This is a genomic window from Scytonema hankhaensis NUACC26 (assembly GCF_045865695.1).
Classification (GTDB): Bacteria; Cyanobacteriota; Cyanobacteriia; order Cyanobacteriales; family Nostocaceae; genus Scytonema.
In genome coordinates this window covers 1-57,671 of record NZ_BAACAP010000240.1, presented here as the reverse complement: position 1 = coordinate 57,671, position 57,671 = coordinate 1, and the positions used below count along the sequence as shown (strand labels likewise).

49 protein-coding genes and 3 pseudogenes (1 of these 52 running past the window's edge) are annotated in these 57,671 nt (G+C 41.5%); 22 read left to right on the top strand and 30 right to left on the bottom strand.

Features of this window, described 5'->3' with window-relative positions:
* The 4 genes from ACKTT2_RS40220 to deoC all read right to left on the bottom strand — a co-directional run.
* A protein-coding gene (locus ACKTT2_RS40220) for a glycosyltransferase family 4 protein (protein ID WP_407897025.1) crosses the window boundary here: on the bottom strand, positions 1-942 show its 5' portion. Its footprint begins 207 nt before the window's first position; the window shows 942 of its 1,149 coding nt (coding positions 1-942); the start codon lies at positions 940-942; its stop codon lies off the left edge, out of view.
* A 495-nt stretch (positions 943-1,437) separates the two neighbouring features.
* Entirely contained in the window at positions 1,438-3,120 is a 1,683-nt protein-coding gene (locus tag ACKTT2_RS40215; protein WP_407897144.1) for an MFS transporter, read from the bottom strand.
* The gene (gene recO, locus ACKTT2_RS40210) at positions 3,107-4,099 is read right to left on the bottom strand and encodes a DNA repair protein RecO (RefSeq protein ID WP_407897023.1); all 993 of its coding nucleotides are present in this window, start codon (positions 4,097-4,099) and stop codon (positions 3,107-3,109) included. Before recO ends, ACKTT2_RS40215 begins: the two co-directional genes overlap by 14 nt.
* A gap of 102 nt (positions 4,100-4,201) precedes the next feature.
* Entirely contained in the window at positions 4,202-4,882 is a 681-nt protein-coding gene (gene deoC / locus ACKTT2_RS40205) for a deoxyribose-phosphate aldolase (RefSeq protein ID WP_407897021.1), read from the bottom strand.
* Between the two features lie 744 nt (positions 4,883-5,626).
* Here deoC and ACKTT2_RS40200 point away from each other — a divergent pair.
* From ACKTT2_RS40200 to ACKTT2_RS40190, 3 genes are all read left to right on the top strand, one after another.
* Complete coding sequence (locus ACKTT2_RS40200) at positions 5,627-5,875, top strand: hypothetical protein (RefSeq protein ID WP_407897019.1); 249 nt, start codon at positions 5,627-5,629, stop codon at positions 5,873-5,875.
* A 255-nt stretch (positions 5,876-6,130) separates the two neighbouring features.
* On the top strand, positions 6,131-6,379 hold the full coding sequence (locus ACKTT2_RS40195) for an amino acid adenylation protein (RefSeq protein ID WP_407897017.1): 249 nt from the start codon (positions 6,131-6,133) through the stop codon (positions 6,377-6,379).
* A gap of 327 nt (positions 6,380-6,706) precedes the next feature.
* On the top strand, positions 6,707-7,195 hold the full coding sequence (locus tag ACKTT2_RS40190) for a hypothetical protein (protein ID WP_407897015.1): 489 nt from the start codon (positions 6,707-6,709) through the stop codon (positions 7,193-7,195).
* Between the two features lie 363 nt (positions 7,196-7,558).
* On the opposite strand, the pseudogene ACKTT2_RS40185 reads toward ACKTT2_RS40190, so the two are convergent.
* Positions 7,559-7,696, bottom strand: a pseudogene (locus ACKTT2_RS40185) (modification methylase NmeDIP); the annotation flags it as partial.
* A 37-nt stretch (positions 7,697-7,733) separates the two neighbouring features.
* Here ACKTT2_RS40185 and ACKTT2_RS40180 point away from each other — a divergent pair.
* A complete protein-coding gene (locus tag ACKTT2_RS40180; RefSeq protein ID WP_407897013.1) occupies positions 7,734-7,967 on the top strand; it encodes a hypothetical protein in 234 nt (77 codons plus the stop codon).
* Positions 7,968-8,191: 224 nt separating this feature from the next.
* Here ACKTT2_RS40180 and ACKTT2_RS40175 read toward each other — a convergent pair whose 3' ends face one another.
* From ACKTT2_RS40175 to ACKTT2_RS40130, 10 genes are all read right to left on the bottom strand, one after another.
* Entirely contained in the window at positions 8,192-8,809 is a 618-nt protein-coding gene (locus ACKTT2_RS40175) for a hypothetical protein (RefSeq protein ID WP_407897011.1), read from the bottom strand.
* A gap of 19 nt (positions 8,810-8,828) precedes the next feature.
* A complete protein-coding gene (locus ACKTT2_RS40170) occupies positions 8,829-9,209 on the bottom strand; it encodes a hypothetical protein (protein WP_407897009.1) in 381 nt (126 codons plus the stop codon).
* A gap of 10 nt (positions 9,210-9,219) precedes the next feature.
* On the bottom strand, positions 9,220-10,665 hold the full coding sequence (locus ACKTT2_RS40165; protein ID WP_500691420.1) for a YcjF family protein: 1,446 nt from the start codon (positions 10,663-10,665) through the stop codon (positions 9,220-9,222).
* A 47-nt stretch (positions 10,666-10,712) separates the two neighbouring features.
* The gene (locus ACKTT2_RS40160; protein ID WP_407897007.1) at positions 10,713-11,195 is read right to left on the bottom strand and encodes a group I intron-associated PD-(D/E)XK endonuclease; all 483 of its coding nucleotides are present in this window, start codon (positions 11,193-11,195) and stop codon (positions 10,713-10,715) included.
* Between the two features lie 466 nt (positions 11,196-11,661).
* Complete coding sequence (locus tag ACKTT2_RS40155) at positions 11,662-12,615, bottom strand: asparaginase (RefSeq protein WP_407897005.1); 954 nt, start codon at positions 12,613-12,615, stop codon at positions 11,662-11,664.
* Between the two features lie 190 nt (positions 12,616-12,805).
* A complete protein-coding gene (locus tag ACKTT2_RS40150; RefSeq protein ID WP_407897003.1) occupies positions 12,806-13,306 on the bottom strand; it encodes a CGLD27 family protein in 501 nt (166 codons plus the stop codon).
* Positions 13,307-13,341: 35 nt separating this feature from the next.
* Positions 13,342-13,803: a ribosome silencing factor gene (rsfS, locus tag ACKTT2_RS40145; RefSeq protein WP_407897001.1), complete on the bottom strand. Its 462-nt coding sequence runs from the start codon at positions 13,801-13,803 to the stop codon at positions 13,342-13,344.
* A 134-nt stretch (positions 13,804-13,937) separates the two neighbouring features.
* Positions 13,938-14,450 carry a bis(5'-nucleosyl)-tetraphosphatase (symmetrical) YqeK gene (yqeK, locus tag ACKTT2_RS40140; protein WP_407896999.1) on the bottom strand — a complete coding sequence of 171 codons (513 nt, stop codon included), beginning with the start codon at positions 14,448-14,450 and terminating at the stop codon, positions 13,938-13,940.
* 497 nt (positions 14,451-14,947) lie between these two features.
* Positions 14,948-16,219: a glycosyltransferase family 4 protein gene (locus ACKTT2_RS40135; protein ID WP_407896997.1), complete on the bottom strand. Its 1,272-nt coding sequence runs from the start codon at positions 16,217-16,219 to the stop codon at positions 14,948-14,950.
* Positions 16,220-16,782: 563 nt separating this feature from the next.
* Positions 16,783-17,805: an exopolysaccharide biosynthesis polyprenyl glycosylphosphotransferase gene (locus tag ACKTT2_RS40130; RefSeq protein ID WP_407896995.1), complete on the bottom strand. Its 1,023-nt coding sequence runs from the start codon at positions 17,803-17,805 to the stop codon at positions 16,783-16,785.
* A 349-nt stretch (positions 17,806-18,154) separates the two neighbouring features.
* Here ACKTT2_RS40130 and ACKTT2_RS40125 point away from each other — a divergent pair, with 349 nt between their 5' ends.
* Positions 18,155-18,952, top strand: coding sequence for a 7-carboxy-7-deazaguanine synthase QueE (locus ACKTT2_RS40125; RefSeq protein WP_407896993.1), 798 nt, complete (start codon positions 18,155-18,157; stop codon positions 18,950-18,952).
* 239 nt (positions 18,953-19,191) lie between these two features.
* Here the strand turns inward: ACKTT2_RS40125 and ACKTT2_RS40120 are convergent, their stop codons facing one another.
* Together ACKTT2_RS40120 and ACKTT2_RS40115 are read right to left on the bottom strand one after the other, a co-directional pair.
* The gene (locus ACKTT2_RS40120) at positions 19,192-19,836 is read right to left on the bottom strand and encodes a DUF3318 domain-containing protein (protein ID WP_407896991.1); all 645 of its coding nucleotides are present in this window, start codon (positions 19,834-19,836) and stop codon (positions 19,192-19,194) included.
* Between the two features lie 75 nt (positions 19,837-19,911).
* Positions 19,912-20,469 carry a type III secretion system chaperone family protein gene (locus ACKTT2_RS40115; protein ID WP_407896989.1) on the bottom strand — a complete coding sequence of 186 codons (558 nt, stop codon included), beginning with the start codon at positions 20,467-20,469 and terminating at the stop codon, positions 19,912-19,914.
* A gap of 627 nt (positions 20,470-21,096) precedes the next feature.
* On the opposite strand from ACKTT2_RS40115, the gene ACKTT2_RS40110 reads away from it, so the two are divergent.
* The 4 genes from ACKTT2_RS40110 to ACKTT2_RS40095 all read left to right on the top strand — a co-directional run bounded on the left by ACKTT2_RS40110 (position 21,097) and on the right by ACKTT2_RS40095 (position 26,023).
* Positions 21,097-23,277 (top strand): sensor histidine kinase, encoded by a 2,181-nt coding sequence (locus ACKTT2_RS40110; protein WP_407896986.1) that lies wholly within the window; start codon positions 21,097-21,099, stop codon positions 23,275-23,277.
* Positions 23,278-23,411: 134 nt separating this feature from the next.
* A complete protein-coding gene (locus tag ACKTT2_RS40105) occupies positions 23,412-24,065 on the top strand; it encodes a response regulator (protein WP_407896984.1) in 654 nt (217 codons plus the stop codon).
* A gap of 176 nt (positions 24,066-24,241) precedes the next feature.
* Positions 24,242-25,096: a sensor histidine kinase gene (locus tag ACKTT2_RS40100; protein ID WP_407896982.1), complete on the top strand. Its 855-nt coding sequence runs from the start codon at positions 24,242-24,244 to the stop codon at positions 25,094-25,096.
* 138 nt (positions 25,097-25,234) lie between these two features.
* Positions 25,235-26,023, top strand: a complete 789-nt coding sequence (locus ACKTT2_RS40095) for a response regulator transcription factor (protein ID WP_407896980.1) — start codon at positions 25,235-25,237, stop codon at positions 26,021-26,023.
* A 316-nt stretch (positions 26,024-26,339) separates the two neighbouring features.
* Here ACKTT2_RS40095 and ACKTT2_RS40090 read toward each other — a convergent pair whose 3' ends face one another.
* Positions 26,340-27,596, bottom strand: a complete 1,257-nt coding sequence (locus ACKTT2_RS40090) for a S8 family peptidase (RefSeq protein WP_407896978.1) — start codon at positions 27,594-27,596, stop codon at positions 26,340-26,342.
* Between the two features lie 452 nt (positions 27,597-28,048).
* Between ACKTT2_RS40090 and ACKTT2_RS40085 the strand changes: the two are divergent.
* Positions 28,049-28,168 (top strand): annotated as a pseudogene (locus tag ACKTT2_RS40085) (IS630 family transposase); the annotation flags it as partial.
* 276 nt (positions 28,169-28,444) lie between these two features.
* Here ACKTT2_RS40085 and ACKTT2_RS40080 read toward each other — a convergent pair.
* Positions 28,445-28,648 (bottom strand): bacteriocin class II family protein, encoded by a 204-nt coding sequence (locus ACKTT2_RS40080; RefSeq protein WP_407896976.1) that lies wholly within the window; start codon positions 28,646-28,648, stop codon positions 28,445-28,447.
* 276 nt (positions 28,649-28,924) lie between these two features.
* On the opposite strand from ACKTT2_RS40080, the gene ACKTT2_RS40075 reads away from it, so the two are divergent.
* Together ACKTT2_RS40075 and ACKTT2_RS40070 are read left to right on the top strand one after the other, a co-directional pair.
* Positions 28,925-32,206, top strand: a complete 3,282-nt coding sequence (locus ACKTT2_RS40075; RefSeq protein WP_407896974.1) for a type 2 lanthipeptide synthetase LanM family protein — start codon at positions 28,925-28,927, stop codon at positions 32,204-32,206.
* A 170-nt stretch (positions 32,207-32,376) separates the two neighbouring features.
* Positions 32,377-33,240 (top strand): histidine kinase, encoded by an 864-nt coding sequence (locus tag ACKTT2_RS40070; protein ID WP_407896972.1) that lies wholly within the window; start codon positions 32,377-32,379, stop codon positions 33,238-33,240.
* Between the two features lie 42 nt (positions 33,241-33,282).
* On the opposite strand, the gene ACKTT2_RS40065 is transcribed toward ACKTT2_RS40070, so the two are convergent.
* Positions 33,283-34,998, bottom strand: coding sequence for a hypothetical protein (locus ACKTT2_RS40065; RefSeq protein WP_407896970.1), 1,716 nt, complete (start codon positions 34,996-34,998; stop codon positions 33,283-33,285).
* Positions 34,999-35,093: 95 nt separating this feature from the next.
* Here ACKTT2_RS40065 and ACKTT2_RS40060 point away from each other — a divergent pair, with 95 nt between their 5' ends.
* The 3 genes from ACKTT2_RS40060 (at position 35,094) to ACKTT2_RS40050 (ending at position 37,686) form a co-directional block, all read left to right on the top strand.
* Positions 35,094-35,297, top strand: coding sequence for a hypothetical protein (locus ACKTT2_RS40060; protein WP_407896968.1), 204 nt, complete (start codon positions 35,094-35,096; stop codon positions 35,295-35,297).
* A 356-nt stretch (positions 35,298-35,653) separates the two neighbouring features.
* Complete coding sequence (locus ACKTT2_RS40055; RefSeq protein WP_407896966.1) at positions 35,654-36,766, top strand: c-type heme family protein; 1,113 nt, start codon at positions 35,654-35,656, stop codon at positions 36,764-36,766.
* Between the two features lie 89 nt (positions 36,767-36,855).
* Positions 36,856-37,686, top strand: a complete 831-nt coding sequence (locus tag ACKTT2_RS40050; RefSeq protein ID WP_407896964.1) for a MinD/ParA family ATP-binding protein — start codon at positions 36,856-36,858, stop codon at positions 37,684-37,686.
* Positions 37,687-37,896: 210 nt separating this feature from the next.
* On the opposite strand, the gene ACKTT2_RS40045 is transcribed toward ACKTT2_RS40050, so the two are convergent.
* From ACKTT2_RS40045 to ACKTT2_RS40020, 6 genes are all read right to left on the bottom strand, one after another.
* Positions 37,897-40,833, bottom strand: coding sequence for an NHLP bacteriocin export ABC transporter permease/ATPase subunit (locus tag ACKTT2_RS40045; protein WP_407896962.1), 2,937 nt, complete (start codon positions 40,831-40,833; stop codon positions 37,897-37,899).
* 360 nt (positions 40,834-41,193) lie between these two features.
* Entirely contained in the window at positions 41,194-43,401 is a 2,208-nt protein-coding gene (locus tag ACKTT2_RS40040) for an NHLP family bacteriocin export ABC transporter peptidase/permease/ATPase subunit (RefSeq protein ID WP_407896960.1), read from the bottom strand.
* 3 nt (positions 43,402-43,404) lie between these two features.
* Positions 43,405-44,844, bottom strand: coding sequence for an NHLP bacteriocin system secretion protein (locus ACKTT2_RS40035; protein WP_407896958.1), 1,440 nt, complete (start codon positions 44,842-44,844; stop codon positions 43,405-43,407).
* 270 nt (positions 44,845-45,114) lie between these two features.
* Positions 45,115-46,215 (bottom strand): cyclic nucleotide-binding domain-containing protein, encoded by a 1,101-nt coding sequence (locus ACKTT2_RS40030; protein WP_407896956.1) that lies wholly within the window; start codon positions 46,213-46,215, stop codon positions 45,115-45,117.
* Positions 46,216-46,440: 225 nt separating this feature from the next.
* On the bottom strand, positions 46,441-46,674 hold the full coding sequence (locus ACKTT2_RS40025) for a CTB family bacteriocin (RefSeq protein ID WP_407896954.1): 234 nt from the start codon (positions 46,672-46,674) through the stop codon (positions 46,441-46,443).
* 49 nt (positions 46,675-46,723) lie between these two features.
* Positions 46,724-46,921: a bacteriocin gene (locus ACKTT2_RS40020; RefSeq protein ID WP_407896952.1), complete on the bottom strand. Its 198-nt coding sequence runs from the start codon at positions 46,919-46,921 to the stop codon at positions 46,724-46,726.
* Positions 46,922-47,500: 579 nt separating this feature from the next.
* Between ACKTT2_RS40020 and ACKTT2_RS40015 the strand changes: the two genes are divergently transcribed.
* Complete coding sequence (locus ACKTT2_RS40015; RefSeq protein WP_407896950.1) at positions 47,501-48,502, top strand: alpha/beta hydrolase; 1,002 nt, start codon at positions 47,501-47,503, stop codon at positions 48,500-48,502.
* Between the two features lie 339 nt (positions 48,503-48,841).
* Here the strand turns inward: ACKTT2_RS40015 and ACKTT2_RS40010 are convergent, their stop codons facing one another.
* Both ACKTT2_RS40010 and ACKTT2_RS40005 read right to left on the bottom strand, forming a co-directional pair.
* Positions 48,842-50,659, bottom strand: a complete 1,818-nt coding sequence (locus ACKTT2_RS40010) for a S8 family serine peptidase (RefSeq protein WP_407896948.1) — start codon at positions 50,657-50,659, stop codon at positions 48,842-48,844.
* A 427-nt stretch (positions 50,660-51,086) separates the two neighbouring features.
* A complete protein-coding gene (locus tag ACKTT2_RS40005; RefSeq protein ID WP_407896946.1) occupies positions 51,087-51,359 on the bottom strand; it encodes a hypothetical protein in 273 nt (90 codons plus the stop codon).
* 726 nt (positions 51,360-52,085) lie between these two features.
* Here ACKTT2_RS40005 and ACKTT2_RS40000 point away from each other — a divergent pair.
* On the top strand, positions 52,086-52,514 hold the full coding sequence (locus tag ACKTT2_RS40000) for a PIN domain-containing protein (protein WP_407896944.1): 429 nt from the start codon (positions 52,086-52,088) through the stop codon (positions 52,512-52,514).
* 55 nt (positions 52,515-52,569) lie between these two features.
* On the opposite strand, the gene ACKTT2_RS39995 is transcribed toward ACKTT2_RS40000, so the two are convergent.
* Positions 52,570-52,932, bottom strand: coding sequence for a hypothetical protein (locus tag ACKTT2_RS39995; protein ID WP_407896942.1), 363 nt, complete (start codon positions 52,930-52,932; stop codon positions 52,570-52,572).
* Positions 52,933-53,118: 186 nt separating this feature from the next.
* On the opposite strand from ACKTT2_RS39995, the gene ACKTT2_RS39990 reads away from it, so the two are divergent.
* The 5 genes from ACKTT2_RS39990 (at position 53,119) to ACKTT2_RS39970 (ending at position 57,354) form a co-directional block, all read left to right on the top strand.
* A complete protein-coding gene (locus tag ACKTT2_RS39990; protein WP_407896940.1) occupies positions 53,119-54,501 on the top strand; it encodes a hypothetical protein in 1,383 nt (460 codons plus the stop codon).
* A gap of 140 nt (positions 54,502-54,641) precedes the next feature.
* Entirely contained in the window at positions 54,642-54,908 is a 267-nt protein-coding gene (locus ACKTT2_RS39985) for a type II toxin-antitoxin system HicB family antitoxin (protein ID WP_407896938.1), read from the top strand.
* The gene (locus tag ACKTT2_RS39980) at positions 54,901-55,140 is read left to right on the top strand and encodes a type II toxin-antitoxin system HicA family toxin (RefSeq protein WP_407896936.1); all 240 of its coding nucleotides are present in this window, start codon (positions 54,901-54,903) and stop codon (positions 55,138-55,140) included. Before ACKTT2_RS39985 ends, ACKTT2_RS39980 begins: the two co-directional genes overlap by 8 nt.
* A 221-nt stretch (positions 55,141-55,361) precedes the next feature.
* A complete protein-coding gene (locus ACKTT2_RS39975; protein ID WP_407896934.1) occupies positions 55,362-57,068 on the top strand; it encodes a DUF262 domain-containing protein in 1,707 nt (568 codons plus the stop codon).
* A gap of 103 nt (positions 57,069-57,171) precedes the next feature.
* Complete coding sequence (locus ACKTT2_RS39970; RefSeq protein ID WP_407896932.1) at positions 57,172-57,354, top strand: hypothetical protein; 183 nt, start codon at positions 57,172-57,174, stop codon at positions 57,352-57,354.
* A gap of 112 nt (positions 57,355-57,466) precedes the next feature.
* Here ACKTT2_RS39970 and ACKTT2_RS39965 read toward each other — a convergent pair.
* Positions 57,467-57,671 (bottom strand): annotated as a pseudogene (locus tag ACKTT2_RS39965) (NAD(P)/FAD-dependent oxidoreductase); the annotation flags it as partial.

The following is a 57,671-nucleotide window of genomic DNA, read 5'->3' as shown; positions in this document are numbered from 1 at the left end:
GACTCCTGCTCCTTTATCCAATACTTCTCCATCTGCACCGACATCCGTTGCTATACACGCAATTCCACAAGACATTGCTTCTAGTAGTGACAGAGATAAACCTTCTACAAGTGAAGGTAAAATAAATACATCACCACCTCGTAAAATTTCGATGCGCCGTTGTTCATCTGCTACAAATCCCAACCAAATGATGTTGTATTCTTCACCGTAAAATGTTTCTAATGATGGCTTTAACGGACCGTCACCAACAACAAGTAACTTGCTCTGTGGACCCATATCCGCCTGTTTCCATGCCCTCAGCAAAGCTTCAACATTCTTCTCTGGGGCTATGCGACCTTGATAGACAAACAGACGGTTGGCTCGAAACTCAGCTTTGATGTCAGAAGCACCCGGAGAATATTTTACAACATCCACACCATTGGGAATGACGGCGATATTCTCGTCTGGGACTCCCAAACGGGCTAACAAATCTCGCTGAATCTGGGAAAACACTATCGTGCGATCGTAGTTACCCAGAAAAGGCGCGTAGAGTTGATAAGCCAAAAGTTGTGTTCCCGATACAAGTTTTGCTCCTTTACCTGCAAAGGGAGTGTGAAAAGTCGCAATTAACGGCAAGTTCAGTTTTTCACAAATTTCCGGTAGAACAAAGTCAAGGGGAGACAGAGTTAGCGAAGCATGAACTATATCTGGTTTGATGCGTCGCAACGACTGAGTTAAAACCTTGGTCGCGTTCAAAGTCGGAATTGTGTAAACTTGGGACTTGTAAATGAAGGGCAGAGTGACCTCTTGGCAATTAGGCCAATTGTCCAAGTCTGATTCTTCTTGAGCAAAATGAAGAAAGCTAACTTGATGTCCCCCGTCTAGCAATGCATTTGTAATTTCTCTGCTATAGGTGACATTACCGCAAAAGGGAGATTTTTTTCCAATCCAGGCTATACGCATTCTTTGTTAGCTATCAGGAAAGCGAAATTAATTATATTAACTTTTTGTCTTTTTTGATCGGTTCTTTTTGAGATTTTACTTGTTGGATATTGAGTCATCATAAAAAATTCAAAAATGACTGCTTTAACAGAAAAATAGAAATCTTTCCGAACAGTAAATTTTTGACTTCTTTCTTTCTCTCAATATTATTAATCCAATAAAATATTTCCCAGATACTAGTAATAGTATCCAGTTAAAGCTCTTGTTGCTCCCAATAAGTATGGGAGAACATTACCGCTTACTGGTCACTAGTCACTGGTCACTGGTCACTGATGACAACAAGTATGAGAGAACTCTTCAATGTGGTAAGTTTACCATGAAAAGTGAAGCTTTCAGTCAACAAGTCAGCAATAGCATCTGAATTTTGACTCAAATAATCATTCAAGGACTGGGGATTGGGGAACTCGGAGTCCCCTCTGGAGATAAAGGGCAATGGGTATTGGTGAATCTGCTTTGTTAAACAGCTTTTTTATCCGCTTTATTGCCACCAGTATATGAAGATGATTGAGAGGAGTTATACCAGGTTAATATACCACCTGAAAATACGATCGCTGCTAATGCCAAAAAGACTGCTTGCAATCCAATAAAAGTTTCTGCCAAACCTGCCAATGCCAGGGGTAGGGTAAGAGCAATGTTAATAACGTTGTTTTGCAAACCAAAAACTTTACCACGCATTTCTGGAGGGGTTTCTGTTTGGATAGCAGTTTGCATGGGAATGCCTATCAAGGCTCCAAAAACACCAACTAGCGTTACCAAAGCCAGAACAATCCAAAGCTGTTTCGTGAATATTGATAACCCAATGAGAGATGCGCCTACACCCAAACAACCAAATAAACTCAGTTGAGTGTATGAGAATCTCTGACAGAACAATCCTAAAATTGTTGCTCCCAAAGCAATGCCAACTCCACCAGCTGCAAGCAAAAAGCCGAATTGAGATGCCTTTAAATGAGGAATGACTTCTGCCATCCGCACAGCAAGAACGGTTAAAGCCGCAAAGACGGAGAATAATATTATAAGTTGAAGCAGGGCATTGCGAAGACGAGAATTTTCTCCCAAATACCGAAACCCATCCCGCAAGTCAGCTAAAACATGAGGTGGTTCTTCATCGGGTTGATGAGGTTTTTCGTGAGTTGCAAGCAGTAATAAAATAATTCCTGCGATCGCATAGCTACCACCAACCACTATTTCTTTCCCCAAACCATTGCTTCCACCAAGTTGCAACCAAATATTATCTGCCACAGCTAACAGAGGTTCCCCTACCGCAAACCCAACTATCACCGATGCCATCATTGTTGTGGTGTAAAGTGAGTTAGCAGAAAGTAAATGTTGCTCTTTTACCACCAAAGGAATTGCCGCTTGCTCGGCTGGGGCAAAAAATTGTGTCAGCGTAGACACCAAAAAAGTGACTCCCAAGATAATCACAAACCCTACTGGCAAAACTCCCAAAAACGATTGCCAATTTTGCGTGAGCCATAAAAGTGGCGGGATGCCTAAAACCAGTATGCCTCGCAAAACATTTGTAGATACCAAAACTGCCTTTTTTGACCAGCGATCGACAAACACACCTGCGAGAGACCCAAATAGCACTGCAGGAATGGTAAAAGACATCATCAGTGCCGAAACCCAACCACTGATAGTCTGATCGCTGGCTTGGAATTGAGTACTAATGATGGCAATCATCAATACCAAATAAACTTTATCTGCCAGTTGGCAAAAAACTTGTCCGCCCCAAAGAGCAAGGAAATTGGGATTTCTTAATACTGGAAAAAAACCCCCGTCTTCTTTTTTTTCCTCTGATGCTATCTTGCCATTAGAATCAGATGCGGCTATGACATTATTAGTTCCTTCCGGGATACTTCCGGAACCATTGCCGTTACCATTCCCTTGACTGTAAGTAGGTTCGGATTCCCATTTCTTTTCGCGGTCATTTGTGAAATTGGGTTGAGGGACTTCCGATTTCCCATTTTTGTATTTCCCAGAAAGGTCATTTGCCGACTTTTCTTGGAGGTAAACCTGATTCGAGATAGGTTTATTCGCACCAGGGTGATTTGTCACTTGGTGTACCGAAGCCCTACTTTGTTTCTTGACATGGCTTGGTGGCATTGGTTGGATTTTTGTATCCAAATCAGACGGTTGCATCATGGTGGGTAGCAAAATAAGAATCAATTAAAGCGGCAGAGCGAATAGGACGACCAAAGTGGTATTGAGCGTATTGGCGCAAAATTTGCTCGACAGAAAACCAGCCATAGTTTTTGGCTATATCTTGCATTATCTCTGGTTGTGATAACTGTTGGAGTATGGAAAGTTCTGTTGCATCCAATCGACTGGAAATAACTGGTAATTCCTGCTGATGAACAATTGTTTTGTAAATGGAAGTATTTTCTTTGACAGAAGGAGGGGATTGGCGATTGGCGATTGGCGATTGGCGATTGGCGATTGGCGATTGGCGATTGGCGATTGGGGAGGAAATCCCCCTCTCTCCCTCTCTCCCTCTCTCCCTCTCTCCCTCTCTCCTCTTCTCCCCCTCCTGCTTCAAGCGTTTCCATGTTGTTAAACAAACTGTTCCACCAGTGGGAATGCTAAATCCTACTTGCCAATCGGGGGTGGCAAAATCTGGAGTTAAAATATTTCCTGTTAGACAGCAGGCTTGTACTTGCGGAGTGAGTCCTGCTATGGCTAAAAGGTGAAATAATCCGTGTGCCAAGTACGCTACGACAGCAGATGGCTCGTGGCTTGGTAATTCTTCTATACGGCTGAGGTGTTCGTTAAGTAACTCGTACAGTTCTTCTTGAGGTTGCTCGCTTAACGCCTGACACAGTACTACCTCTGCTAGATACTGACTCGCTGCAAGTTTTCCTAAACTTGTTCCAAGTCCTGGGTAAGTTTTTACAGTTTGGGCTTGGGTAATTTTGTCAAGCGATCGCCCCTTAGCAATCAATAACTCATTTACCACAAACATTCCACTTCTGCCACCCAAGCTAGACTTGTGCTTGCGCGATCCAGGGGCAATAGCGCGAATCAGACCAAATTCTCGTGTCAAAATTGTCACTAGCCTATCTGATTCTCCTATTGCTTGAGTTTTTAAATTAATACCAGTTGTCTTATAAGTTTTACTCATTTGTCCTTTGTCCTTTGTCCTTCGTCATTTGTCTTTTGTCATTTGTAAAAAGATAAGTAACTAATGACCAATGACTAATGACTAATGACACTTGACCAATGACTACTTGCCAAGATCCAGCCTATCGCGCTGTCGGAGCAATTCAACACTCCGCGAGGTTCCCAACCGAGTGGCTCCCTCTAATATCAAGTCTAAAGCTTGGTCGATAGTGCGAATTCCCCCAGAGGCTTTAATTCCTACTCTTTCTCCAGCGACTGCCTTCAAAAGTTTTACATCTGCTAATGTTGCCCCGCCATTCCAACCCGTACTGGTTTTAAGAAATGCTGCCCCAGCATCCATAGCAAGTTCTGCAGCCAGTTTTTTTTCATCATCTGTCAGCAGGTTGGTTTCCAAAATAACTTTTACTGTTTGCCCGGTTTCCTCACAAATCTCAGCAATTTCCCGATGCACGTCATCACTCTTGCCAGCTTTCAACCATCCCAAGTTGATTGTGACATCCAATTCTGTTGCACCATTTTCCACAGCTTCTTGAGCTTCATACAATTTAGTAGCTGAAGTCACCGCGCCTGTAGGAAAGCCAATAACCGTACAGACTTTAGGTTGTTTGCCCTGCAAAAGTTCTGCTGCTTGCCTTACGTGTACGGGGTAGACACAAACTGCTGCAAAATGAAATTTGTCTGCTTCTTCACACCATTGCTTTACCTGCTCTGGAGTCGCTGTTGGCATCAGCAAAGCATGGTCTATGAATGGCGCAATATCAATGTCTGTATAATCTGCTGCCATCGCTTTTTTAAGTACTAGATTATTAACCTTTATAAAGAAATTTAAAACTCTTTAGATAAATTAAATCATAATTCTTATGAATTTCCGCTAAAGCTTTTTTTAATCAAGTGTAATCTATAACTTAACAGAAGAAATTTAAACTTGGCTTAGCAACCCTGTTTCTCGAAGAAATCTGGTTTCTAAACTACTCAGCTGTCCTTAGATCTATTGTATCAATTAAGCTTTGTCAATGTAGAAAAGCCAAGGACGAACAGAATTCGACGCCATACAGGCAAAACCCGCAAAGGCAGGTTAACACAGTCTGTGCAAGTCAAGACTGGATTACTAAAGCTTCAGCAACAGAGAATTAAGTATTGAGATGGTTTAGCACATCATTTTTTCTCGGCCATTACTCAACAGTAGTTTTTTAGGAATACTTACTTTTTGAGTCAGTTTTGTTATATCGGCTTCTTACCCTTGATGATAACAATATTCTAGCAATAAAAACTTGAGATTAGAACGTGAATAGGGGTATGCCGTGATGAAAGGAGAGAAAAATTTATTCATATAAAAAATCTTGAAACTACTTGTTTAAAAACCTAAATCAAGGAAAATCGAACCAGCAAAAAAGGAAAAGATTCTGTGGCAAAAGTTCATTTAAGAAGTGTGACACGCTTTGATAAAATTTCAGGGCATTTTTTACTTAATGATTTTGTACCCTTAATTAAGGTATAGGAAACAGCTAACTAATATGGAATTTTAATTATGTCTGAACCTTTTGTAAATCTTGATACAATTTTTAATCTAGCTGTTCAAGAAACTGAAGAACTGATAGAACATGGTTTCGATTTAAGCGATTCCTGTGTTGTAACTTCACTAGAATGGTATGCCAATAAATATCCAGAGATAGCGGAACGCTGCAATCAAGCTTTGCTAGAACTTATCGATAAGCAAGCTGCTGATTTTCCTCAGAGGGTAACTGTACCTTCTGAAATTGATAGGTACGAGTTTTAAATATTAATTCATCAAGTAGATATCTCCAGAAATTAATTATGCATTAGCCGAAAGTCTTGGTAAGGGCGCAATGCCTTGCGCCCTTACCAAGACTTTCCGGAGATGTCTAGTTAGTAAGTCGGCGTAAATTTTTATTTTTGGAAAAAGGCAGAATGTAAACAAACTGCAAGGTGATTTGCCAATACTTAAGCAGTGGAAAGCTGAGTGAAAAACGGTGTCTATAGCAGTGAAATCTGAGAGTGAGTCGTAAGCAAAATGTCTGAATTTTTTGTAGATCTTGATGCAGTTTTCAATTTGGCTGTTCAAGAAACTGAAGAACTGGTGAAACATGGTATTGATGTAAGTGACCCCTGTGTTGTGACATCACTTGGATGGTACGCTAATAAATACCAAGAAATAGCGGAACGTTGTAATAGCGCATTACTAGAACTTATCGATAAGCAAGCTGCTGATTTTCCCCGGCAGGTAATTGTTCCTTCTGAAATTGATATGGACGGATTTTAGATATTTATTGATAAAGTAATTAAGTAAGCAAAAATACTATTTGTAGGAGTAGTAACAGTAGTGGGTGAATCGTATCTCCCTTTAATCCACCGCCTGTGACAACAATCTGGGATACCGTCAGTGGCATTCGTCTGACTCCTGAAACTGGGACGGTGATGATAAAAATAGCTCAACGAGTAAATGCTGGCTTATGCTTATGTCCAAAGAGACATCGTAAGCTTGTAGAAACTAGCCTTTCATCAGTCCAAAGGAGGATGTTTGTGTCTGCTCTGTTCAGTCAAATTGTTGATTTTGAAAGCCTTAACGAATACTCTCGACCGACAACCCATGATACAAACGCCAACCGTTCGCCAAATCCTGTCAGATCCGGATGCAGGATTGCTACCCTATCTTCGTCACCTACTCCAAAGCGAGGAATTCTCCAAGTTTAAAGCGCAACTTAGTTTTCATGTAGACGAGTCTTCTACTTCTGTTAATAAGAGCGATGATTCAAGAGAAATGCATTGCACAGTCTCCATCACTCTAAAGTTATTGATTGTTGTAGCAAGCCAAACCTTACCAGATGATGCAACTTTACATGCTCTTGAGTTTCAAGAAGTATTTGATGCAGAACTTATTAATTGGAGTCAGCGTAGTAAGCAGCTACTAAAACCAATTTCAGAAATTAAGGGGACGCTCAGTAATTTTGAAGAAATACCGTATCAAGGCGGTTATCTTCCTGGTTTTGAACTCCAACGTAAGTTTACTTTAACTTACAGTACTGTCCAAGCTCAAACAAAGCAGGAATCGGCAAAGAATGGGCAAGAATTTACCTGATATAACCCTGGCGATCGCACTCCTGTAAGTGGACAGTACGAATTAATCAGTTCTAATGGAGAAGGTACGGGACTGAAGTGACATCAACCCAAGGTCATCCCTTTCCTCCAACTCCGGAACCCAACCAGTCATATAAGTTAGTTGACCCTACAAAGCACAAAAAGCGTTAAGAGGATGTTTGAAAAGTGGTTAGCTGTCATTATAATCACATTATTACCCCCCTTAGTCCCCCCTTATAAAGGGGGGAAATAAGAGAAATCTAGTTCCCTCCCCAATGCATTGGGGAGGGTTAGGGTGGGGTAAAATATAAGCTCAAATCTCAGTTTATGAACTATTTCAGACTTGTGTGTACACCGTAGCTTTTTAAGGGGGGTTGGGGGGATCTGCGAACAAAAAGTCTAGGATGCTTTGAGCCAAAGCCTTCGATGCTAGATAAGGTACATCATTGCCAATTGTTTTAAACATATTTGTCAGGGACATATTTTCTGGCAACACAAAGCTTTGACGAGGTGGAAGCAATACTTATGCCATTAGGGACTTGCTTAAGGCTGATGGTTATCGCTGGAATACAACCGGATGGAAAGCTTGGTGTCGTACTTGTCCTGCACAGGGCTTCTCAGTACAAAATTTTTTTGGGGAGGCTTTGTGGATTTCTCGTGCTGATGGCATCGAAGTGCGGTTTTATGACGATCTAGAGAATGAGGTAGGGATTTACCATATTGACAAAGGGCAATGGACGTGTGTTATTAATAATCTTCACTTTCTTAAATAAGATATTTCCAAGCGACAAATTATAGCGGTTTTTACTGGAATGAAGTACAGATTTATCCGCGTTCATCTGCTACAGGCTGCGGTTCCATAACTTTTTTATGTATTGTTCCCAATTGAAATCGCTATATTTATATGAGGATAGGAAGAAATCATGGAAATCAGATATTACATCTTGACTAAAAATTGGGAACAACTATTAACCAACTTAATTTAAACCCATGAAATTTACGGTAATTGTTGTTGTATTGATAGCCAGGTATTCATTTCCTCATCTAAATTAAACTGATTATTTTGTGCTAATAACTGAATAACCGATAACTGATTCTTGATTTGCCTTAATTCTCTAACTTTCTCTATTAAGGCGGCAAACTGTTGCTGATTTTGAGTTAGCTCTTTGTACTTGTTCTTCATTACATCTTTCCAAGATAAAGCTATGCTCAGTGCTTCTTTGGGTGAAAATTTTAGATTATTTAAGAACCAATTAACAATGCAAGCTCCATCTAGAATTGGATCGCCAGGAATGTGACCCATTTTTGAGATCGTATATGCTCTTAGCATCATGGCATCTCGTGAAAAAGAATGTTTCATATTAGGATGGGTTGCAGCCAAAAAATCATAAATAGAAATTGCTACTTTTGCCCATTCCAAATTGGGTGGTTCTTGTTCCCCTAAAGAAGTCTCTCCTCTTGCCTTGTCTGCTGCCACAAAAGCTAATCCATCCCAATTAAAATTTTCTGGTATTTGCTGTTTTCCTTGCCAAACACTTTTTAGCCAATTTTGTACTTGAGTTACCTCTTGTTTTGTGAGGTAATTTAATAACTTTGTAGCTTCCTCTTCACTCATAAAAGTTACTTTCTCCTACTCAATCGGTAGTAGTAATACCGTTTGCCTTGAAAGCGGTTCTTCCAATTTCTAAACTACTTAAACTTGGTTGGTAATGTCCACTATGATTGTTGATACTTAGCAAGTAATAATAGTCGTCAAATCCACTAATATCAGCCTCACCTGCAGCTAGAACAGGTTCTCCATTTGTTATAACAGCATGAGATATTTCTTGCCCTTGTACATATTTTGGCACTATAAATAATTCTCCTTCTTGGGTCACTGCCCATTTTACTGTTCCTGCATTGACGGCTGTTTCAAAGTCGCGATCGCTAACTGTAATTGGTCTAACTTTAAGTTTCCTCGCTGTTGCCAATTCTACAGTTAAGCGATCGCGTAATCGATTGGTAAAAATTTGCACGAACTATCCACTAGGCAACAGCTTCAGGAACTTCTGGCAAAAGACGCTTTACGCCTTGCTTAACGAAGCCCTGTAAGAAACCGATTTGCTGGCTTTGCTGAAACACCCTTTGCAAATTTTGTCCTAACTTATCAAGATTTAACGCAGTTCCAGAATTTGTAGCTATTTCCTGCTGTTGGAAATATTCTACTAAACTTAATCCCGCCAATCGGGTTAGGTATGCTGCACTCACTCCCTGTACTAAACCACCTGCTACAAAGGTGACAGCATTACTCTTGAGTACGATACCAATGGCTTTGGAAGAAAGTTCCACTAAACCCAGTTTTACCATCAAACTTCCCATTGTTCCAGCTACAGCTTGTGCTTGTTCTAAGGAAAATTTTTGCTGGTAGATTCCACCCAAATCCATCACCATTTGGGCATTAATGGCTGCTGTTGCTAGAACATCAAGGGCTGGGACTGGGTTGGCAAATGCAGTCGCTGCTGCTATCCACTGATATTGTTCGATAATTGGTACGCTGCGATTGCGTCTGATACCATTAAGTAAGTCTTTCGCTTCAGCTTTCAGCAACAAAGCTTTTCTCATGGTTGTTCCCCATACAAGTTGTTGTGCTTGCTGTGCCAAAAGTTCACTCAAGTGCTGGGTTAACTGTTGAACATCTGGAGTTTGTACCTCTAACCATTCTTGTATGGAACCATCTTCTTGGTGCTTGCGTACTTTGATCGGAAGGGGAGATGCTGCAGTTGCTACTACAGATGCGGGTCCGCGCTGTTTTAGGGACTGCAAAACGCTAACACGTTCGTCTGGCAAATACTGGTCTTGTTTGTTAAAAACCAAGATTGTGCTTTGATTTGCACCCTTTAATTGCTGTAGTCCCTGAAATTCAGTATCTGTTAAATCCCCATTTGTTAAGAATAGGACGATCTCAGATTTTTTCGCTTCTACAAAAACGTTGGCATCTGATTGCTCGCCTGTTTCTACAAATAAAGGAGATGTCTCTTGAAAATGTAAGGAGGATAGATATCCTGTCTCTACATTTTGTTCGAGTACCTTAATCAAAGTACTTTTACCAACTGACTTACCGCCGGTGACAGTGGCTAGAATCTGTTGCTTATCTAACTCAATTGTAAGATTGGCGACTTGTTCTTGTTGTAAATAAGCAACTTGTCGCATCTCCACAGAGTTTTCTGCTTCTTGTGCTAGTTGATTAACCACACATTGGGTTTTTGCAATAGCAACTTCCACTGTTTCCCTATCTACAGGCATACCATCTAGCAGTTGGGAACTATCCTTGGGACGGTTTTTCTTGAACAACCACAAACCGCCGCCAACTGCTAAGAGACTCAGTAAGCCAAATTCACTCATCTGTAACAGTGAATCTTGCAAACTGTCTAACATCCAAAGGGAAAAGGACAGTCCCAATCCTCCCACTAAAATTGGTCGCCGCAACTTCACAAATCTAGTTCTCCGTAATCTTGGGATCGACTTTTCTTCAGAATAGCTTACAAGCTCACTTCTCCAACCTCGATTGATGAATGCACCAATTTTTCTTTACATTCAGCAACTTGCACTATTAATTCCCAAGCATTGCGGTATTTTGCAGAACGTGGCTTGCGCTGCTGCTTATCAGTTTCAACAAAGTGTATTTCGCTACCATAACTAACGAACACTTCTACAGGGAAGATATAGAATAAATCCAACGACTCGATATACACAAGAGCAAAATCGAAGTCTGAAGGATTATAGACTTCTCGAAGCATAAATCGCCGATTTGTCTTAGTACGACGATTATCTACCACATAATTTCCAGATGGTTCATCAAACCACGCATTCTTGACTTGGATTTTAATCAGAGTTCTTTGTATGTCAAAAGCTAAATCATAAGGAAGCCGATCCCCAACGGGTTTCAAAACTCCCCAACCTCGTTTCAGGGCATGAAGAATTGCGGCTTGCTCTGCTATATCTCCTTTTAATTTTGTGTCCATCTACTACTCGGAACTTCTGTACATTAAATACAACAAAGCCCTACAATTATGCAATTGTAGGGCTTTGCTTCCATTTGGTAGCGGGAAGTGGATTTGAACCACTGACCTTCGGGTTATGCTTACCATCTACAGCTTTCACTGCCTGGATCGACCAGTTTGTGGTCTGGACTGTCCCTTCACCCTCGTCTTTACGTTAGGATGCCTGCCTACCAGTCTCTACACCTTCCCTATCTCTAGGGCTTGGTTCGGGATTACCGCGCTAATGGCTTCCCCGAGTTTGACAGGTAATCGCACATAAGTTTCCTCATGTACCGCCCACTGCAAGACTCGCTATCAAGCGTTTAGCTTGTCTTACGTCTCGAGCCCGACGAGCTACCAGGCTGCTCTATCCCGCGTCGCTCTGTCTTCTTCAGTATAGCAACAGATTTAGAAATTTGACAAGCCCTAAGAAAAAATTTTTCACCCCTCACAAAAACGATAATTCTCCTATCACTTCTAAACGCTTGTACTTACCGAAGTTCATAAACTTTTCCGACAGGGCATCAGCTACGCTAGGAGTAATCCAGCCTAACTGCTGGAGTAAATGAATGGCTGCAGCGTATTTTGCCCGCTTTGCTCCATCAATAACTTTAATTGCCAATCCCAAGCCTTCACCGAGTCTGCCGATGCACTGTACCCCCTCAGCACCAGATTTACTCACGAGTTCGCCTGGACTTAGGCTCATCAATTCCGTGTCAAACTCTCCTTCTCCTGCTACCATAACTGGATGATGGCTCATAGCACGAACTATGCGCTCCATATCTAAGCTGCTACGAGAAGCTAGCTGAGCGTATAGTGCTGCCATTTGCCCGAGTTGTAACAAGTAGGTGGGCGCACCACAATCGTCATGGGCGCTGATAAATTCTTCTGATGGCATTCGCAGCAATTCTGATACTTTACCAAGAATCAATTGCTGAACCGGGTGTTTGCGCTGCAAATAGTTATTTAGCGACCAATTACACTGCTGACAAACAGCCAGCATTCCAGCGTGTTTACCAGAACAATTATGTTCTAGAGGGCTGCGTTTACCTTCGGGAATGGGGCATTGGAGTGCTGAAGGGTCTATATCAGCCCGCCAAAGAATATTGAATGCTTGCCGTACTTGTTCTATCGTTCCCTTGTGGGAACTAGTAATAATTGCTAGGTCTTTGTCGCTGAGGTCATAGCGTTCTAGTGTACCGGTGCTAGTCACAGCGAGTGCTTGAAATGGTTTTAGTGCTGACCGAACAAATGTACTTGTTTCAGCATTACCAGCAACGGATAGAATCCGTCCGCGATTGTCGCAGATCGCGGCTTGGACTGTGTGCTTTGACTCTATAATGCCTTCTCGCAGTAATCTAACTTCTAGTGCGGTGGCTTGTGTTCGTTTTCCCATTGTCATGGGTAAAAATATACCATAAATTGTGTCAATTGTCCTTAGTCATTAGTCATTAGTCATTGGTCATTGGTCATCGATCGTCGATCGTTGGTCATTGGTCGTTAGTTTTAAATTTTTTACAAAAGACAAATGACGAATAACAAAGGACAAAGGACGAAGGACAATTGACAAATGACTAATGACTAATGACTATTTAAACTAAGTGCCAAACTATAGTACCAGCAACGAACAACACAGCCAAGCCAGCAAATGAAATTTGTAATCTTTGAAGAATGGGTTTGATGGAGTAGGTCACTATCAGGCGATCGCGTGTTACGATTTCCTGTGGTTTTGTCCAAGTTTGACCGTCGTACCAACCTGACTCTTCGTAAAAAATAATCGGACTCATCAGGCGGTCTCGTATATAAGACCAACCCAAATATAACCGCATCAGTACTAATATGACTCCAACACTTGCTCCGGCGGCACTACTTAAAATAAATTGCGCTGCGTGCTTGTGTGGAGCAAAACTTGTTGCCGCTATGGGTCCTGCTATCATTGCCGATAAACCCCAAATAATCGCGATTTTAGTGATATACTCGCGCCAATTTAAGGTACAGTCGCGAAATAGCCAGGACGACTTTAATTCTTCGTACTCATTGAGCGGCTGTTGTTCTGTTGGTACTGGGCAATTTGAGACCGAAGACTTTATCATGTTGGCTGACTCCCACCGTCTGATTTAAGAAAGGATTACTCCAGTTCGCGTGCTCCTGTTGCGGATGTTATATACTCTATACGTTCTGCGTGTCCCCAGAACGCTTCTAAATTATAAAACTCCCGTTCTTTAGGAAACATAACATGAACAATCACTTCGCCGTAATCTAACAGCACCCATGTTGCCTCTGCTTTCCCTTCTGTCCGCAAAGGGCGTCTCGATAACTCAGTTTCTAGTTTATCTTCTACTGCATCCGCGATCGCCCTGACTTGTACCCTGGAATAGCCTGTCATCAGGACAAAGTAGTCTGCCAAGTAAGAGACATCTCCCGTCTTGAGTATAATAATGTCTCCTGCTTTCCGGTCAGATCCTGCCTCGGCTACAGTTAAAGCCATCTTCCCACTTGCATCGTTTTCATCTATGGGTAGGCTGTCTGTTGAATTGTTTGTCACTGTGACAGATTGTCTTGGGAAATTTGATGGAAAAGAATCAGTCATTAAACCTCATCTACTGTAGGATATCTTTAGTTATATTTTTTACAAGTACTATCAAACCATCAAGAATTGAAATTGATTTGCAACTGTGAGACTTGGTTTCCTTGAATACTAACAAAAAAACAGGTGTCTGTGCATTATGCTCTACACCTAGTACCATTCGATTTCCATTGTTGGAAAAACCAATTGCGCGTTGTAATGACTCGCGGATGAATTAAACAAGAACTTTCTAGTAAAACTTTGAGAGTGTAATCGCAAGTTAACCATACAGCGCGAGCGATATTGTCAACACTAATTTTTCGTAAAGCTTGTAATTCTGAGGTATTCCCGCGTCCCGGTTCTAAACTATCTGATAAAAATACGATACAGGAGAGCTGACTCATGCCCGGTCTACCCAAAGTATGATTAGCTATAGCTTGCAATACTTCTTCATCATTCACGCCAAATATATCTCTTGCTAGGATAGCACTTACGTCTGCGTGTAACAAATGGGGATCTTCCGCCATCACTTCATCTATATCCAATCCCTCTGCCCGTGCCATCTGTAGAAGTTTTTGGGGTTTGTAGTACTTTGCCAAATCGTACATCAAACCCGCCGTTGCAGCTTTTTCTTCGTCCAAGTTATGCTGTGCTGCTAAGGTAGCTGCCATTTGCTCAACTCTAAGAATATGGTCCTTGTCTGGGCGATGGGACATTTTCTGCAAGCCAAGCTATAACTTGTTCGCGCATAAGCGATCGGGAATTTCCATAGTGCTTAACGAGAGAAAAACTCTCTCGCTCATTGAAATCTTCATAATTTTATATTAATCCGATCGCTAATTCTAGTTGATTGTTGACTGTTAACACTTAACAGTTAGCAAGCAACAGATCAAAAGCGATCGCCGCGACCCGTTTGCAAATCGAGATGGTAAGGCTACGTAGAGTGTACCCTGTCGTGGAGAAATCATACCAATTTGAACAAAGAATGCGACAGATCGTTAGCTAAAATCTAGTTTAGACAAGACTTTCTCAATCCAAAATCTAAAATCCACGCATCCAAAATGGTATTAGCCCTACTTTTTAGGTGCTATGGTATTGCACGCTATCTGATTTGCAATTCCTGGTCTAGAAGAGTGAAATTCACAATATGACAAATGCTCCTGATATGTCACACTTCCTGTTCTGACACAATTTTTGGCTCAATCGCTGAGTTTTCGTCTGTCAGCGAGTAAAACAGAGATTCATACTGACTTAATGCTTGGTCGAAAGAATAGTGCTCGGTAGCAAATTTTCGGCTATTATACCCCAAAGTTTTAACTTTCTCTGGATGTTGATACAAATCTAAAATTGCGTCTGCTAAAGCCTGCGGATCTTCTGGAGGGACGATCGCCCCGCCACCACTTTGTTTAATCGCTCTTGCTGCCGTACCATTTTTGGGAACAGAACCAATCAATGCCCTACCACTAGCCAGTAAAACTTGGATTTTCGAGGGCATATTGAAAGAAATGACATTTTTCTTTTGCACAACCAAACCCACATCAGCAGCTGCCAACATTTCTGGCAAAGCTTCGCGGGGCTGAAAAGGCAGTAGTAAAACATTATCTGCACCAGATGCATGACAAGCATTCTGCAATCGCTGTAAACCTTTCTCCTCACCGACGATGACAAAAGCAATTTCGGGAATGTGGCGCAGCATAGCAGCCGCTTTGACAACAGTCTCTAAACCTTGGGTGAGCGCGATATTACCAGAATATGAAATAACAAATTTGCCCTCTAAATTATGTTTTGTGCGGAAAGCGTTATTTTCTTTAGACAAAGGGCGAATAAAGTTGGTATCAACCCAGTTAGGAATTTGGACTATTTTTCTTCCGGGTACGCCTTTAGACTGCAAGTTATCCACAAAACCGTCAGCAATGACACTGATTTTGGTAGCACTTGAGTAAGCAAATTTCTCCAGTAATGCAAACGTTCTAATCAGCCATTTATTCTTCAACAAACCAACGTGAACAGCCGCTTCTGGCAATATATCCTGAAGATTTAAGACAACAGGGCAGTTGTGCAGCACGCCAAGAAGAGCAGTTGGTAGACAACTAGGAAGAGACGGAGAAGTCGAAAGAATAACATCTGGACGCCAACCAAATAGTGCTGGGAAGAAACTTGTAAATATATAACTTGCATCCAGTAACATTCTGTCGAGCAGATTAGGTTGCGGACGAATCCACACATAACTCCGTTGGATTTCAACCCCATTTTTGTATTCGGCTTGGTACCATTTGCCCCGATATTCCTTGTAAATCTGACGTTCCGGGTAGTTAGGCATAGCGGTAACGACACGCACTTGGTGTCCGCGCTTGACTAACCCCTCAGCGAGTTCAGTCATCAAGGGAGCAATACCAATCGGTTCTGGGTAATAGTTGTACGAGTAGATCAAAATACGCATAATAAGTTATTCTTGTACTCCTAGTCTGAAGAACCCTGGTGTCTTATTAATGACAACATTTGCTTGTGACCTGTTTCCGCACGTGGTGTGTGCTTATTTAAAATTTTCGCTTCAGAATTATTTAAATGCCAGTTCTTTTTGTTAAAGATTCAGTAAAATTTGATGCTTTATTTCTGAGAACACGTAATAAATCTAGAGTGAAGAATATTTGGTTTTTCTGTGTTTTAAATAGTGTATATACTTAAATGAAAAATTTATTTATCTAAGTTAAACCTCTAATGTTAATCTAGAGAAAATGATGTAAAGCTTGGAATCTTAGAGCTAAGTTTTGACTTTCAAAGGAGATCTCTCCAATTTCTTTGAGGATACAGCTGGTTAATGGGGAGCGACCCCCTCATTTAGCACTCTCTCGATCCGGTGCCTGACCCACCATTCGCCAACAGCATCCTTTGAGAAGTCGGGGCTCTAAAATTTAATAAAAACACGGAGAGAAGCCCTGAAATTTCCTCCGTGTTTCTAGCATGAAGCGCGATTGCAAAATCTGATTCGAGCAAACTTATAACTCAAACAGCCCCACTATTTTTGTTAAACAGGATCGCGACCGTTCTAAAAATCAGCTTCAAATCGTACATGAAGCTCCAATTTTTCTGATACTGCAAATCCATACGAATGACATCCTCAAATTTACGGATAGTCGAACGACCATTAACTTGCCATTCTCCAGTCATTCCAGGTTTTACATCCAAGCGCTGCCATTCTGGAACCTCATAACGCTCGACTTCATCTGGTGTAGGTGGTCTCGTCCCTACTAAACTCATATCTCCTTTGAGAACGTTCCAGAATTGTGGCAGTTCATCTAAACTAGTACGCCGTAAAAAACGACCTACTTTGGTAACTCTTGGGTCGTTGTCTATTTTAAAAAATGCCCCTTGTACTTGGTTTTGCTTCTCTAGTTCAGCTTTGCGAGCTTCAGCATCAATGTACATCGAACGAAATTTCCAAATCTGAAAGCGCTGTCCCATCCAACCGCAACGGGTTTGACAGAAGAAAATCGGACCTGGACTATCGAGCCTAATGGCAAGAGCAATGGGAATCAACAAAATTCCTGTAATCAACAAACCAATTAATGACCCTACAATGTCTGTAAACCGTTTCATCCATGAACGGACAGAAGGATGGGTGGCGGGTAGTTGCTCATCAAATTGGCGATTGATGGATGGAGTTTCTCCTTGAGACTCTAGGTTGAAAACTTTGTCTAACCCTGTAAGATTAAGTACTGCAGTGACCTGCGGGGTCACGTTGCGAAGTGTAAATTTAATATTTTTTTCTTGAGCTATTTTTAGATTACTGACCAAAGCACCTAAACCACTACTATCCATAAAAATAGTTTGATGAAAATCAATGATGATTTCCATCGGGGTGGGGGTTCGTTCAGTGATCTCTTGGCAGGTTTGCTTAAAGGTTACAGCCTCTAGCACACTGAGACGTGCGGGTACCTGCACAATTGCCGTGTCATTTGAGAACATTACGGGAAAATTCACCTCTTTGGGTTGGCTAGTCATGAAGCCCTGCACTTTCATTGCCATGTTTATATAATTTGCCAAACATATTGTGTTCTAGCAAATAGTCACTACTGATGAATTATCAGTTGTAAAAATCACTAGTTACTAGGAATTCGATCGAGAGGGGTTATCGTTAAGAACGATTCACAATAGAACAAGAAGTTATTTAAAGTATGAAGTTTGAAGAACGAAGGATGATACAAGCATAAAGGATAAAAAACGAAGTATAAATTACTTTATACTTCAATTCCTACTTTGTTGTTCTTTACTTTTGTCTTAAATTCATACATCATGCCTTATACTTCATACTTCTTTCATGAAACATATTCTTGTTCTTGTGCTAACGAAAGCGCATACGCATCGCTAACATCTCATGACTGTCAAAACTACTGTTACACCTACCGCACGCCTGATAGAAATTTTCTCCGCCATACAAGGCGAAGGACTGAATGTCGGAACACGTCAGATCTTCATTCGCTTTGCTTTGTGTGACTTACGCTGTCACTTTTGTGATAGCGCTCATACTTGGAATACACCCACCACTTGCAAGATAGAGCGAACCCCTGGATTCCGTGATTTTGAAACTTACTCTAATCCCGTTCTACTATCTATGTTACTTCAGTGGGTCGAGTGGCAAAATGTACCCTTTGTACATGATTCTATTAGCCTAACAGGAGGCGAACCCCTCCTACACGCAGTATTCCTGCAAGAATTCTTGCCTCAAGTGCGCTCTGTTACGGGCTTGCCAATATACTTGGAAACTGGCGGACACCGTCCAAAACAACTAGAGACAGTATTACCCTACTTAGATTCAGTTGGGATGGATTTTAAATTGCCTAGTACTAGTGGCGAAAGTTACTGGAAAGAGCATACAGAATTTCTCGAACTTTGTCATGCTTCAAAAGTAGAAGTTTTTGTCAAGCTTATTGTTTCTCAAACAACTGATCCCTCAGAATTAGAACGTTCTGCGGAATTAGTAGCATCTGTCGATCCATCGATCCCGGTCTTTTTACAGCCCGTTACTCCTTTAGATCCCTCGCTGATATTGACAGATAAACCTCAACTTGCACCTTCTCCAGAGCAAGTTTTAAATTGGCAAGTTTTGATGAAGCGATTAGTTAAGCAAGTACGGGTAATACCTCAAACTCACAAAATGTTGAATCAGCTTTAGTTAGTGGTTATTGGTTAGTTGTTAGTTGTTAATTGTTAGTTGTTAGTCGTTGATGACTCATAACCATTTAACCGTTGTAGGGGCGCAAGGCTGCTGCGACCCTACCAGTCAATTCTTTATCAAACATCTGTCACATTCTTTTTTTTTCAAACTGGTACAAGTTTTCAGCCATCAATAATCAGTGACAAATGACTGGTCACTGGTCAGGTGGTCACTGGTCACTGGTCAGGTGGTCACTGTCAAAAAGCGCCCTCTTCTAAATTTTTAGATTTTGCCTTTGCTTTATTAGCACTGCGCTTGAGAGAAGAAAGCCTTGCTTCAAATTTCGACCGTTGACGTTTGCTAGGAGTGGTATCAATTAAAGTTTTTAAAGCACTACCCAAGCTTTTATAGGCGTTGGGAAGGGTATAGCCAAAACGAGTTGCTAAAGCAATAGCCTTCTCATCAGCTTCTACTAATTCTCTTAATTGTTTCTCACCATTATTTTTTTGGTATAGCCGCCAGCCCGAAACTCCGCATAAAGCCAAAGCCAGTACTAACAGCAAGCCATCTTGAACCCATAGTTCGCCAACAGCACCACCCAAACCAATTGCAAGGGCTGCCATTTCCCAACCATCTTTGGGAATAGTATCATTTTGAATGCGAGCGACTTCATGCCAGAATAACAGGTTGCGCTGATCCATTGCCAGTGCATCCCATTTAGCCAGGTCAATTTGAATTTCCACCTGGTCTTTACCAATTTCTTCAGAACGGATTAGGGGTGGATTCACTTCAGTGGTGCCTTCAACCGTAACCCAGCTCTGCAGTTCTGGCGGTAACAAGCCTTTTAACCGCCTGAGTTCGCTCATTTCTGCTCTAGCAGTAGAGGTTGCATAAGATGTCATATTATCAAGCTCTGGAAAACTTCAGTATATAGAGAGTATCACTTTGGAGTATAGCGATTTCATAAGCTTATCGGCTCAGTCGTTAGGAAAACTTCCACGTCTTTTCCGAGCTTCCATTGCCTTTTCTAAAACATCTAGCAATCCTGGAGCTTGTTCTTGAATGCTTAGTAAAATTCTCTCTCCAAGTTCTAAGTTCCCCGGATCTTGACCTGTTTCCATAACCTCTATCAACCTGGGTACGGCGACAGTATCGACCAGCTGGATTAATCCGTGTAAACAACGGTTAAATTGCTTTTCTGTCAAAATTGAGTCTTCTAAAGGGAACTCAATAATGGCACGAATTTCACCGTCTGATGGGTCGTATTCCCATTGTAACATTTTCGTTTCCCAAGAAATGGAAAGCATTGTTTGCAGTATGGCGGCTTTGTAGGGATGCTCTTGGATTCCCGATAGCACTTGGGGCGCAAACAGACGGAAGAACCTGCCTTCTTCATCGAGTTGAACAACAATGAGAAAGTCCTCTAAGTTATCACTCTCCACTCCTGTAATAATACGGTCGTCTTCTTCATCAATCCGATATTCCCAACCAAGGTTATCTAGATACTTGGCGATTTGTTGCAGATTTGCTGCCATAAATGCCTCATAAGTTCATTGGAGCCTGCGTTACCAGACCTAGTTTAACCTGCCACGGTCAAGACGTAGAATGCTATTGTTACCTTCTGTTTTATTGACTCCTGTTCTCTACGCACAAGTATTTGTCAAATAAATGACACTAAAATGACAGAAACCCGCCTTTGCGATCGCCGAGTGTTGCCAAAAGCTCTTTTTTGGGCTTATACCTTCTACCAAAATCATACTAAGTTGCGTTATAATCTGGAATGTACAAAAAATATCATAAAAATATACATAAAAATCACAATCAGTGCAATTAACTGTATAATCAAAAAATTCAGTAAGTTTTACTAATCTTAAGTAAGAATTGGCTATTACTCCCTTTGGGCTCTAAAATTCCACTCACTTTGTAGGGTGGGCACTGCCCAGCAACGGCGGATGGTGAGCAGTGCCCACCCTACCTGTAAAGGTAGTCTTCTGGCACCGAAGGGAGTAGTATCTCGAAGTTTAATCTATTCGTTCTTAAAAAAATCTGGAATCAAGAGTAGCCAACGAGAAGTAAAACTTGTATATCCAGAAAGATTTCAGCCTAGTTGCAGGGTGGTACGATTATAGAAATCGCAGTTTCAATTGCGAGGGGAGCGTTGCATGGCTTGGGAAGAACTCGCGTCAGTTTACGAGCAACTACATCAATGTGCGTTTCAAATTGAGGACATTGCCAAAGTCAAGGAGCGTCAACGTATTGCTCGCGACCTACATGATTCATTGGGACACGCACTGACAGCCCTCAATATTCAGTTGCAAACTGCTCTCAAGCTTTGGAAGCTCGACCCTGCTAAAGCAGAATGTTTTCTCTTACAAGCTCAACGGCTTGGCACAACTGCTATGAAGGAGGTGCGCCAGTCCGTTTGTTCTTTACGAGCAACAGCAAAGGTAGACCAGCCTCTAGAACCACTCATTGAATCTTTAGTCGAAGATTTTCGGCAAGTCAGTGACGTGTCAATCTTGACTTGCATAAACCTGTCTGCTGTTTTACCTTGTGAGGCAAATACCACGCTCTACCGAGTTGTGCAAGAATCTCTGACCAACATTCGCAAGCACGCAGCAGCGACGGCCGTGGAAATTAAGATTAACGCCATTCCACATGGAGTGCAGCTTGTAGTTACTGACAATGGCAAAGGGTTTAAAACCGATACCTCATCAAAGGGATTCGGACTTCAGGGGATGGCAGAACGGGTAGCAGCATTGGGAGGTCGGTTTGATATCTACACAGAGCCGGAAAAGGGCTGCCAGATTTGCGTAGAGTTACCTTTGCAACAGCAGGCTTCAGTACAGAAGTCTCTAAATTTTGCCGCCAATGTCTCTCCTTTGAAATCAGCAGAGTCTACAAAGCATTTGGTTTTTTCTGGCAAGCAATCGTTACAAAACATTGAAACAAAACCAAACAAATGCAGCCAAATAGGGGTAGATTTACCCTTACAACAGCAGATCTCTATACAAAACTCGTTAGATTATGCTGCTGATGACACGAATATAACTGTATTAAAGTCTGTAAAGCGCTTGGTTCTCAGTAGCGATCGCTCGGTGCAGTTAGAAGAGATTTTAACAGAATACATTGGACCTATTGCCCCTATCTTGCTACAAAAAGCAACAGAACAGATACCAAGTTGTCAAGAACTCGTTACAAAACTATTGTTTTACGTTCCCAATCGGCAACGAATCGAGTTTGAGCAGCGATTATCGTTTCTTTTTGACTCATCCTCTAGCCCAGAGGAAACAAATCAAGGAGATTGGGGAAAACAGCAGAGATCTCAAGTCAAGGAAAGTTCCCCTTCCTCTTTACCCAATACCCTTTACCCCAATTTTTCTAAGAATTCTAAACTACCTCGAAGTCAGCTCGACATCGAAGCGGATCGAGAATTGGACGGCGAGATTGGGATTGAGCAGCCATTACAACAGCAAGCTTTGGTACAAGAGCCACTAGATTTTGCAGCAAATGTCTCTACCTTAGAAGTAGCAAAGCCAATAGAGCGCTTGGTTCTCTCTAGCGAGCAATTGTTGCGGTTAGAAAAAATTTTGGCAGAGTATATTGGAATAACAATTGCCCCAATGCTGTTGCAAGAAGTCATAGAACAGGCGTTGAGTTGTCAAGAACTCGTTGCAGAACTGTTGCTTTATGCTTGTGCTTCACAACGAACCGAGTTCGAGCAGCAGTTGTCGTTTCTTTTTGACTCATCCCCTAGCCTAGAGGAAACAACTCAAGAGCGCTTTTCTGACTTTAGTTCTCAAACCGTTGATGAGAGTTTCATTCGTCAGTGCGAGGAAACACTGATTGATTTGATAGGACCGTTTGCTCCGTTGCTCATTAAGGAAACACTTAAGTCTTCACCTGGAATTTCCCACTCGGAACTGGTAGAAGCCATAGCAACAAAAATTCCCGATGCTCGACTGGTTGTCAAATTTCGACAAGCATTGAGCGATCGCCCTGACACCGACGAAACAAACCAAGAACTCTTATCTTACATTCCTGCTGTTTCACAAACTGAGTTTGAGAAGCGAGTTGCGTTTCTGTTTGACCCACCCTCTAGTGAAGTAAAAACAATTAGGAAACGTATACCGAACTCGAGCGGTCATTGCATTGACGAGAGTTTTCTGCACCAATGCGAGCAACAACTTACAGATTTGGTAGGACCTTTTGCTCCATTGCTGATTGAGGAAACGCTTGAGTCTTTGCCTGGAATTTCGCGATCGGAACTGGTAGAAACAGTAGCCGCAAAAATTCCCGATGCTCAGGTGGCTGCCGAATTTCAACAGCGGATGGATTTCTAGGTTGGTGAGATTCGGTGATTTCCTTTAAGAAGTTACCGAATCTTGCAGCTCTGTGATGTTACCTAGTGGTAGCTACGCCTCCAAATGCTGTGCGACAGTGTGTAGTAACATGAGTTCGACTAGAGGTGGACAAGATGATTCGTCTGTTACTGGTAGATGACCAAAGTTTAGTGCGCGACGGGATCAAAGCTATGCTTAGCTTAGAGCCAGATTTGCAGGTTGTAGGTACGGCTGACAATGGAAAAACTGCGATCGAGCAAACAGAGGCACTGCAACCAGATGTGGTATTGATGGATGTGCGGATGCCAATTATGGATGGTAAGGATGCTACGCGACTGATCGCTCAGCGCTTTCCAAAAGTTAAAGTCATCGTTCTAAGTACCTTTGATGATGATGAATACATTACCGAGTCGATACGGGCTGGTGCGAAGGGTTATTTGCTCAAAGATATGTTATCTGAAGAATTGGCAGAGTCAATTCGGTTTGTCCATCGCGGTTACTCACAGTTAGCCCCCGGACTACTGGAAAAGTTGGTAACTCAAAGTCCGGATTCAGCCTCCAAGCGTAGCGAAACCACTCCAACTGTTCTGGCTGAGTTAACTGCTAGGGAGCGAGATGTGTTGCGCTTAATTGGCAGGGGTGCCACCAATCGCGAGATTGCTCAGCAGCTTATTATTTCCGAAGGCACGGTGAAAACTTACGTTACCAACTTGTTTAATCGTTTGAATTTGAAGAACCGATCGCAGCTAGCGATTTATGCTAATTCCGTAATCTGGAATGAAAGTTAGGATAAACCTTGACGAAAGTTTTAGGAAAATCTACTTATTCGCTAACTTTAGTCAGATAGAATTTATCTACTTGTTGAAGTAGGAGTCAAGACATTTTTCAGATGTTTATTAATAGTTAAATCTTTACGATGGAATGTGTAAAGTGGTTGTAAATCTATTTTTATCAAAACTAGATTATGTTTGTTCGCGATATCAATAACTGCAAACAGCCTTTGTTGACTTTACAAAGGACAAAAGAAGCGTCAGAGTACAAAGTGCAAAAGCTTCTTGCTAAATTAAGTTATATGAACGAGCAATTGTATCGTGAGAAAGCTCTGCGTTTGCGGGCGGAGGCGGAACTAGAAAAATCTCTTTCGTTTAAAAACAAAGAGCCATTTGTCTCTATGGTTTGTCATGAATTCCGTTCTTCACTGAACGTTATCTCCTTCTCCACTAGTTTACTTAAACGTCATGTTCACAATTGGAGTGAGGAGAAAAAATTACAGTATTTCCAGCGCCTTCAAACAACAGTCAACGAACTTGGTCAACTGATGGATGAAGTTTTAATGATTGAGAGAGCAGAAGCAGGAAAGCTAGAGTTCGATCCAAAACCGCTCGATCTTATTCAATTCTGCCACGATCTATTGGCTCAAATAAATTTAAGCGAAAGCAGCCAGCATACAATCACTTTTGTCAGCCAAGGGAATTGCAAAGCAGTTTGTATAGATAAAAAATTATTGCAGCCTATTCTCACAAATTTATTATCGAATGCGCTCAAGTACTCCCCAAAGGGTAGTACGGTTGATATGATACTGTCCCGCCAAGATGAACAAGTCATTTTCCAGATAAAAGATAGGGGAATTGGCATTCCAAAAACAGATCGACAACTGCTGTTTGAGCCATTTCATCGAGGTGAGAATGTCGGCGACATACCAGGTAATGGACTGGGGCTAGCAATTGTCAAAAAGTTTGTGGATGTACATGGTGGTGAAATTATCGTGGAAAGTGAAGTAGGCGTTGGTACCATGTTTACGATCGCATTGCCACTATAGCAACCAGTAACAATGACTAAGTATCTAGGCGTAAACAAATATAACTATGCTGACAGTCATTTGTCCTTAGTCCTTAGTCCTTAGTCCAGAACAAATGACAAATGACAAATGACAAATGGCAAATGACAGAGGAAAACTATGACAAAAGTTTTAGTGATTGAAGATGAGACAGAAAGTCGAAATATCTTTCTAGAATGCCTTGAGGCGGAAGGATTCGATACGATCGGTGCAGAAAACGGTCTTGTTGGCGTTGAGAAAGCACAAGAACATTTGCCTGATTTAATTATTTGTGATGTTGTAATGCCGCAATTAGATGGTTATGGAGTTCTCTCCTCTTTACGCCAAAACCAGGGAACAGCATTGATTCCCTTTATTTTTCTCACTGCTAAAAGTACCACGGATGAGATTCGTCAAGGTATGAAGTTGGGAGCTGATGACTATCTTACCAAACCTACGACGGCAGAGGAATTATTGGGAGCGATCGCCACGCGACTGGAAAAACAAGCAACTATTAGGGAGTGGTACGCTGCTCGATCGCCACAAGTTACACCACCACCTCCTGCTGACACTGCTCCATCAGCAAACACTCAGCCAACCTCTCCTGCGAACCCTCTGTTGAACGAGGTTTTCGACTTTATCGAAGCCAATTATCACCAATCAATTAACTTAAGTGACGTAGCCCAAGTAGTTGGTTACGCCCCAGCTTACTTAACCGACTTAATGCGACGCCAGACAGGAAAGACAGTGCATCAATGGATTGTAGAGCATCGGATGACAAAGGCATGCTCGTTGCTTTTGGAAACCAAGCAGTCAGTGGAGCAAATTGCTGAAGCAGTGGGCTATCAATATGTAGGGTGTTTCTTTCGCCAGTTTCGCATCAGCTTCGGAACAACTCCTCAAGTTTGGCGCAACGCACAGCGGAATTAAGACCTGAGACTTTTCAGCAAGCTAAACTTAGAGGTCATTTATAAAGTCAATCTTAAATCGCCAAACATAATATGTTACGTAGGTTGGGTTGAGGAACGAAACCCAACATTCCCAACATTGTATATGTTCGTCATCTTATCTGACGACAATTGTTTGTGCCCCTTTGTGCTTAAATACGATAGTGATGACCGAGTTACAAGGGACAAGCGATCGGGTGTTGACTGCAAAACTAAAAATCCCCTCTTTTTCCCCAACTTCAAGGGGATAAAAGGGGAAGAGGCTGTTTCCAGTAGCCTTTGTTCAAGTAGCCGTGCCTTTAGGAGACATCGGGTAGTGACTTGTAGGACAGCTTATCAACTCCTGAGTAAACTAGGGCTAGGCTCTGGTTAGACTTAGCTATAACCTTCCTTTGCTGAGTACGTTTCAGAAGTAGACCAGCAATCAAAACGCTGACACACAGCAAAGCAGGGGCTGCGGAAGGTTCGGGGATAGTAGTTGGTTTGCCTTGCACACCTAGTGCTAGAATGGCTCTATCAGCCCGAATTAAACCATAGCCATATCTAGAATCAAACTCTGGCAAAGGGCTTTCAGCCGTATTTCTCAAAGCGTCGTAGATCTCTGTGGGCGTCGCGTTTGGATTTGCTTGTAGTAGCAGAGCCGCAACTGCTGCTGTATATGGAGCCGATACCGAAGTACCCAAGAATCTGAAGAAGCGGGGATCGTCATAAAGACCAGCGCCTCCACCTAAGTTGAAGGAAATTGGTAGCGCGTCCGGAGCCACAACATCCGGTTTTAGGGAACCTGGGTCACCTTCTGAAGAGAATGGTTCTATTTGTCCCTGCTCTACAACAACATCGAAAAATTGATTTGAGTAGGATTGGGCATTCCCGTAGTACACTGCTCCGACAGTTAGCGCATTTGGGTTATTTGAGTGTCCATATATTGGGATATCGGGACGATTACCAGCGGAAGTGAAATAAGAAATCCCTTGATTGAATACTGCGTCAATCGCTAGGTTAATAGGTCCGTCCGGAGGCTCCAAATCTAGTTGGTCTAAAAGTTCATTCGGATTTTCGGGAGGGTATAAATAACCGAAATCATCCACTATGATGTTTGCCCCTACAGCAGATAGAGCCTGAATGCCCTGACCAAACACATCCACGGTGTCCCTACTTGTATAAAACGCCAACTTAGCCCCAGGGGCCACAGCATGGATGATCTGCGATAGAGCACGACCCTCATCAATGGCATTAGGACCAGAGTAATCTTTTAGCACATTAACGCCAGAGGGGAGGTAGCCATTAGCAATATTGGTTACATAGGTATCCGGATTACCAAAGGCGTCAACGGTCTCTGCTGTAGCAAAGCTATCAGATATTACACCGATGGTGATTCCAGTACCGTCTAAACCATAAAGATCCCGCAAAACATCAACCCCTGTAGCTTTTGCGGCTGCTTCGATAGGCAAGGTAAATGTTGCTGCTTGAACTTTGGCAACGAAGTTTCCTAGTATAGAAATCGTTGCAATGACTCCTGACGTAACAATTCCTTGGAGGAATCTCAAATCTCTCATGACTTTTAATAACCTTCTCAAGATTTACTCTTGTTAGAGCAAGTTGAACTTAAATATACATTGACTGGTAGACTAAGAGCGTACCTGCGTTATACCATTGCGTTGTGAATTGTTTCGCTTTCTAGTCCTTTGTTAGAAGAAGCGTATTAGGACAGAATATAGCGCTTTTCACTTGAATCCAATACAGTTCTTGTGGGGCGGGCAAGATGCCCGCCTAAAACGGGCGGGCCGCCCGTTCCACAAGACTATTATTCATGTATTGCAGCCAACTGAAAACCGCTATATCTAAGCAGACAAGGTGGTGGAATAAGAGCGCAATTTGTGTATATAAAAGCTTACAAGACATCAAACCCGGTTTCAGTAGATACTTAATCACCTAAATAACGGAATTTTATCTCAAAAACCTGGTTTATATTGCACTTCATGCGATGTTCGAAAGGCAACGCGAGTATGCGATCGCAGAACTACAAGATTTCATCGCACTGCGTCCAGATGCACGAGCTTGTAAGGAAAGCGTTGGTGGTTAAATTTATCAAGGTTACTTGTGTAATAAAATTCAAACAATTCTAGAGCACCGGTTCAGTGAAAGGAGTTGACAAAAGAACCGTAATATAAAGACTGCATTGGCAAAGCATTCGGACTGAAAATATGAATGCATTCGAGTAGCGTCCCCAAAGGAGAATCACCAAATATGATTTCCCAAATATTTCGCTTAAAATGGGTTTTTATTAAAACTCACAAGATAGTCTCTTTGTCAACAGGTAGTAATCAACCGGCGCTCTGGATGTATCGCGAGGGTCAATAACGGGTTGGAAGCAGGCTTATGAGGAAAATGGAATTGCTTAGACTTAAGCTAACTTGTTGGCGTTGCGACCACAGACTGCAGACCAAAGAATCTTGCCACAGACAGCAGACCAAAGAACACCACCATCTACTGATTCGAGAGCTTCATCTGATAATTCGCTTTGCGGAATCTGCTCAGTTAGCTCTTGCTGAAATTCCGACTTGGTATCCATAGCTTCAGAGATGACTTTTTTGAGTTCGTCTTGCATTGTTCTGTCTCCTATTTTCTAATTTGTTGGTGTCAATCTAACCTTGACAATAACCAGAATATCGGCACAAAAGCTAAACCGTCAATTTCAATTCTTTAGGAAGAGAATCTAAAAAATTAGAAGTCATAATACAAGACAATTTAAAGCGGCTTAAATAATTCCCAGTATGAGCGAAAGAAATTGAATTGTGACTCAGAAGTTGCATCTTATAAACTCAAAATATAAAGATCGGTAGAAAAAACTTTCTGAACTTAATTAAAAGTAGGATACAAATAAATGAAAGTTTCACAGCAAGATTTACTAAAAATAGTTGAGCAAGCCAGTACACTAGGTGAAAGATTGGGCAATGACTTTGTTCTGGATGAAGCTGAAGACAATGATAAGTTGACTATGTTCCGCTTAAAAATTTGGTGTCAGGTTGTTACACAAGGGAATCCAGAAAAGTTAGCCAAACGCCTTATCTGGGACAATTTGGATGTGGGCACTATGGTTAGGGTTCTCGGCGCTGTCCGCCTTGCTGATGGACAACAACTCCCTTTTTGGACAGAAACTTTGCAGAAAGCTTTGCAAACTGACTGGAAAACAGCTTATGAGAGTACCTATCGTTGTTTGGAAACCGAAAAGCCAATTCCCTTTGAAGAAGTTTATCTGCCCTTCGTTCACGTAGCGTGGCAAAAACTTACTGTACAAGTCAATGCTGGCTTACAATTGCTTTCCGAAGCAGCCCACCTATATCTGAAACGTCAACTGCTATTGAAGTTAGCGTCTCTTTGCGCTCAATCTCTAGAGTTTGAATTTTCACAATTTAAAACAGTGAAGCACTCCGCTTCCATGTCTTTACCAGAACAACACGATAGCCATTCTAGTGTGCACTACCAAACCTTTGTCAAAGATTTGATGACAGGAGAACTATTGCCTTTTTTCCAGAAGTATAGCGTCCTAGCACGGCTCGTGGCGATCGCAATGGATTTCTGGGTAGAGGAAAAAGCGGAATTTCTTCAACGGTTAGCATTAAACTTGTTAACCATCCAGCAGACATTTCATAACGAAACAGGTCAGGTTGTTGAAATTCAAGGAAATTTCTCCGACTCTCATAATCAAGGACGCTCCGTCATGGCTTTGACCTTTGCCTCCGGATTGAAGTTGGTATACAAACCTAGAGGCTTAGCTTTGGAAAGTGCCTATTTTCATTTACTCACCTGGTGTAATCAACATTTTGTAGAGATGCATACAACGTCTCTACACCCGTTCAAGATACTGAAAGTTATTGACTGCACCACCCACGGTTGGATGGAGTATGTAGAGCATTTGCCCTGTGAAAATGAAGCAGCTGCACAGCGATACTACCAACGTGCCGGAATGGTTCTATGTCTACTCTACGTGCTGCAAGGGAATGATTGCCATGAAGAAAATCTGATTGCCAGTGGAGAACATCCGGTGCTAGTAGACCTGGAAACCCTTGTGCATCCTCGTGCTCGTGAAGTTAACTCTACAGAGGAAGTAGGAGCGCAATTTTTAGTGAATCAGCAATTTTTCCAGGATTCTGTGCTACGGACTGGATTATTGCCGAGGTGGGAATTTGGCGCGGATGGAGGAACATCTCACGATATTAGTGGTTTAGGGGGAGCTGGCGGGGAAATCCCTTTTCGTATGCAAAAGTGGCAGAACATTAACACTGACAATATGGCATTGGAGTATGAGCCTGGTATCATGCTACCCTCTGCCAATATACCTTTGCTTAATGGCATCGTCCTATCATCCCATGATTATGTTAATGAAATCGTAGATGGTTTTCGACAGATGTATCAGTTCTTGGCACAGAGGCGAGAAGAACTCCTGGCAACTGATAGTCCAATAACTGCCCTGGCGCATCAGAAAGTTCGGTTTTTATTTCGCAATACCCAAGTCTACGGTCATGTTTTGGGTAAAACCCTTCACCCGAAGTTCCTACAACATGGTGTAGACCGCAGTATTGAACTGGATATCCTAAGTCGGGCATTTTTAGCAGAGGATAAGAAACCTCTTATTTGGTCAATACTTGGGGTGGAACTACAAGCAATGGAACAAATGGATATTCCCTATTTCATTGCTGACTCCAGCAGTGATGCTCTGACACTCAATTCAGACTTAATTGTTAAGGGATATTTTAGAGAACCCAGCTACAACCGGATGATTTCTTGTCTACAGCAGCTAAATGATACAGATTTGGCTCAACAAATCGGAATTATTCGGGGTTCTTTTTACTCGCGGAGCGCTCGTGGAATGACTAGTAGCCTACCCACTAAGCGTGCTAGTGCTAGTCTAAATTTGGGTGTAATGGCTCCCTTAACATCAGCACAACTGGTGCAAGAAGCAGTAGAGATTGCAAAGGAATTGCAACAACGAGCAATTTACGCCGCCAACGGTAGCACTACCTGGATTGGCATGGGATATCTCCCTAAGGCAGAGCGGATACAACTTCAGCCTTTGGGATATGGTTTATATGACGGTGTTTGTGGAGTCTCTCTATTTTTAGCGGCATTGGCAAAAGTAACTGGTGATGTGGGATTTCGAGATTTAGCACTGAGTGCCCTGCAAGACCTAAGAAAAACTTTACAGCATTCAGACCCGAACGAGCAGCGAAGAATTATCAAGCAAATTGGTCTTGGTGGAGCTTCTGGAGTAGGGTCTATAGTTTATACCTTGGTACGAGTTAGTCAATTTCTGGATGAACCGGAGCTTTTAGATATTGCCAGTCTTGCAGCCTCATTAATCACTCAGGAAAGCATTGCAAGCGATCGCTCTTTCGACACAATAGCAGGAGCAGCAGGGGCAATACTAGGGTTACTAACTTTGTACCAAGCGCATACCAATCCAGTTATCTTAGACCAAGCTCAAGCCTTGGGTTACCACCTGCTCAATAACCGTACCACCAGTGAGACTGGATTTAGAGCTTGGGCTACCCTAGAAGGCAAGTTAGCGACGGGATTTTCTCATGGTGCGGCGGGCATTGCTTACTCCTTACTGCGATTGTACAAAACCACGCAAGATCCCGTTTTTCTAGAAGCAGCAGAGGAAGCGATCGCCTACGAACGCAGCGTTTTCTCAGCCACTAACGGCAACTGGCCCGATGTGCGAAATTTTTCCCTTAACAAGAGCAAACCATCTTTTATGACAAGTTGGTGTCATGGTGCTCCTGGTATCGGTTTAGCCCGTTTGGGGAGTCTGATGATTCTTGATACAGCAGAAATTCGCCAAGAAATTGCAGTTGCCATCAACACGACTCAGCAATTTGGTTTACACAATATTGACCATCTTTGTTGCGGTAACTTTGGCAGGATGGAAGTTTTATTAGTGGGAGCTTGCAAACTGTCGCGTCCAGACCTTTGGAATACTGTTCAAAAACAGGTGGCTTGGGTTGTCGCAAGGGCAAAGCAAGTTGGTAGTTTTTCTCTATTTTCCGAACTTCCCGCAGATGTTTACAACCCTGGTTTCTTTCAAGGTAGTGCTGGAATCGGTTATGAACTTCTGAGGCTAGCATATCCGGAATCTCTTCCTTCTGTGTTGTTGTGGGAGTAAATAGCGTGTAGAGATGTAGCATCCTACGTCTCTACATAGGTCATCATGCCGGCAGATCGTCTTATCTAAACCGTATTGGGTCTTATGTACAAAGTCCAATCGAAAAAATTGCGAGTCTGACCGAAACGTTGCGTATTGCGATTGCTGGTTACTTTCCCCATACTACTACTATGAATTACTGGCTCAAAACTCAATCTTATCCCGTCCGCTTTTTGCTTTACTTAGAATGGGGGTTACTAACGATCGCGATCGCTGCTATTTCCCTCGAACTTATATTATTGCCACAAATATGGCAGTATAAGGTATTCGACTTGCTCATGCTTGCTGTATTTGTATTACTTGGTGTCACCTTACCTAGTGGTAAATTTGCTACTAAAATGCTGTACGTTGGCATACAGTTCAGTCTGGTTTTGGCATGGCTAGCTTTAAGCGGATCGCTATGGCTGTTATCAGTTCTGTTACTAATCCTCATGATTCGCAGTTGCTTCCTGTTACCATTACCGGGGCGCTGGGTAGTGGCGGGGTCAGCTTTTGCAATGGTGTTGCTTGCAAGAATGCAACAGCTTTACAGCACTCACAAACCTACTTTGTTTAACCAGTTACCACAATATTGGATAAGCCAGTGGAGTGATATTTTTTGGTTTGGAATTGTACTGTTATTACTAATACAGTTAATGCAGTACGTACTAGTGGTGCAACAGATGCAACAGCAACTAGCGCGAGAGCAACAACGATGGCAACAATATACCCAACAACAGGAAGAACTCACTGCACTCCAAGCACGACACCATGTCGCTTGTGAAAGCTATGATGCATTAGGGCATGCTTTAGCTGCCATCAACATTCAGTTACAAAGTGCCCTAAAATTCTGGTCTATTGACCCCAGTCAAGCGCAAGAGTTTTTGGCACAAGCCCAATGGCTAGGAGTTACCACCATGCAGGAAATTCGCAATTCTATGCGTGGGCTACGCATCCACACGATACCGCCACAGGTGGAACTGCCTTACGAACAGAAAGACCAAGGTATCCCTTAAGCTTTATTCAGAATTTTCAAGGCTTGCTGTAAAATCTGACCGTTAATTTAAATCTAGGTAGAGTTGGGTAAACGTAGATATTCTACGCTTACTCGACTTTCTAGACCTAGATACAGCAACGGTTACTGTATCATTTCCCGTTGGATTTTCACCAACCTCGAATAGCTCCAATTGGATTGGATTGAGCAAAAGTCCATCCCCACCTACAGAGTAAATAGGGTGACAATTGCTCGTAACCACTCGTGTCCTGTTAAGACGGGCATTAAAATATTGATGTCTCGGAATCAACTTAAGACTCTTTGACACTTTACCCCAGTGCGACCAAACGTGCTTCACCGTATTTACCTTGGTGTAGGCGGACTTGGAAGGAAGTAAAGGATGTTTATTTGGAATTCTTTCTGAAAATCTCCGACCACGACGCGCTATTACAAACGCCGCCGAAGATGACGAATTCATGCCATAAAGGGACATGAATTTCATCATCCCTACTAGGCTGCTATAGGCAGGCTCAACTTTCTTGTGATAAATACCGTATTTTTGGCAAGCATTATCTAGCGCATCATTCCATTGAGAATAGGCAAAAGAAGACAGCATCCTCGCGTATTTCTTACCTTTTTCTCGTAACTGCGCCTTCTTGCCAGAAAAGTCTAATTTCTCAGACGCTAGAGGGAAATTATATTGCTTAGCCTTAAGAATAATGAAGGTGGCAGCATCACTAAGAATAGATCCACGTTGATTGGAACTCTTAGAATGAAGGTCGATTTTATAATCACCAAAATCCAGTAAATTACCCTGAGCATCGCATACAGCCCACCCAATAGAGTCCGCATTCAAATCAACGCCAACATATCCAGAAAGGTACTCTGATATGATGTCGGGCAGGTTAATGTTTGTAGTCGCTGCAACGTACCAGCACTCATTTTTCCAATAAAAACGAAGAGTTACAGCACTGTATCCTTCATTCCACTTGGAAGTTCCATTTTTGGTTTTTACTTGATAACAGCGTGGTGAGATTACCTCAATTATCTCGTGCCTACCGTGCTTAAAGTTCAGCCCATCAATCCGAATATATTGACCACCCAGCCTTTCTTCTAAGGCGTAAGGAGTACGAATGGAAAGAACAAACTTGTCACTGCTCTCAACATAGTCAAACTGCGCTGATTGGTTGCCAAAGGACTCATCTTTACTGCCAACAAGCATAAAACTATTGGCGTCAGGCAAGGTATAATTAGGCTTGACTGACTTGAGATGTTTAAGCTGATTTTCTAATAAGTTTAACCTCCGCTTCTTTTGATGTAAGCCAAACTTAGCATCTTGGATCTGTGTTGTCTGGCGCTGTTTCGCTTTGATATTACAAGCTTTCTTAATTTTTAGCTTTATAGCTGAAAAGCCTTTCTTAGAACGCTTTGATTTTTCTTTTTTCTGCTGAAGTGCAAAATCTTTAATCTGCTTTTCACGTTTTCTGATGTCAGATTTAATTGATTTAATCTGACCTTCTAGTACTTTGATATGGTTGGCTCTGTTCTCATCAATATTCGATACAATTGCTTGCACCTCTGTGTAAATAGAGTTAGCCCACCGCTTGTTGATATTAAACTTAGCCTGTAATTGCTTATTACATTCAAGCTTACCTTTTCCCGCAAGAATCAATTCAAGGCAGTAGTGACGAGCCGAGTCAACCAAGTTAGAAAGAGCAAACAACTCTCCCCAGTGCCAAAATTCTATTTGGTCTGTATAAGTTTTAGTTGACTCTGCCACGTTTATCACCTCCTGTGCCATGTTTTATCTGTATAATCTATATTATAAGTCTCTAAATTGAGACTTTCAACTATTAATTAAGAACTAAATAAAAAATGCCTACACCTGAATGGAGACAAAGAAACGCGCACAAAAACCGACAGTATTCCGCAAAGTACAATGAAAACAACACGGTTGTTACTGTCGTTCTTAAGCCGTGGGTTGTTGAAGAAGTGAACAAAATCAAAGACCCATCCGAGTCGTATGGAGGATGGGTTAGGAAACAGATCGAAGCTTGGGCAGAAAAGCTGCATACTTGATGCGGAGTAATCTTTAGGCAGTCAAACAGTCAATATCTATGCATAAAAGCAGTTTTGCATAGATATGCCAAGATATTAGCAAACAGCAGTTAACCCTTTCGACTTTTATCTTAAATAATTTTACCTATTCACTCGACTTTCGTCAGAGGAATTTTGTCTATTGCGTCGATTTGGGATTCAAGACGTTTTTCAGATGTTTGATTCAGCTTAAATCTCTATGATGACTACAGTGACTTAAACACTAAAAAAGTTGTGTCAAATTTATATTCTACTAGCAGTCAAAGTGAAGAAGAAATAGTCATGAAATTTTATCTAATAGAAACTGTCACTAACTTTGACATTGGTAGGTGACTCTCATGTGGATAAAACCTAGAAAAGCAATGTTGCGCCATTCTAAACTGACTACCAAATTTACCTTACTCCTTTCGCTCGTTTTTATAGGCGCTATCTTAATAAGTAGTTTGGCTTTATCAAAGGCACTCGAGCAAAGATCTGAAAATGAAATAAACTATAGAGGGCAGATTCTCATGCAAATGATAAATTCAGTCAGAGAATATACTGCTAACAATATAACGACTCTGTTAACACCTAACCTAGAAAATCAACAAAATTTTATTCCTGAAACAATACCAAGTTTTGCAGTTAGAGAGGTATTTGAGAATCTACGGAAAAACAAAGAATATAAAGATTACTATTATAAAGATGCCACACTTAACCCAACAAGTTTACGCGATAAAGCTGATGAATTTGAAACAAATATTATAGAAATTTTTCGCAATGAACCAAAGCTGCAAATCTTATCAGGTTTTCGATCTCTATATGGAGAAAAAGTGTTTTATAGTGCTCGCCCTTTTGCTATAAAAGATTCAAGCTGTCTTCGCTGCCACAGCACTCCGGAAGTAGCGCCCAAAAGTCATTTAGAAACTTATGGAAAAGAGAATGGTTTTGGATGGAAGCTCAATGAAATTGTTGCTACTCAAGTTGTTTATTTTCCTGTCAGTGAAGTTTTTGATAGAGCTTACCAGGCTTTTTCCTTGTTTATCTCAATTTTTATTGGTGTTTTTACCCTGGTCATTTTTATGTTTAATCATTTGCTAAAGCGGAACGTTATCGCTCCCCTCAAACCAATGGCGCAATTGGCTCAAAAAATTAGCAATAACACATTTGTTTACGATCGCTTTGAAGAATTTGAATTCAAAAGCTTGGTTGCGATCGCTAAGCGCACTGACGAGTTAGGACACTTAGGACATATCTTCCTAAGAATGGTTTGTGAAGTCTACGATCGCGAACAACGCATGCAACAACAGATGCGCGAACTTAGTGTTAAGATTGACGAAGCTAAGAAAGCTCGTGAAGTGTCTGAAATTGTAGACGCAGAATACTTCCAGAATTTAAGCGCACAGGCAAAAGATTTTAGAAATAAATGGGTAGAATCCAATAAAGGAAAGGGAGTGGTGAGTGGTGAGTAGGGAGTAGGGAATGTTCTTTTTTTCAGATTTTTTTGTAGGATTTTTCCTTTCCTCCTCTTCGTAAACTATTAAATATTTGGGAATACATTATGTCTAAAATTGTGTCAGTTCATTCATTCCGTGGTGGAACAGGCAAATCGAACGTAACTGCTAATTTAGCAACTATTCTTGCTCGCTCTGGTAAACGAGTTGGCATAGTCGATACCGACATTCAGTCGCCTGGAATCCACGTCCTTTTCGGTCTTAATGAGGAAAAGATAGGCTACACTCTGAATGATTATCTTTGGGGACGCTGTGCCATTGAAAATGCTGCCTACGATGTCACGCCAATTCTCAAAATGAGTCACAAAGGTACTGCGATAAGGGGTAGTATTTATCTAATTCCCGCTAGCATTAAGACTGGCGAAATATCTCGAATACTGCGTGAAGGATATGACGCACGCCTACTCAATGACAGCTTCCGCGATCTCAGCCGCCGTTTTAAACTGGATTACTTATTCATTGATACTCACCCTGGTATTAACGAAGAAACTCTGCTTTCGATTATCATTTCCCATGTCCTAGTTATTATCCTGCGCCCAGACCACCAAGACTACCAGGGTACTGCTGTCGCTGTAGATGTTGCTCGCAAGTTAGAGGTGCCTAAAATGCTGCTAGTGGTCAATAAGGCACTGCCAACTCTCAACTTTCAAGCTTTGTCGCAACAGATGCAAAGAAGTTACAAGACGACCGTAGCTAGCATCCTACCCGTTTGTGAAGAGATGTTTCAACTGGGTAGCAGCGATGTTTTTTGTCTGCGCTACCCGAATCATCCCTGGACTCAAGGTGTGAGTGCGATCGCAAAGCAAATTCTATTTGATAATGACGTGAGTTCGACGAACTTGACAACAGCAGGAGGTTGGTTCAACAGGGGAAGATAAAATCCAACTCTTGTGCAGACTCGTAAAGTAGGGTGGGCAATGCCCACCATTTCGATGTTGGTGGGCATTGCCCACCCTACTGTTACAACTTGTGTGGAGCAGGCAAGATGCCTGCTCATAACGGGCGGGACGCCCGTTCCACAAGACAATTATTCATGTATTTCCACAAGACAATTATTCATGTATTGCAGTCAACTAAAAATCTCTATATCAAAGCATTTGCCGAGCCACGAGCTGAGCAAATAACCCCTGTTGATTTGTTAGTTGCTCAAAACTACCCTGCTGTACAACCCTACCGTTTTGAAGTACATAAATACGGTTTGCATTACGGATTGTGCTGAATCGGTGAGCGATCGCAATTCGGGTCACCTGTAGCCGCTCTAAACTTTGACTGACAATAGCCTGCGTTCTGTTATCTAAAGCACTAGTCGCTTCGTCAAACAGCAAAATCCGGGGTTTTAACACCAGTGCGCGAGCAATTAACAGTCGTTGTCGTTGCCCTCCAGAGAGGTTAGTACCCCCCTCACTGACTACAGTATGCATACCCATCGGCATAGCTTCGATATCATCCGCCAAGCCTGAGGCTCGGGCTGCTTCCCAAGCTTCATCCATAGTCACCAGCGCACCACTAGCAATGTTCTCGAAGATGGAACCTGACATCATTCGGCTATTTTGCATCACAACACCTAATTGTCGGCGCATTGCATTGACATCCAGCCCAGTTAAGTCTTGTCCATCGTAGTAAATGGTGCCAGATTCTGGAAAGTCAAACCCCAGTAGTAACCGGAACAGGGTAGATTTACCGCTTCCAGAAGGTCCTACGATCGCAATAAACTCTCCCGGCTCAGCTCGAATACTCACATCATCTAATGTTAAGGGTCCATCATCCCCATAGCGAAAAACCACATGGTCTACAATCACTCTACCTGATAACTTGCCTGGATCGCTTTTGCTGGAATTTAATTCTGGTGTGGCTAAGAGAATTGGCTGAGCCCGATTCCACAAAGGTAAGACTTCTAAAACGTCTACAACCGTGCTACTTAAACTAGTTGCTCCATTAATAAAAGTGCCATAAGCAGCGTTGAATGCCAGGAAAGTGCCAGTAGATAAGGCTCCTCCATTTGGTTGCTGTCCAGATGTTGCATTTAACGTCTGAACAGCAAACCAAAAAAGGACGGCATTCGTTAAAGGTGGCAGCACCTTATTGGTGACGGTGAGAAAGTCTTCAATACCCTGTGTACTCAGCATCAGTTTTAGCTGTTGGCTATACTGTTTACCCCAGTAGGCAAAAGCCCGTGCTTCGGCTCCAGCGACTCGGAGTTTAGCAACTCCATCGATCAACTGCACCATGACACCAGATATCTCCCCCTCTATCTCTAACAAGGGACGAACTTTATGAAGGGTGAGAATGCCAGAGACGATAGTGACGACAATATTCACAACAGCGACAACACAGGCTATCAAAGCTAATGAAACATTGTAGTAAAATAGCAACCCTAAATTTAGCAATGAAAAAAGACTGGAGAAAATGGTTTTCAAAACAGTGCTACTCAGTTTCTCACGGATTTGACTGACAGCATTGACCCGAGAATTTAAATCGCCAATTGAGTACTGACGAAAAAAGGACGCCCTCAGATTCAACAGTCGATCCCATACCGCCGCTTGGGTAGAAGCGTCCGCAAAAGTTTCTAACCTGATAATGGCGAACCCTTGAGTCAGTTGAAAAATCGTACTCCCAAAGGCAGCAGCTAGCAAACCCAAACCGATTTGCATCAACAATTCCTGCTTAGCATCCGGGATTGCATTGTCGATAAGGATGGCGGTGGCTGTTGGGGTGAGCATTCCCAGTAGGGTAGTGGCAATTCCAGTGAACAAGATGACAATAAGTTCTTTTGCGTGACCTTGCAATGCGAACCTCAACAAATCCCAAGTTTTGAGTTTTTTATTGGGCAGAGGGCGGTAAAATACGTAGGCATTTGGAACTAGCTTGGAGGTAGTACGGGTATTCACAGGGGTGCGGGTCTGCTCCACTGGATCGAAAATCTGATAACGGTTGTCAGCTACTGGTAACAGGGCAACCGGATGATTGTCTTCCATAGTGTAGGTAAGCATTGGACCAGAGTCCTTTTTCCACCACCGATCGGTTAATGCAATCCGACGCATCCGTATTTGCGAAGCGCGGGCGATCGCTTCTAGAGGGTCTTGAACTCGTTTGATGTCTTCTGACTTAGCAGGGGGACGAATTGTAACTCCCAAAGCTCGCCCCACTGCACCAGCAGCAATGAGTAGAGCTTGGTCTGGGTCGTCAGTTGGTGTCACCACTGGGTAAAAGACGGTTTTTTTCTGTTGCAGTACGGATGACAGTTCTCCTAATGTCTCCTGCATCACCTGATAATTGAGACGTTCCTTTTCCTGAAATCTACGTAATTCTGCTGACATCTCCTGCTGTTCCAACAGCTTAATGTAGTCGAGGAAATAAGTTGCAAGCAGAGCCAAACTGTCTGCTAAGGTATCCGCATCCTGAATTACAGAGATGTTCTCACTGGATAGCTCAACTTCGTCTGTAGCCTGCAACCACATCTTTGAATCTAAGGGCAACATTCCGGATAAAGGCAAAAGCGGCAGTTCCTCAAAACCCATCAAGTTGACACACCCTTGCTGGATTTGCACCCACGTTACAGTGTCATGTTGAGGCTGGAAAATATCGCCACTACCTAAAGAAAAGTAGTTGATGCCTTCAGGTTGCACTGGAATTGTAGGTGCGGTAACGTCGGATAGTACCGAGCTGAGTCGATGAATCCAGTTCTCTACGAAAGTTATTGCTTGGCGATCGCCGTTAACAATCCATTTGCTAAAATCTTCTATTGGCACCCTAATGAGTTCTGTTTCCTCCATAGACACTGCTAAAATTTGGCGCACCTCGTCTTGAGAACTTGGTACTGTTGAGAACATCGCTTCATTGGCTCCTACACTAAATAAATAACGACGGGAACCTTCTGCAATGCCATGTTTGACCTCGATGGTAAAGAGTGCTAAAGAACCAGATTTCACAACCCAAATTGTCTGGTGGTCATCTAGCAAGATTGGTTCATTACCCTTAAAAAGATATTGCTCCTGCGCTATTCCAAACTTAATTTGCTCGACCATGAATCGCTTTGCTCCAATTCAAAACTAACAATTTCTTTTCTAACTTTTGATACAAATAAGACTTACGTATAGCCCCCCTTTTTAAGGCTACAGTGTACACACAAGTTTCCTGAAGTGCCTTCTGCAGTTTCGATCCCCCCTAGCCCACGCCAGTCGCTGTGAGTTCGGGCTGACCCTCCTGCAGCGCTGGCTCCCCTTAAAAAGGGGGGAAATCTTCAAAGTCCCCCTTTTTAAGGGGGATTTAGGGGGATCTCAATGTGTTACTCCAATAACGATCTAGAGATATGTGTACACCGTAGTTGCAAAGGGAGGGAACTTGATTTTCAGTTTCCTCCTGACAAATTCACTTTCTCCCCAAACCTAAAGTGCTTCTCCTTCGCTGCGAATCAATTGCAAGTACGCACCCTCGATCTGCTTTAATTCTTCATGAGTTCCTCGTTGAACTACCTTTCCCCGTTCCAGGACAATAATTTCATCACAATCCCTGATGGTACTAAGTCGATGCGCGACAATAATGCAAGTGCAACCTCGCTGGCGGAGTTTGCGGTCAATGATTTTTTCCGTCTCGGTATCAAGGGCGCTGGTGGCTTCATCCATCACTAGGATGGGGGGATTGTTTACCAAAGCTCGGGCAATTTCCAGGCGCTGTCGCTGACCTCCGCTCAAATTGGTAGCGCCTTCTAGGAGGTAAGTATTGTAGCCTCTTGGCATTGAGAGCACAACATCATGAATCGCTGCGTCTTGACAAGCCCGCATAATGTAATTGTCAGGTACAGTGGTATCCCATAACGTTAAATTGTCCTTAACACTGCCAGCAAACAGAAAAATATCCTGCTCCACTAAAGCAATAGAATTTGCAAGTACCTGGCGTGGAATTTGCCCTCTTAGTTTACCGTCGAAGCAAATGTCTCCTTCCCAAGGTTCATAAAGCCCACACACTAGTTTGGCAACAGTGGACTTGCCAGAACCGCTTCCCCCCACCAAAGCAACTCGCTGTCCCGGTTTGAGCGAGAGATTAAAGTTTTCAATCAAGGGCGGGGCAACACGGTTATAGCCAAAAGTAACATTCCTTAACTCGACATAACCTTGTAATTTAGGCGATAGGGCATTGGGCATTGGGTATTGGGCATTGGGCTTTCCCCCTTGTTCCAATTGCGAATCTATGGGGTTGCGTAAGACATCATCTAAACGGTTCAAATCGCCCTCTACTTCTTGGAGGTCGCTTCCAAGAGTAACGAGATCGTTGACAGGCTGTAAAAACGCTTGCATCAGGCTCTGAAAAGCCACTAGCATTCCAATGCTTAAATATCCATCTATTACCCGGAGGCCACCCACAACCAAAAGTAGCATGGAAGAAACTGTGGAAAGGAAAGACGGCAGCACTCCTAAAGTTTGGTTTGTCACATCCATTTCTTGCTTGGCATTAATTGACTTAGCATAATAGCCTGCCCATCGGGAGAAGAAATCTGACTCCAAGCCGGATGCCTTGAGTGTTTCTATACTCTGAAGACCAGAAATCGTCACTCCAGCAACTTTTCCTTCATCCTGCTGTAATCTCATATTTGCGTCTACTCGCCACCTTCTTACCCATTGCAAAGCAAGGAGATTTACAGTGACAAAAGCTATGCCAATTGAGGTTAATACCGCGTCATACTGCAGCATGACTGCTCCATAAAAAACGACTGTTACCCCTGCAATAACCGTAGTCGCTAACTTACCCGAGAGAATGTCAGCTAATTTGTCATTCAGGTGGACGCGGTTGCTAATTTCCCCAGCAAAGCGTTGATCGTAAAAACCGACAGGTAGACGTAGAATGTGCCATAGGAACTGACTGGACATCCCCACAGACAGCTTAATTTTCATGTGACGTAAAGACTGCAACTGTAGTAGTGTCAAAAATCCCATAAGCCCTGCTACAAGAACGATCCCCAAAATCAGCGGTCGCAACCAGTCGTCTCTGCCCTCAATCAAAACATTGTCTACAAAAACCTGAGAGAATGTTGGTATTGCCAATCCGGGAATCACAAGCAAAAATCCTGCGAGCACGGAGTAGGCAAGCGCCCCTCTAGACCTTTGCAGCCTTTGCCATAGAGCCAGGAGCGTATTGGGTTTGCGACCCCCTTTTTTAAACCCCGGACCAGGCTCGAGAACCAACACGACACCAGTGTAGGCATCACTGAATTCTTGCAAAGAGACAGTACGCACTCCGGCGGCTGGGTCATTTAGATAAACTCGCTCCCTGCCAAATCCCTCTACCACCAAATAATGGTTGAAGTTCCAAAACACAATATAAGGACATTGCAGTTTTTGTAGGGCTTCCAAGTCTATTTTAAAACCTTTTGCCTTTAGACCATAACTTCTAGCAGCGTTAAGGATATTAGAAGCTTTGCTTCCGTCTCGCGAGACTCCGCAATCTTGACGGAGTTTTGAGAGCGCAACAATTCGACCGTAATAACCCAAAATAATACCTAAAGCAGCAGCACCACATTCTACTGCCTCCATTTGTAAAAGAGTGGGTGTACGACGCCGGATGCGCTTACGCCAAAGAAATAGATTTCGTAGAAACATAAATTATTGGATACCACTCCAAGACTTAAGGATGGGAAAGACAAAGGTGATGGGTGCTTGTTCCTCCACAGTCACTCGTACAGAGGTAGTAGTTCCAGGAGACATCTTCATCTGCGGACCCTTTGAAGAAGACCACTTGTAGCTGCTGAAGGTGGAAGTATCCGGTTGAAGTTCGGCGATTACTTGGAGATGAGGACCTTGAGATATTAAACTTTCTACAATTTCGGGATTGCCTATCATATTAGACGCACCCTCTTTAGTAATAGGAAAGGAAGATATTTTCTTAACAGTACCCATAATCCCGCCAAAGCGTTCTCGCTTAACTGTAGAGGGTGTAATTTGCAATTTCATAGCCTTTTGAATCTTCTTGCCTTCACTAACTGGAAAAAATGCGACGCTCGCTAGTTTAGCAGATGGCTCTTGCGCCTCTATTGACCCAATACGAGTTCCTTGACTGAGAATTTGCCCAGGAGTCATAGTGATTTCCAAAATGCGTCCGGTATACTCGCTCTTTATATGGCTATTGTTGTTTAATTGCAGTTCCATCTGAGTAATATTCCGCTTCAACTCCTGAATCTGATTTTGTCGGGTAATGGAGGATTGGAAATTTTGCTCAGCCTGAATTTTTTCCTTACTATCTAATTCTTTTAACTGGGTTTTGATGTCAGCGATTTGGCTCCTGTTTTCACGGTATGACTTTTCTGCTTGAACCTGATTAATGTCTAGTTGCTTTAACTGGTCTTCAAGATCGGCAATTTTTTTGATGCCATCGAGATAAGTCTGTTGTGCTTCTAACAATGTATCTTCCGAAATCGCCCCTTCAACCTTTAGCTTTTTGCGCCTCTCGAGTCTATCTTTGAGAGTAGGAGTCAGAGCTTTAGTTTCCAAGAGGCGTTGTTGTAGGTTTTGTCGTTGCTGCTTAATAGCGCCTATGTCTTTATCTCTGATAATTGGAGTCAAGGACTGAGCTTCTAAAAGGCGCTGTTGTAGGCTTTGGCGCTGCTGTTGCATTGCTGTAATTTCTAATTTGCTGCGTTGAGTTTGAAGCGAGCTAGCATCCTGATTTTGCGCTTCTAGTTCCGCTAGCTTGGTGTGCTGTTGCAAAAGTTGCTTTTGCAGTTCTGCTTGAGAGATCGTTGCTAGCACCTGTCCCTTCCTAATGAAGTCCCCTACACGTACATTTATTGTTTGCAACTGACCTGAGGTTGATGCTTGAAACGCCATAACCTTGCTGGGATAAACAAGTACCCCCTGACCTGTAACGGTAATGGGGATACGACCCACGACACTCCAGGTAAGCCCTACTGCAACCAATGTTCCTAAAGCAGCCAAAGGTAACCACTTCTTAGGGCTAACAACTTGCATCAGTTGATCTAGCCGTTCAGGGGAAGATGAATGTTCTAACGCTTGTTTGCGAAACAGGTTATTCTGTGGATTCACCATTTGATATCATTCCAAATTGTTAATTAGTTGTTAGTGGTTATACCGTTTTTATATGAAGATGCATAGAAAAAACCTCCATCTGTGGCATCTCTCCTTACCCCCCTTAATCCCCCCTTATAAAGGGGAGAAATAGGAAATTTATTTTCCTCCCCAATGCATCGGGGAGGTTAGGAGGGGTAAAAATAATGTGCAGCTTCATATTAAATCGGTGTTAGTAGTTAGTTGTTAGTAGTTTGTGGTTAGTTGTTTGTGGCTACTAACCCCTACCCCCTAACCATTACCAAGAATTCTTTTTAACATCCAATCAAATCTGGCTCCAGCGAGTGCCACTTGAGCCAAAAAATCTGAACTCAGTTCATTTTCATATTTGAGGTTTTTATCTAGGGGCTGACCGGTGCTGTAAATAAGCCTGCCATAACCTAGCCGACTGACTATTGCCTGCTGTTTGTCTGCTAACAAGACTGCAAGCACTCGATAAAACCGGGCAGCAAAACTTACGTCATGCAACAATTTTGCTGCAAGCCTCCATCGAGGAATCGACAACACAAAAGAGTTTTCTAACGCTTTAACAGTAACAAAGGGCGGACGAGCTTCTACAAAGGGCGTTTCTCCTACTATACCGCCTCGAGATAATCTGCCGAACTCACGCTCTGGAGTTTCGCTGCTTTCCAAGCTTGAAAAGGCGCGGGCTAGGGGATTGCGCTCATCCTCAAAGACACAGAGGGTCATTTTTCCATCTAATAGGATATGGAGTGCTTCGGCAGGTCTTCCTGCATGAATAAGGACAGATCCTGCAGCGATTGTGTTTACTTGACCAGCAGCAATTAACCAATCGATGTCACTATCATGCAATTGTGCAAAAATGAACAGAATTTCTCGCAGCTGAGGTTGAGCAAGAACGAGCGTGCTATTACCTAGCTGATTAACTATCCTCTCCAATCTGTCTGCAAGCAGAATCGCGCTTGCTCGGTAGAGATGGGCAGCAAAACTAACATCTTGTTGTAGTTTTGTCGCTAATTGCTGCTGTGGAATCGACAATATCAGAGACTTTTTGAGCGCTCTAACAGCGGTAGAGGGTTGATAAGCTTCTATAAAGGGCATTTCTCCCACTATCTCACCACTTGATATCAGCGCGATTTCACGCTCTGACATTTCGCCACCTTCTAAAGCGGCAAAAGCGCGACCTAATGGATTATCGTGAGCTTGAGATATGGAAACTGTTAAAGCACCATCCAACAGGATATGTAGTGCATTGACAGGTTGACCTTGACGGATAAGAATTGTACCAGGAGGAATTTCTTCTCTGCTACCCGTCGCCAACATCCAGTCAATATCGCTATTACTAAGTTCTTTCAGTAGAACTTCTGTCATAATTTGACTCCCTTGAATTTAAGAAGAGCGGGAGAGTATTTTTGCTGATAACTTGCACCCTTTTTGATAAAGGTAGGGTGAGCAACGCTTGCCAACGTTAAAATAAGAGTCAGTAGATGTCGGCTTTGCGTTGCTCATACGTACTACACTCAACAGCGTTATTGATAGTGGTGCAATATCTAATGAATGGTAATTGCAAGTGTTTCAACATGAAAAGTTTAGCACTTATTTCTCTGAAGCTTTAGTCGTAGAAGCATCGTTTAGATCTAAGGCGATAAATTGAAAAGCAGAAGCAACCACATTCATAGACTTGAAAACTAGTGTTGAACTACTATCAGGGCTAGAATTGGATTGCTGAGAAACAAACTTATCATTTTCCTCTGTACCTCCTGCTACAACCTCTAATTCTTGCTCTGAAAGTTCTAAAGCTGCACGGGTTTCAAAAATTTCATCTGACATAATATTTCCTTTTTTTATCAATTATTACCGTTTGATAAAACAGAGGCATTTACCAAAAGGTATTTATGCTGAGGAAGTATTGAAATCTGTTAACAGTTTCTCTGACCTTTTGTTCGTCTTTTCTGGCTTGTTCGCTACTAGTGATACCACCAGTAATGTTATCTAATTCATCATCGTCTAACTCAACAATTTGTTCGGAATTAGTAGAAAAATGGTTTTGGTCTTGGAGTTCATGATTTCTAGGCATAGTATTCCTCCTAATTTAAAGTTCATGAAACTGAAAACATTATTCTGGAATTGAAGAACTCGGAACTAATTTAGAACTTTTCTCAATCCCTTTACGATTTCTATCGTAGAGGTTTCACTTAGAATAAACATCTGAAAAATGTCTTGACTTCTGCTTCAACAAAATAGATAAACCTTTTTTGACTAAAGTTAACCTTACAAGTAAATCTGCTTATGACGAAAGTAGGAGGAGAAGTGTCACAAGTGTAAAGAAAAATAACTAACAAGTAGTAGCATTCTTAATTAAGATGGAGAACGTATGTAAAATTTGCTACTAAGTCAAAAAATTGGTTTTTCTAAGGGATGGCGATCGCATCTACATTTCATCTTTTTCAAACCGCTTTTACGCAGTATAGAAAGATGACATAGGTTACTGACAGGCAAAATAATTCAATAAGAAGGGAAAATCGATTCAAAAGTTTTTGAGAGATCCCTCCAACCTTGGGTATAATCAGTAGTTGAAATAGTAGGGACGCAAGTAATTCCAATTTATCCCAGCATATGGTGTTTAAAAACCCTCTTGTCAATAGCTATTATAAATATGTCTAATTATACCACTCTAATAAATGCCATCATTCAACGAACAAAAGCTTTTGAAGATGACCTCCCAATAAAAAACAATGCTTGCCGCTCAAAGTTCTTTTTTCACCCACATCCAACTTCCAAAGTTTGCCTTTTCTTTCACGGATTTACAGCTGGTCCTTACCAGTTTGAACCAATTGGAAAAATACTATTTGACGCTGGTTATAATGTTTTAGTTCCCTTACAGCCAGGTCATGGAGTTGCAGGAAATTGGGATAGTAATAATCCCCCTCCTCTTCCTACAGAGGCAAAGGTTTATCAAGAGTTTGCACTTTATTGGTTAGAGGTTACACGAACTTTAGGGGAGCAAGTTATAGTAGGAGGACTCTCTACAGGAGGGAATTTAGCCGCTTGGTTATTCCTAGAACGTCCTCAAGAAATTAACAAAGCTATACTATTTGCGCCTTATATTAGTGGGACAAATTCACTGGTAGATTTCTTTGTAGAAGTTTTACCAATTTATTTTGAATGGTTAAATAAAGATAATCCGGGAAATTTTGGATACAAAGGATTTCGCGTTCCGGCTTTGCGGATTTTTTTAGATCTGGGTGAAGAAACGCTCGCTCGGGTGAAAAATCAACCTATTGCACCATTTTTTGCCATTGTTGCAGAAAGCGATCGCACTGTTGAGCGTCATGAATTAAAAAAATTGTTCAGAACAACACTTCAACACCAACCAAAGTCCTGGTATTTTTCCTTTGATAATTTTTTTCATATTCCTCACACCATGATGACAAAATCTGAGGGGAATCAATACCAAGATTTACTCATTACTATAGCTAAAGCTTACATTGAGAGCAATATTACTTGGTTTGAATTGATGGAAATCGGTCATCAGATACTACAAGGAAAAACTTTTGAGACTGCTGTTGAGACCCTAAATTTAACGCAACGAGTTTGTTCAGATTTGTCTGTTATGTTAGCAGTGATGAACAAGAAAATAATTATTGATAACGAATAGAGTTTATCACCATACAAACAAAACCCACCTACGTGGGTTTCTCAAAATCCTTACAATTTTGCTATAATTTTTAGTTATTGTACTTTTCAATTTTTTGGTGGATGCCAACCAGAATAAGAGTTGCCTGAGATAGAATTTTTCCAGTTTCACAAATGCGGTCACGTATATACTCAAAAAAGCTGATTTTTAGCTACTCATTCAATGCGATCGGCTTGTTAACACATGATTTAGCTATTACCGCTAGATTTGTACCAGGGTTTGGGTGGACAGACGGTTATAGTTTTTGCAACTACTCCTTTCTCGCTACAATATTACCTAACCTGCCCTGTTCTTATTCCCTTAGATAACATAATGCATCACGTCCATCGTTATAGTAATGTTGTCGGGGGTTTCAACACCAAGAACTTTAGCAATAATATCTCCCGAATATTCGATAAGAGTATCGCTTCCTTGTTGTAAAAACATAAGGTTTTGTGCATTCTCTACTCCTGAAAATGCCAGCAAATCTCTTCCTAGCTCAAAATCAGCAATGAGAGAAAAGGCATTAGGTTCCAACACAAACGTATCTTTTCCCTCTCCCCCTAAAACCACATTTCTACCACTGCCTCCTATAAGAACGTCACTGTCCATTCCTCCTACAAGAACATCTGCTCCACTACCTCCTGCAAGATAGTCTCTTCCTTCATTTCCAATAAGAACATCATCCCCTTCTTTTCCATAAAGATTATCTGCAGAAGAGTTTCCTTGAAGGATATCATTACCCTCCGTGCCTGTGTAGGTTGAAACAAAAGATTCGATAATTGCACGATCGGCTTGTACAAATCCTGCCTCTTGAGTTATGGGCAGTGAAGTTGCTTGTAATACTGAACTCACACTTTCTGATGAAAGACTTCCCCCTGCTCTCTCTAGCATCAATGCCACTACCCCTGCCACATGAGGAGCTGAAGCAGATGTACCGCTAAAAGGATTAAATGAAGTATCGGAACTAAACGTAGTTTCTACCGCATCAGGAGCAAAAACTTCAGGCTTTTCTCTAAGAACGGGTAAAGAAAGTCTAGTACCCTCTGTGTCTAAAAGAATTGGTGAACCTCCTCTACTTGTGTATGTTCTTACATCTTGAGGATTTTCTGACTCTGATGCTCCTACTGCAATTGATGTGGGAGCATTTGCCTGACCATACACGGTGCGGTTTAACAAGTTTGGATCTACATACTCGTAGGTGGTAGCACGGTCTAGTCCGTTAGCGGAACTGATCCACTTAATAGTACTTGATTCATGAGAATCAGTACCTCTCCTTGCGATCGTCAAGTAAAGAGTTTCATCTTTTTCTGGCTGGTAGAAAAGAATTTTTAGCGGCTCGTCAAGAGCAGAAAGAGAGGGAATAGTAGAGATACTTAATACATTACTTTCGCTAGGAAGCTCCGGACTGTTAAGCAAAAACATATCATACTCTGATACGTTATTGCCTATCGGTTCATCCCAACTTAGAAGGGGACGAATTATCGTGCCATCTTCTGTGACTTCTATATTCTGAAAAAGGTCTATACCTTCCCCCGGATCGAAATCATGGGCTACAAAAGTAAGATCTCCCAAAGAAAATGTATTTCCAGGACGAAATTTGCTTTCATAAGCAAGATTTCCATTATTGCCTGCAGCAGAAATAAAAGTGATTCCGTTATCTGTTGCATTTTGTACTGCCTTTGCTACCACTCCATCCTGAAAAAAGGGGGCAGGTACAGGAGTATCATCTACAATAATGTCTACGCCTTCTGCCATCAGCGCTGAAACTGCTTTGGCAAAACCATCTTCATTAACTTTAGAAGCAGTTTGTCCTTCATCTTCAAAAATTGTATGAAAAAAGATTTCTGCTCCTGGGGCAATGTCATGGATAATTTGTGCCATTGCTCTTCCCTCATCATCAGCAGAAGGAGAGGTATTAGCAAGGTCTTTTAAAAGAGTCACAGAAGCCGTCTTTCCGTAAGGATTTCCTTCCCCTGGTAAGTCGCCGCTTTTAACATCAGCTTCTAAACCAGATAAGGCATTGAAGCTTGTAGAAATAATTCCTATCTTTATACCAGTCCCATCAACATGAAAAAGCTGTCGTGCAATATCTGAACGGATTGCGCGATCGCCAACGCTTGTCACTTTTCCAGTCATAGATTCCTTAAGAATTTAATAATGAAATCAGGCAGAGAGTTATAATCCCCTCTTAGCCTTGGCGATTGGAAATCGCAGCTACACAAACGAAGTTCGCCTGCGCGAACTAAACTACAAGGGGGATAAGACGCGGATTTAGTATGAGATAGCATCAAACCTACTAACCACTGACAGCCCTAAAAGGCGTACTTAAGGTAAGTGCTTGCCAAGTAAGATGAATTAGAACATAAAATAACAAAAACTAAAGTCTAAAAGGCGTACTTAAGGTAAGTGCTTGCCAAGTAAGAGTAGAGGAAACTTTGAGTTGAGCTTTGTGTTGCAGGCGTAGGCTAGCCATACTACGACGAGCCATGCTATTACGTACTATATGATATTAACTCTAGTAATAGTTTAAACCAGAAATATTACTAGAGTTAAGTCTTCTTAACTACGCTTTTGGAGTAGATAAAGCAGCACCAACCCAACCTCCTACTGCTCCTCCACCGAGTGCGCCACCAACAGCACCAAGACCCGCAGCTCCTACTAACTTCCATCCTCTTTTGCCATCGAGAAAGGCATTTCCGCCGTTAAGAATGGCACCACCAAGAGCACCAAGACCTCCTCCAGCAATGTTATCTAGCTCGTTATCGTCTAGCTCGACAACTTGGTTAGCAGAGGTTAATTGTAGGTCTTGGTCTTGAAGTTCATGATTGTTGTACATGATGTTTCTCCTAATTGAAATTCAATAACAGTGTAAGGATGTTCTAAGAATTGTAAGACGCTATTGCGATCGCCTCTAGCGGGTACTTAGCGCCATCGCAACAACTCCTCAACCCTTCACGATTTCCATCGTAGAGATTTAATCAGAAACAAACATCTGAAAAACGTCTTGATTTCTGTTCCAACGAAGTAGCTAAATCTTCTTTGACTAAAGTTAACCTTATAAGTAAATTTGCTTATAACGAAAGTGAGGGAGATGTCAGAGTTGATAAATATACCTGCTCTGCATAAAGAAAAATAACTTCCAGAGTTAGATATGATGGATTCATAGCTTGCGTAAAGAGAGCGGTACTTAAGGATTTGTTCTAATGACAGAATACCGTTACGCGAGCTTTCTTATTTCTCAAACATCCTCTTACAAAATGCATAAAGATGTCTAATTATACCGGCTCTTGCGTACTTAGCGTGCTATTTTTATAGGAAAATTAGCTTAAAATCCTTGTCTGGATTGTATTACAGCCATTATTACCTTTATAACAGTATTCTTTTCTAAAATTGAAACTAGAAGTGTCTGTAAGCCTTGCAAATCAAGCATAATTATAAATTTTAATTAAAATTTAGCACGCTATGTACGAAAGAACCAAAATGACATAATTGACGAATTGACAGAGAACCCTGTTCAAGTAACTGGTATACTTAGCCGTGAAGAAATCTATAATCGCTAGTTATGACTGCTGTTGCATCTTTCATCGATACAAATGTTTGGTATCGTTTGTTTGAAGACCAAAAAATAGAAGCAGCAGAAAGAAACAGAAAGCGTAATATTGCTATTTCAATTACCTCAATTCAAGGAATGATAATTAGTACACAAGTTGTGAATGAGGTGTCTGCTAATCTACTGAAAAAAGCAGCCTTTAACGAAGACCAAATCAAATCTGTGATTCAGTCACTGTATCATCGCTGCACTGTGGTAGAGTTCAGCATAAATACTTTTGAATCTGCATCGGATATTCGCAGTCGATATAATTTTTCTTTTTGGGACAGTTTAATTGTGGCTTGTGCGCTGGAAGCAGATGCCAGTGTTATTTATTCTGAAGATATGCAAGATGGGTTAGTAGTAGCTAGTCAATTAAAGATTGTGAATCCATTTAAATGAAAAAAGTCCCTAATTATAAATAATCAATAAAATTAGTGGATGCGATCGCTTGTTATTAGTTTAAAGGAGGTTTTAATCCTCGTTCTACAGCTACTTTCAAAGCTTTCGCCTTACGCACCAAGCCTCGTCTGTAGATCTGCATTAATTCATCTAATTGTCTCACGTCTAACTCATTAAGTTGACCTTCCTGGTTACGTGCCAAGAGATCGCTCAAAGACTCTTGCTGTTGAGGAACCATCTGTAGATCGCACAAAGCCAAAACCTGTTCATTCGGCAATGACTCTACAGGTAAGTCGGTAATGGCACGGTCAATGAATTCTACTAATACATCTTCAAGTCGCCGATGGGTAAGGGCAGCAATTTCTTTTACATGCTGTGCTAACATCTCAGGAAGTTCTATGGTGACGATTTCAGCCATTTCTTACCAGCTTAGTTTTTTTACCTTCATTATAAACAAAAGTTTCCACGAATAGAGTACAGGTTTAAACTCACAGATCTTTAGAGTTGTTCAATACTAGCGCTACTTGGGAATACTGAATGAGAGCAATGGTTGATGGTTAGCCAATGCTAGTCAATAGCCTAATTTAGCAACTAGGAAAAAATTATGATACCAGTTACAGCAACATTTTTTCTTACCGATTGGATTGTCAAGGGATTGGCAGATGGAACTTTAGAACGAGTTGGAGGTGTAATTCGGTATGTAGCAACAAAACAAGTTGCTGCATGGTTAAGAGATTCTCAACTAAATTCTTCGCCTTCATCGAATAATTTACTAAACTTAATATTGTCTGGAGCCAATGCACTTGGTTCAGTAGCTAATGTAGCTATTACAGGTAAAGGACTTTCTGATGTCAATCAAAAACTAATTGAAGTAGAACAAGCAAGTTTAAGTAATCTTGTTGTTTCAGGAGGAAACTTATTTGCAACAGCTGTTGGTGCAGCTGTAACAGAAAAAAAATTCGCTAATGTTAATCAGAGATTGGGTGGAATTGAAAATCAGTTAGGGGCTTTAGAGCAAAGTCTACAACTTACCCAAGGTATTTTACAGGTAACTACTCCTGTAAGTATACTTAATCTTGGTGTATCGGTAATGGGTTTTGCTGTTATAGCACAGCGTCTTAAAGAATTAGAACAACGCCTACATCAAGCACAAGAACTTTTAAACAAAATTAACCGTAAAATTGACCTTGGTTATTATGCGAATTTTCGTGCAGCTCTAGATTTAGCTGTTAACGCTTTTACAATGAGCAAACCAGAAAACCGTAGAAGCAGCGCTCTACAAGCTATCAACCGCTTCTTAGAAACCGAACATATTTATACTGACTATACAGATACAGAACTTGGGCAAAAGAGCCAAATTGCTGATGAATATTTGCTAACTTTATCTTTAGCCTATCTTGCTGAAGCACGCTGCTATTTGGAATTGGAAGAACACGAAACAGCGCTTCATCGTTTCCAGGAAGGGGCAAATGTTTTGCGATCGCGGATTCAGAAATACATAGAACTTTTGTTAACTTCTAATCCGGCTGTATATCTACAACCTGAATTTAAGGGTCAAATTGATTTACGAAGATTAACTCGAATTTATCAATGGCTCGATCCAACTTTGGATGAAAATGACGTATTTGATATGCAACGTGAAAATCTGATTAAGCTAGTGCAAGACCCCAATCAATGGATAGACTCGCTACCAGCAGCAATTTTAGATCGTGTTGAAGTTAAAAGCGGTTGGTTCGGTCTAAATAAAGATAATTTGAAGCAAGAAGCTTATAAACGACTTCCTCAAATTTTGGAAGTCATAGAATCTATGGTCGAAACAAATCACCGTTTTGAGGCATATCAATTAGAAGTACAAGCGATCGCACAATTAGGAATAAGTTTTCATGAATGGCTTAAATTAACTCCCGCTACAGAAGAAAAACCAGACAGAGCCAATTTAATGTTTATCATTCCAAGCCAACCAGTAGATGTAAAACTAGCTAACTAAAACAATACAGCGATCGCGCTTTCTTCTGTTGACGCTCTTAGAGAATGTTTGAAAAGTTTACCGTTGTATTAAGATCGTAACTAGCCCCCCTTTTTAAGGGGAGCCACTGCGAAGAACGCGGGTTAAAGGAAACGTAAATTATGGAATTTTACACAGCAGTACTTAGACAAAATGCAGGTTATTGGGTAGCTTTATGCCTAGAAAATGGACTTGTGGGACAAGGCAATACTCAACAAGATGCGATCGCTAAGTTAAAAGATGCTATTGATTCTTTTGAAGCTGTTTATGAGAGCGAACAAAATATTTACAAAGCTTCTGTATCTATAGAAGAACTTCATGAATTTTTAATGATAGAGGGCAATGAGCAAAGTTCTGATTTTTATGAATTAAGAAAAGTTTATGCCTAGAAATATTCCAGCACTAAAACCACGAGAATTAATCAAAATTTTAGAAGAAGGAGGTTGTCTATTTTTAAGACAAGGGAAAGGTGACCATTGTTTGTTTACTCGTGAGATTGGAGGTCAAAGGAGAGTTGTTCCAATAGATATGGGGGCAAGAGAGATATCTCCTGCCTATGTTTTAAGAATTTTTAGGCAGTTTGGTTTTACGGATGAAGAAATTGAAAACCTTTTAAAGTAAAAGTTGCAGAGTTTCCGCCCTCCCGGAGGTTTTTAGATGAGTAGAACGGGCGAGGATACCCGTACCATAAGAGCTAATACGTCCCAATAGATGTATGTGTTACTACATACCCACAAGGATTTTTTGCCTCAGTTTACTGAGTCGTCCTGGGTTAGTTTTAAAAAAATATAAAATGTCGTCTATAATTGTATAGAAAAACACATAATTTTATAAATTAAGTAATGAAAGCATCAGAAACCACTCTTCGCAACTTATTAGAAGGAGGCAAACAATTTCAAGTACCTCTTTTTCAGAGACCATATTCATGGAAACAGGATAATTGGGAAATTTTATGGAACGATCTGATAAGTATTTATACTGATGAGGTCAAAGGTTCTTATTTTTTAGGTCCCATAGTCACGCAAGCAGAATTAGGAACAGCTGAGGGAATCACTCCATTCGTAGTTATAGACGGGCAACAACGTCTCACTACCTTAAGCATTCTTTTAGCAGTACTACGGAATCATCTTAAAAAATCTGATAAACAAATGTCAGAACAAATACATGAGTTTTACTTGATTAACAAGTATCAAAAGAATGATGATTTCTATAAAGTATTGCCTACTCAAGGCGATCGCGATGCTTATAAGAACATAATTGATGGTAAAGCAACAAAAGGGAAAACTAAAGAATTAGTGCCAGGACAAATCTATGAAGCTTATAAATTTTTTGATAAGCATCTAAAGCAACCTATCCTTGATGATGTTCTTCTTGACTTAGGCAAGTTGAAAACGATTATTTTGGAGTGTTTAGTCTTAGTTAATATTACTTCTGGTGCTGATGACAATCCCTATCTTATTTTTGAAAGCTTAAATAACAAGGGTGAAGAACTCACTCAGGCAGACTTAGTGCGTAACTATATTTTTATGAAGTTGCCACCAACAGAGCGAGATGAAGTTTATAACAATGAATGGGCTACTCTTCAAGACAGATTTAAAGCAAAGTCAGGTGATAAGCCTTATGCAGAAGAACTGACAAATGCTTTTTGGTTTTATCTCCGAAAAGATGGTGAAGCCGTTAATCAAAAAGAAGTTTATAGAGGTGTTAAAAAACGATTCGATAAGTTGAAAAATGAAGAGAGCGTAAAAGCAGAACTACGAAATATCATAAAGTTTGCCGATTACTATAAGCGGCTAAATTTTGAAGAGGAAGAGACCAATACCAAGCTAAGACATTGGTTCCAGAGATTGAAAAGATTAAATTTTACAACTTGTCATATATTTCTTCTAAATATTTATTATGAATATGAGGAAAACCGATTATCAATTGACGAATTTGAAGCAATTTTACGATATTTAGAATCCTATTTTGTCCGGCGTTTGTTTGCGGGAGTTTCTACAAAAAGTTTAGGGACAGTTTTTAATAACTTGTATAGAGAAGTAGAACAAGAAAATTCTACTAATCTCGTTGATGGCTTATGTAAAGTTTTAAAGAAATATGATAAGAGTAAAGTTTGGCCTGACGATGATGCCTTTCGTAAAGGAGTTATTGAGAATAGTTTATATACTAAAAGCTTGAGCGATCGCGCCAAGCTTATTCTAGAAAGTTTAGAGGCATCTCTTACTAAGGAGAAGGTCGCTCCAAGTGAGTTAACAATCGAACACGTTATGCCCCAAACATTAACGAAAGAATGGAAAACTATGTTAGGGACAAACCACGCTTCTATTCATAAAAAGTGGCTACACACCACGGGTAATCTCACATTAACAGGATATAACTCTGAACTGTCTAACAAACCTTTTGAAGAAAAGTTAGTTCTCTTGAGCAACAGTAATGTAACCTTGAATCAATATTTTCAAAAATCAAAAGTTGATACATGGAATGAAGAGGCAATCAAAAATCGTGCTAACTATTTAGCAGACATAGCTATTAAAGTTTGGCCTAGATAAAGAAAATTATGAGCTGTAGAGTCCGTCATAATATTATATTAAAGTGACAGTACCAGGATGGTTTGAGCAGTTGCATTTGTTTCTCCCACAGAGGTTATGTTCGATGAATCCAACGAAAATTGAAAAAGATTTTGATTGCCTTGAATTTAAACAGCAAGCCCAAGAAGAAATTTCAGAAGACATTAAAAGCCTCATTCCTAAAGAACAGATCAAATATTTGCGTCAAAAGGCAGAATCTAGTTCTCTTGGTGAATGGTGGAAGTCTATTAAGAACAGATTGCATTAATGAATTTTTGCAAAAAATGACGTTTCATGAGGTAAGAACGGGCATCCCTGCCCGTTCCACAAGACAGAAAGAGAAAAAATGGTGTGGTTCTAAATGTTAAAAACTGGTGTAATTAACCAATCTTAAACACCGACTCAACAGTTGACTTAATAGAATCTCGTGCATCCTTTAAAGTCTGAGCTATGGGATGTTTTGTTTGCAAAAAGACTCGCGCACAATTGCGTCCCGGCATTCCCGAAATGGAACCACCTGGATGAGTTCCCGCACCCGTAAGGAACAAATTTTCAATTGGTGTTTTGTAGTTGGCTATTTCTGGT

Coding starts and splice junctions, on each gene's coding strand:
- ACKTT2_RS40055 (WP_407896966.1), top strand. CDS start 35,654: ATGTGGATAAAACCTAGAAAAGCAATGTTGCGCCATTCTAAACTGACT.
- ACKTT2_RS40080 (WP_407896976.1), bottom strand. CDS start 28,648: ATGCAAGACGAACTCAAAAAAGTCATCTCTGAAGCTATGGATACCAAG.
- ACKTT2_RS40130 (WP_407896995.1), bottom strand. CDS start 17,805: ATGGCAATGAAAGTGCAGGGCTTCATGACTAGCCAACCCAAAGAGGTG.
- ACKTT2_RS40060 (WP_407896968.1), top strand. CDS start 35,094: ATGCCTACACCTGAATGGAGACAAAGAAACGCGCACAAAAACCGACAG.
- ACKTT2_RS39975 (WP_407896934.1), top strand. CDS start 55,362: ATGAAAGCATCAGAAACCACTCTTCGCAACTTATTAGAAGGAGGCAAA.
- ACKTT2_RS39970 (WP_407896932.1), top strand. CDS start 57,172: ATGAATCCAACGAAAATTGAAAAAGATTTTGATTGCCTTGAATTTAAA.
- recO (WP_407897023.1), bottom strand. CDS start 4,099: ATGAGTAAAACTTATAAGACAACTGGTATTAATTTAAAAACTCAAGCA.
- ACKTT2_RS40030 (WP_407896956.1), bottom strand. CDS start 46,215: ATGACAGAAGTTCTACTGAAAGAACTTAGTAATAGCGATATTGACTGG.
- ACKTT2_RS40175 (WP_407897011.1), bottom strand. CDS start 8,809: ATGAGTGAAGAGGAAGCTACAAAGTTATTAAATTACCTCACAAAACAA.
- ACKTT2_RS40115 (WP_407896989.1), bottom strand. CDS start 20,469: ATGGCAGCAAATCTGCAACAAATCGCCAAGTATCTAGATAACCTTGGT.
- ACKTT2_RS40035 (WP_407896958.1), bottom strand. CDS start 44,844: ATGGTGAATCCACAGAATAACCTGTTTCGCAAACAAGCGTTAGAACAT.
- ACKTT2_RS40005 (WP_407896946.1), bottom strand. CDS start 51,359: ATGTACAACAATCATGAACTTCAAGACCAAGACCTACAATTAACCTCT.
- ACKTT2_RS40160 (WP_407897007.1), bottom strand. CDS start 11,195: ATGGACACAAAATTAAAAGGAGATATAGCAGAGCAAGCCGCAATTCTT.
- ACKTT2_RS40095 (WP_407896980.1), top strand. CDS start 25,235: ATGACAAAAGTTTTAGTGATTGAAGATGAGACAGAAAGTCGAAATATC.
- ACKTT2_RS40070 (WP_407896972.1), top strand. CDS start 32,377: ATGAATTACTGGCTCAAAACTCAATCTTATCCCGTCCGCTTTTTGCTT.
- ACKTT2_RS40000 (WP_407896944.1), top strand. CDS start 52,086: ATGACTGCTGTTGCATCTTTCATCGATACAAATGTTTGGTATCGTTTG.
- ACKTT2_RS40100 (WP_407896982.1), top strand. CDS start 24,242: ATGTTTGTTCGCGATATCAATAACTGCAAACAGCCTTTGTTGACTTTA.
- ACKTT2_RS40215 (WP_407897144.1), bottom strand. CDS start 3,120: ATGCAACCGTCTGATTTGGATACAAAAATCCAACCAATGCCACCAAGC.
- ACKTT2_RS39980 (WP_407896936.1), top strand. CDS start 54,901: ATGCCTAGAAATATTCCAGCACTAAAACCACGAGAATTAATCAAAATT.
- ACKTT2_RS40050 (WP_407896964.1), top strand. CDS start 36,856: ATGTCTAAAATTGTGTCAGTTCATTCATTCCGTGGTGGAACAGGCAAA.
- ACKTT2_RS40190 (WP_407897015.1), top strand. CDS start 6,707: ATGATACAAACGCCAACCGTTCGCCAAATCCTGTCAGATCCGGATGCA.
- ACKTT2_RS40125 (WP_407896993.1), top strand. CDS start 18,155: ATGACTGTCAAAACTACTGTTACACCTACCGCACGCCTGATAGAAATT.
- ACKTT2_RS39995 (WP_407896942.1), bottom strand. CDS start 52,932: ATGGCTGAAATCGTCACCATAGAACTTCCTGAGATGTTAGCACAGCAT.
- ACKTT2_RS40010 (WP_407896948.1), bottom strand. CDS start 50,659: ATGACTGGAAAAGTGACAAGCGTTGGCGATCGCGCAATCCGTTCAGAT.
- ACKTT2_RS39990 (WP_407896940.1), top strand. CDS start 53,119: ATGATACCAGTTACAGCAACATTTTTTCTTACCGATTGGATTGTCAAG.
- ACKTT2_RS40025 (WP_407896954.1), bottom strand. CDS start 46,674: ATGTCAGATGAAATTTTTGAAACCCGTGCAGCTTTAGAACTTTCAGAG.
- ACKTT2_RS40015 (WP_407896950.1), top strand. CDS start 47,501: ATGTCTAATTATACCACTCTAATAAATGCCATCATTCAACGAACAAAA.
- ACKTT2_RS40110 (WP_407896986.1), top strand. CDS start 21,097: ATGGCTTGGGAAGAACTCGCGTCAGTTTACGAGCAACTACATCAATGT.
- ACKTT2_RS40150 (WP_407897003.1), bottom strand. CDS start 13,306: ATGATAAAGTCTTCGGTCTCAAATTGCCCAGTACCAACAGAACAACAG.
- rsfS (WP_407897001.1), bottom strand. CDS start 13,803: ATGACTGATTCTTTTCCATCAAATTTCCCAAGACAATCTGTCACAGTG.
- ACKTT2_RS40135 (WP_407896997.1), bottom strand. CDS start 16,219: ATGCGTATTTTGATCTACTCGTACAACTATTACCCAGAACCGATTGGT.
- ACKTT2_RS40075 (WP_407896974.1), top strand. CDS start 28,925: ATGAAAGTTTCACAGCAAGATTTACTAAAAATAGTTGAGCAAGCCAGT.
- ACKTT2_RS40020 (WP_407896952.1), bottom strand. CDS start 46,921: ATGCCTAGAAATCATGAACTCCAAGACCAAAACCATTTTTCTACTAAT.
- ACKTT2_RS40045 (WP_407896962.1), bottom strand. CDS start 40,833: ATGGTCGAGCAAATTAAGTTTGGAATAGCGCAGGAGCAATATCTTTTT.
- ACKTT2_RS40090 (WP_407896978.1), bottom strand. CDS start 27,596: ATGAGAGATTTGAGATTCCTCCAAGGAATTGTTACGTCAGGAGTCATT.
- ACKTT2_RS40195 (WP_407897017.1), top strand. CDS start 6,131: ATGTCTGAATTTTTTGTAGATCTTGATGCAGTTTTCAATTTGGCTGTT.
- ACKTT2_RS40120 (WP_407896991.1), bottom strand. CDS start 19,836: ATGACATCTTATGCAACCTCTACTGCTAGAGCAGAAATGAGCGAACTC.
- ACKTT2_RS40040 (WP_407896960.1), bottom strand. CDS start 43,401: ATGTTTCTACGAAATCTATTTCTTTGGCGTAAGCGCATCCGGCGTCGT.
- ACKTT2_RS40155 (WP_407897005.1), bottom strand. CDS start 12,615: ATGACAATGGGAAAACGAACACAAGCCACCGCACTAGAAGTTAGATTA.
- deoC (WP_407897021.1), bottom strand. CDS start 4,882: ATGGCAGCAGATTATACAGACATTGATATTGCGCCATTCATAGACCAT.
- yqeK (WP_407896999.1), bottom strand. CDS start 14,450: ATGGCAGCTACCTTAGCAGCACAGCATAACTTGGACGAAGAAAAAGCT.
- ACKTT2_RS39985 (WP_407896938.1), top strand. CDS start 54,642: ATGGAATTTTACACAGCAGTACTTAGACAAAATGCAGGTTATTGGGTA.
- ACKTT2_RS40105 (WP_407896984.1), top strand. CDS start 23,412: ATGATTCGTCTGTTACTGGTAGATGACCAAAGTTTAGTGCGCGACGGG.
- ACKTT2_RS40200 (WP_407897019.1), top strand. CDS start 5,627: ATGTCTGAACCTTTTGTAAATCTTGATACAATTTTTAATCTAGCTGTT.